General features: G+C 70.8%; 50 protein-coding genes and 1 pseudogene (2 of these 51 running past the window's edge). 35 read left to right on the forward strand and 16 right to left on the reverse strand.

Annotated elements, in window-relative coordinates; all coding sequences use genetic code 11:
• The 5 genes from ABZY45_RS24865 to ABZY45_RS24885 all read left to right on the forward strand — a co-directional run.
• Positions 1-116 carry the end of a nucleotide pyrophosphatase/phosphodiesterase family protein gene (locus ABZY45_RS24865; protein WP_356743112.1) on the forward strand. Its footprint begins 1075 nt before the window's first position, so 116 of the gene's 1191 nt are visible here — the last part of the coding sequence; its start codon lies off the left edge, out of view; the stop codon is at positions 114-116.
• Positions 117-198: 82 nt separating this feature from the next.
• The gene (locus ABZY45_RS24870; protein WP_356743114.1) at positions 199-849 is read left to right on the forward strand and encodes a thymidine kinase; all 651 of its coding nucleotides are present in this window, start codon (positions 199-201) and stop codon (positions 847-849) included.
• Between the two features lie 90 nt (positions 850-939).
• Positions 940-2202 (forward strand): DUF6357 family protein, encoded by a 1263-nt coding sequence (locus ABZY45_RS24875; RefSeq protein WP_356743116.1) that lies wholly within the window; start codon positions 940-942, stop codon positions 2200-2202.
• Positions 2203-2362: 160 nt separating this feature from the next.
• Complete coding sequence (locus ABZY45_RS24880; protein WP_356743118.1) at positions 2363-2806, forward strand: SRPBCC family protein; 444 nt, start codon at positions 2363-2365, stop codon at positions 2804-2806.
• A gap of 178 nt (positions 2807-2984) precedes the next feature.
• Positions 2985-4778, forward strand: coding sequence for an ABC transporter ATP-binding protein (locus ABZY45_RS24885; RefSeq protein WP_356743119.1), 1794 nt, complete (start codon positions 2985-2987; stop codon positions 4776-4778).
• A gap of 160 nt (positions 4779-4938) precedes the next feature.
• On the opposite strand, the gene ABZY45_RS24890 is transcribed toward ABZY45_RS24885, so the two are convergent.
• Positions 4939-5715, reverse strand: coding sequence for a VOC family protein (locus tag ABZY45_RS24890; protein ID WP_356743121.1), 777 nt, complete (start codon positions 5713-5715; stop codon positions 4939-4941).
• A gap of 239 nt (positions 5716-5954) precedes the next feature.
• Between ABZY45_RS24890 and ABZY45_RS24895 the strand changes: the two genes are divergently transcribed.
• Entirely contained in the window at positions 5955-6782 is an 828-nt protein-coding gene (locus ABZY45_RS24895; protein WP_356743122.1) for a sulfurtransferase, read from the forward strand.
• A gap of 200 nt (positions 6783-6982) precedes the next feature.
• On the opposite strand, the gene sepH is transcribed toward ABZY45_RS24895, so the two are convergent.
• The gene (gene sepH, locus ABZY45_RS24900; RefSeq protein WP_356743123.1) at positions 6983-8047 is read right to left on the reverse strand and encodes a septation protein SepH; all 1065 of its coding nucleotides are present in this window, start codon (positions 8045-8047) and stop codon (positions 6983-6985) included.
• Positions 8048-8540: 493 nt separating this feature from the next.
• Here sepH and ABZY45_RS24905 point away from each other — a divergent pair, with 493 nt between their 5' ends.
• Entirely contained in the window at positions 8541-9593 is a 1053-nt protein-coding gene (locus ABZY45_RS24905; RefSeq protein ID WP_356743125.1) for a hypothetical protein, read from the forward strand.
• 78 nt (positions 9594-9671) lie between these two features.
• Here the strand turns inward: ABZY45_RS24905 and ABZY45_RS24910 are convergent, their stop codons facing one another.
• Both ABZY45_RS24910 and ABZY45_RS24915 read right to left on the reverse strand, forming a co-directional pair.
• Positions 9672-10991 carry a D-arabinono-1,4-lactone oxidase gene (locus ABZY45_RS24910; RefSeq protein ID WP_356743127.1) on the reverse strand — a complete coding sequence of 440 codons (1320 nt, stop codon included), beginning with the start codon at positions 10989-10991 and terminating at the stop codon, positions 9672-9674.
• On the reverse strand, positions 10951-12195 hold the full coding sequence (locus tag ABZY45_RS24915) for an MFS transporter (protein ID WP_356743129.1): 1245 nt from the start codon (positions 12193-12195) through the stop codon (positions 10951-10953). The genes ABZY45_RS24910 and ABZY45_RS24915 overlap by 41 nt, the downstream gene beginning before the upstream one ends.
• A 127-nt stretch (positions 12196-12322) precedes the next feature.
• Between ABZY45_RS24915 and ABZY45_RS24920 the strand changes: the two genes are divergently transcribed.
• Both ABZY45_RS24920 and ABZY45_RS24925 read left to right on the forward strand, forming a co-directional pair.
• Positions 12323-13447 (forward strand): ferrochelatase, encoded by a 1125-nt coding sequence (locus ABZY45_RS24920; protein WP_356743130.1) that lies wholly within the window; start codon positions 12323-12325, stop codon positions 13445-13447.
• A gap of 118 nt (positions 13448-13565) precedes the next feature.
• On the forward strand, positions 13566-14366 hold the full coding sequence (locus ABZY45_RS24925) for an inositol monophosphatase family protein (protein ID WP_356743132.1): 801 nt from the start codon (positions 13566-13568) through the stop codon (positions 14364-14366).
• 99 nt (positions 14367-14465) lie between these two features.
• Here the strand turns inward: ABZY45_RS24925 and ABZY45_RS24930 are convergent, their stop codons facing one another.
• The gene (locus ABZY45_RS24930) at positions 14466-14639 is read right to left on the reverse strand and encodes a hypothetical protein (protein WP_167359495.1); all 174 of its coding nucleotides are present in this window, start codon (positions 14637-14639) and stop codon (positions 14466-14468) included.
• Between the two features lie 358 nt (positions 14640-14997).
• Here ABZY45_RS24930 and ABZY45_RS24935 point away from each other — a divergent pair, with 358 nt between their 5' ends.
• The 4 genes from ABZY45_RS24935 (at position 14998) to ABZY45_RS24950 (ending at position 18570) form a co-directional block, all read left to right on the forward strand.
• On the forward strand, positions 14998-15651 hold the full coding sequence (locus ABZY45_RS24935; RefSeq protein ID WP_014153613.1) for a response regulator transcription factor: 654 nt from the start codon (positions 14998-15000) through the stop codon (positions 15649-15651).
• A 7-nt stretch (positions 15652-15658) separates the two neighbouring features.
• Positions 15659-16900 (forward strand): ATP-binding protein, encoded by a 1242-nt coding sequence (locus tag ABZY45_RS24940; protein ID WP_356743134.1) that lies wholly within the window; start codon positions 15659-15661, stop codon positions 16898-16900.
• A gap of 404 nt (positions 16901-17304) precedes the next feature.
• Positions 17305-17601, forward strand: a complete 297-nt coding sequence (locus ABZY45_RS24945) for a DUF4193 domain-containing protein (protein ID WP_003965732.1) — start codon at positions 17305-17307, stop codon at positions 17599-17601.
• Positions 17602-17613: 12 nt separating this feature from the next.
• Positions 17614-18570 carry a hypothetical protein gene (locus ABZY45_RS24950; RefSeq protein ID WP_356743135.1) on the forward strand — a complete coding sequence of 319 codons (957 nt, stop codon included), beginning with the start codon at positions 17614-17616 and terminating at the stop codon, positions 18568-18570.
• Between the two features lie 4 nt (positions 18571-18574).
• On the opposite strand, the gene ABZY45_RS24955 is transcribed toward ABZY45_RS24950, so the two are convergent.
• Complete coding sequence (locus ABZY45_RS24955; protein WP_356743137.1) at positions 18575-19030, reverse strand: DUF3093 domain-containing protein; 456 nt, start codon at positions 19028-19030, stop codon at positions 18575-18577.
• A 58-nt stretch (positions 19031-19088) separates the two neighbouring features.
• On the opposite strand from ABZY45_RS24955, the gene ABZY45_RS24960 reads away from it, so the two are divergent.
• The 8 genes from ABZY45_RS24960 (at position 19089) to ABZY45_RS24995 (ending at position 26651) form a co-directional block, all read left to right on the forward strand.
• The gene (locus ABZY45_RS24960) at positions 19089-19673 is read left to right on the forward strand and encodes a PaaI family thioesterase (RefSeq protein ID WP_356743139.1); all 585 of its coding nucleotides are present in this window, start codon (positions 19089-19091) and stop codon (positions 19671-19673) included.
• Positions 19670-20200, forward strand: coding sequence for a dUTP diphosphatase (dut, locus tag ABZY45_RS24965; RefSeq protein WP_356743141.1), 531 nt, complete (start codon positions 19670-19672; stop codon positions 20198-20200). The genes ABZY45_RS24960 and dut overlap by 4 nt, the downstream gene beginning before the upstream one ends.
• A gap of 1 nt (position 20201) precedes the next feature.
• A complete protein-coding gene (locus tag ABZY45_RS24970; protein WP_356743143.1) occupies positions 20202-20972 on the forward strand; it encodes a DUF3710 domain-containing protein in 771 nt (256 codons plus the stop codon).
• A gap of 194 nt (positions 20973-21166) precedes the next feature.
• Entirely contained in the window at positions 21167-21901 is a 735-nt protein-coding gene (locus ABZY45_RS24975) for an ABC transporter ATP-binding protein (protein WP_356743145.1), read from the forward strand.
• Between the two features lie 157 nt (positions 21902-22058).
• Positions 22059-24602: a sensor histidine kinase KdpD gene (locus ABZY45_RS24980; RefSeq protein WP_356743147.1), complete on the forward strand. Its 2544-nt coding sequence runs from the start codon at positions 22059-22061 to the stop codon at positions 24600-24602.
• Between the two features lie 55 nt (positions 24603-24657).
• Entirely contained in the window at positions 24658-25365 is a 708-nt protein-coding gene (locus ABZY45_RS24985) for a response regulator (protein ID WP_356743149.1), read from the forward strand.
• A 95-nt stretch (positions 25366-25460) separates the two neighbouring features.
• Complete coding sequence (locus ABZY45_RS24990; RefSeq protein WP_356743151.1) at positions 25461-25877, forward strand: OB-fold nucleic acid binding domain-containing protein; 417 nt, start codon at positions 25461-25463, stop codon at positions 25875-25877.
• Between the two features lie 3 nt (positions 25878-25880).
• Positions 25881-26651 (forward strand): DUF3159 domain-containing protein, encoded by a 771-nt coding sequence (locus tag ABZY45_RS24995; RefSeq protein ID WP_356743153.1) that lies wholly within the window; start codon positions 25881-25883, stop codon positions 26649-26651.
• Positions 26652-26724: 73 nt separating this feature from the next.
• Here ABZY45_RS24995 and ABZY45_RS25000 read toward each other — a convergent pair whose 3' ends face one another.
• Positions 26725-27402 carry a TrkA family potassium uptake protein gene (locus tag ABZY45_RS25000; RefSeq protein ID WP_356743155.1) on the reverse strand — a complete coding sequence of 226 codons (678 nt, stop codon included), beginning with the start codon at positions 27400-27402 and terminating at the stop codon, positions 26725-26727.
• Entirely contained in the window at positions 27402-28070 is a 669-nt protein-coding gene (locus ABZY45_RS25005) for a TrkA family potassium uptake protein (protein ID WP_073748169.1), read from the reverse strand. The genes ABZY45_RS25000 and ABZY45_RS25005 overlap by 1 nt, the downstream gene beginning before the upstream one ends.
• Before the next feature lie 393 nt (positions 28071-28463).
• Between ABZY45_RS25005 and ABZY45_RS25010 the strand changes: the two genes are divergently transcribed.
• Both ABZY45_RS25010 and ABZY45_RS25015 read left to right on the forward strand, forming a co-directional pair.
• Positions 28464-30515 (forward strand): APC family permease, encoded by a 2052-nt coding sequence (locus ABZY45_RS25010; RefSeq protein WP_356743158.1) that lies wholly within the window; start codon positions 28464-28466, stop codon positions 30513-30515.
• 203 nt (positions 30516-30718) lie between these two features.
• On the forward strand, positions 30719-32092 hold the full coding sequence (locus ABZY45_RS25015) for a TRAM domain-containing protein (RefSeq protein WP_356743160.1): 1374 nt from the start codon (positions 30719-30721) through the stop codon (positions 32090-32092).
• Positions 32093-32389: 297 nt separating this feature from the next.
• Here ABZY45_RS25015 and ABZY45_RS25020 read toward each other — a convergent pair.
• Positions 32390-33286 (reverse strand): annotated as a pseudogene (locus ABZY45_RS25020) (transposase).
• Between the two features lie 369 nt (positions 33287-33655).
• Between ABZY45_RS25020 and ABZY45_RS25025 the strand changes: the two are divergent.
• Positions 33656-33877: a hypothetical protein gene (locus ABZY45_RS25025; RefSeq protein WP_356743162.1), complete on the forward strand. Its 222-nt coding sequence runs from the start codon at positions 33656-33658 to the stop codon at positions 33875-33877.
• A 34-nt stretch (positions 33878-33911) separates the two neighbouring features.
• Here the strand turns inward: ABZY45_RS25025 and ABZY45_RS25030 are convergent, their stop codons facing one another.
• From ABZY45_RS25030 to ABZY45_RS25040, 3 genes are all read right to left on the reverse strand, one after another.
• Positions 33912-34229 (reverse strand): hypothetical protein, encoded by a 318-nt coding sequence (locus tag ABZY45_RS25030; protein ID WP_356743164.1) that lies wholly within the window; start codon positions 34227-34229, stop codon positions 33912-33914.
• A gap of 186 nt (positions 34230-34415) precedes the next feature.
• Entirely contained in the window at positions 34416-35936 is a 1521-nt protein-coding gene (locus ABZY45_RS25035; protein WP_356743166.1) for a PQQ-binding-like beta-propeller repeat protein, read from the reverse strand.
• A gap of 114 nt (positions 35937-36050) precedes the next feature.
• Positions 36051-36599 (reverse strand): hypothetical protein, encoded by a 549-nt coding sequence (locus ABZY45_RS25040; RefSeq protein WP_356743168.1) that lies wholly within the window; start codon positions 36597-36599, stop codon positions 36051-36053.
• A gap of 268 nt (positions 36600-36867) precedes the next feature.
• Here ABZY45_RS25040 and ABZY45_RS25045 point away from each other — a divergent pair, with 268 nt between their 5' ends.
• Positions 36868-39909: a BTAD domain-containing putative transcriptional regulator gene (locus ABZY45_RS25045; protein ID WP_356743170.1), complete on the forward strand. Its 3042-nt coding sequence runs from the start codon at positions 36868-36870 to the stop codon at positions 39907-39909.
• A gap of 1208 nt (positions 39910-41117) precedes the next feature.
• Positions 41118-42917: a cellulase family glycosylhydrolase gene (locus tag ABZY45_RS25050; RefSeq protein ID WP_356743172.1), complete on the forward strand. Its 1800-nt coding sequence runs from the start codon at positions 41118-41120 to the stop codon at positions 42915-42917.
• Between the two features lie 513 nt (positions 42918-43430).
• Here ABZY45_RS25050 and ABZY45_RS25055 read toward each other — a convergent pair.
• Positions 43431-43991, reverse strand: coding sequence for a CchlQ (locus tag ABZY45_RS25055; RefSeq protein WP_356743174.1), 561 nt, complete (start codon positions 43989-43991; stop codon positions 43431-43433).
• Between the two features lie 182 nt (positions 43992-44173).
• Here ABZY45_RS25055 and ABZY45_RS25060 point away from each other — a divergent pair, with 182 nt between their 5' ends.
• Positions 44174-44443, forward strand: coding sequence for a hypothetical protein (locus ABZY45_RS25060; protein ID WP_356743176.1), 270 nt, complete (start codon positions 44174-44176; stop codon positions 44441-44443).
• Positions 44444-44564: 121 nt separating this feature from the next.
• Here the strand turns inward: ABZY45_RS25060 and ABZY45_RS25065 are convergent, their stop codons facing one another.
• From ABZY45_RS25065 to ABZY45_RS25075, 3 genes are all read right to left on the reverse strand, one after another.
• Positions 44565-46490 carry an acyl-CoA synthetase gene (locus ABZY45_RS25065; RefSeq protein WP_356743177.1) on the reverse strand — a complete coding sequence of 642 codons (1926 nt, stop codon included), beginning with the start codon at positions 46488-46490 and terminating at the stop codon, positions 44565-44567.
• Positions 46491-46582: 92 nt separating this feature from the next.
• Positions 46583-48034, reverse strand: a complete 1452-nt coding sequence (locus tag ABZY45_RS25070; RefSeq protein WP_356743179.1) for an amidase — start codon at positions 48032-48034, stop codon at positions 46583-46585.
• 227 nt (positions 48035-48261) lie between these two features.
• Positions 48262-49329, reverse strand: a complete 1068-nt coding sequence (locus tag ABZY45_RS25075; RefSeq protein ID WP_356743180.1) for an AsnC family transcriptional regulator — start codon at positions 49327-49329, stop codon at positions 48262-48264.
• A gap of 203 nt (positions 49330-49532) precedes the next feature.
• Between ABZY45_RS25075 and ABZY45_RS25080 the strand changes: the two genes are divergently transcribed.
• The 8 genes from ABZY45_RS25080 to ABZY45_RS25115 all read left to right on the forward strand — a co-directional run.
• A complete protein-coding gene (locus ABZY45_RS25080) occupies positions 49533-51101 on the forward strand; it encodes an ABC transporter substrate-binding protein (RefSeq protein WP_356743182.1) in 1569 nt (522 codons plus the stop codon).
• Positions 51101-52096: an ABC transporter permease gene (locus tag ABZY45_RS25085; RefSeq protein ID WP_356743183.1), complete on the forward strand. Its 996-nt coding sequence runs from the start codon at positions 51101-51103 to the stop codon at positions 52094-52096. Before ABZY45_RS25080 ends, ABZY45_RS25085 begins: the two co-directional genes overlap by 1 nt.
• Complete coding sequence (locus tag ABZY45_RS25090) at positions 52096-53277, forward strand: ABC transporter permease subunit (protein WP_356743185.1); 1182 nt, start codon at positions 52096-52098, stop codon at positions 53275-53277. The genes ABZY45_RS25085 and ABZY45_RS25090 overlap by 1 nt, the downstream gene beginning before the upstream one ends.
• A gap of 26 nt (positions 53278-53303) precedes the next feature.
• Positions 53304-53933 carry an ABC transporter ATP-binding protein gene (locus ABZY45_RS25095; protein ID WP_356743186.1) on the forward strand — a complete coding sequence of 210 codons (630 nt, stop codon included), beginning with the start codon at positions 53304-53306 and terminating at the stop codon, positions 53931-53933.
• Entirely contained in the window at positions 53930-54721 is a 792-nt protein-coding gene (locus ABZY45_RS25100) for an ABC transporter ATP-binding protein (protein ID WP_356743187.1), read from the forward strand. Before ABZY45_RS25095 ends, ABZY45_RS25100 begins: the two co-directional genes overlap by 4 nt.
• The gene (locus ABZY45_RS25105; protein WP_356743188.1) at positions 54718-55959 is read left to right on the forward strand and encodes an amidohydrolase; all 1242 of its coding nucleotides are present in this window, start codon (positions 54718-54720) and stop codon (positions 55957-55959) included. Before ABZY45_RS25100 ends, ABZY45_RS25105 begins: the two co-directional genes overlap by 4 nt.
• A gap of 321 nt (positions 55960-56280) precedes the next feature.
• Positions 56281-56886 (forward strand): ABC transporter ATP-binding protein, encoded by a 606-nt coding sequence (locus ABZY45_RS25110; protein ID WP_356743190.1) that lies wholly within the window; start codon positions 56281-56283, stop codon positions 56884-56886.
• Positions 56883-57671 carry the 5' portion of an ABC transporter permease gene (locus ABZY45_RS25115; RefSeq protein ID WP_356743191.1) on the forward strand. It continues 36 nt past the right edge of the window, so 789 of the gene's 825 nt are visible here — the first part of the coding sequence; it begins with the start codon at positions 56883-56885; its stop codon lies beyond the right edge, outside the window. Before ABZY45_RS25110 ends, ABZY45_RS25115 begins: the two co-directional genes overlap by 4 nt.

Genomic DNA, 57671 nt, shown 5'->3' on the forward strand with positions numbered 1-57671 from the left:
ACGACGTGGTGATCACCGCGTCGGTCAACGAGCCCCATGAGTCCCGGATGGTGGGGATGCACGGGTCACTGACCCCCGTGGAACAGCTCGTTCCGCTCCTCGAAGTACGCTCCTGACCCTCCTCCCGCCCCCCGCGCACGGCCCCCCACGCACCGAATCCGCACATCGCATCCGCACCCGAAAGGCGCGCCTCTCCTCATGCCCGAGCTCGTGTTCTTCTCCGGAACGATGGACTGCGGAAAGAGCACCCTGGCGCTCCAGATCGGGCACAATCGCTCGGCCCGAGGGCTCCAGGGCGTGATCTTCACCCGGGACGACCGAGCGGGTGAAGGCAAGCTGTCCTCACGGCTGGGGCTGGTGACGGAGGCCGTGGAGGCGGACGAGGGGATGGACCTGTACGCGTACCTGGTCGCGCAGCTGACCAAGGGTGGCAGGGTCGACTACGTCATCGTCGACGAAGCGCAGTTCCTGGCTCCGGACCAGATCGATCAACTGGCGCGCGTAGTGGACGACTTGGGCATGGACGTCTTCGCTTTTGGTATCACGACGGACTTCCGCACCAAGTTGTTCCCCGGTTCGCAGCGACTGATCGAACTCGCCGACCGGGTCGAGCAGTTGCAGGTCGAGGCTCTGTGCTGGTGTGGTGCCCGTGCCACGCACAACGCGCGGACCATAGACGGTGAGATGGTCGTCCAGGGGGCGCAGGTCGTGGTCGGTGACGTGAACCGGCCGATGGGCGAGATCGGCTACGAGGTGCTCTGCCGCCGTCACCACCGGCGCCGCATGACTGCCGCCTCTGTCCGCGCGGGCGCACTGTCCCCGGATGTCCTGCCTGTGTCATCTCCTTGATGCGCCGGCGGCGCGGGTGCGAACGAGGGCGCCGGTCGGAGCGGTGAAGGCGGGACTCGTTGCTCCCGTCCGATGGGGAAGACTGAGCCCATGAGAGACATCGTTTTCACGCGCGCGAGCGGCTGGATCCCGAACGTGATCCGCGAGGACGGTGACCTCAGGCTGATGCTCGGTGCCGGGGCCGACGCCAACCACGAGCCCCGCACGTTCACCTTCTCGATCGGGGAAGCCCATCTCGCGGTGATCCGAGAGGACCTGGCCAGACACCTGCTGCTGTGGAGCGCGGTCCTTCCGCTGTGCGACGCGGCCGGAACCCGGGGCCCGCTCGACGAGGCCGCTGCTGTCGCGCTCCTGGACCCGATCCTCGTCTCCCCGCCGGCGGACGTCGACGCCTTCTTCCGGCACATCCGGTGGGACAAGGGCCGGCTCGTCGCCCACGGGGCCGACATCGGTCTGCTCGAGCGCGGTCAGGTCTGCGCGGCGATGCGCGCGGCGACGGAGACATCCGACGGCAAGCGGGCTCAGGGGTACCACGCGGACCGCCGTCGCACCGAGCGCGGAGTGGTGCTCGGCCCGCTCGACGCCGCGATTCTGAAGTACACGGGCCAGTACCTGCACGGCGCGACCGTTCCGAGGCGGACGCCCGATGCCGTCGACCCCACACTGCTGCCGGAGGTCATGAGTGTGATCGCCACCGCGGAGCAGGCGTGCGCCGGGATGCGGATCGGCCGCGATCCGCGACGGGGGAAGCGGGCCACGGACAAGCGTGACTGGGACCGGATGACGGCGACGGTCGACGCGGCCGTGCGCCGCGCACACCCTGAGCTCGTCGATGACGCGGTGCGTACCGTGAGCTTCCTGATGTGCTCGGAAGCCGCGGGCCGCTCCAGGAGCGTACCCATGGACGATGAGGAGGAGCCCGCCGACGGCCGTGCGCGCCTCGATGCGGGCGCGAGGAGGAGGATCCTGTCGTTCACCGACGACAAGGGCGCCGAGAAGAAGTGGCTCCCGGGCGGATCCCGCACTGCCACCGCGGAGTTCTGGGAGTTCGTCGGTGATCGATCCGCCTCGGACAACGAGGTGTTCACCATCGAGGACGAGGAGAAGGGCGAGGGGATTCAGCTCCACTTCTACGCGGACTCGATCGCCCGGATCACGACGGTGCACAAGGGCGAGGGCGGGGCGGATCCGGAGTACCGGGTCGAGTACGGCCTGGTCGACGGGATCGGCGGGTACCGCACGCTGGTGAGCGCCTTCGTCCGCGGCGGCTGCGCCGCACTCGAACCGCACGGCCCGTGGATGCCGGACGCCGCCGAGTTCGAGCGCGCGCGTCGGCGGCGCGACACCGAGTAGCGCCGGCGGGAGCATGGACGAGGTGGGTGCGCGGTCACCTGACGTCCTTACGGCCGACCAGTGCTCTGACGCTCTCGTATGCCGGTGGCCATGAGTGCATCGCCGAGGGCCGGGTAGGCGGCAGCGCAAGCCGCAACCGAGTGAAAGAAGGATGATCTCCATGTCCTCCTCCCTCGTCGAGACCGTCGACATCAAGGCGCCCGTCGCCGTCACGTGGGCCCTGTGGAGCGACGTGACGCAGTGGCCGAAGTTCCTGAGCCACGTCCGCCGCGTCGACCCGATGGACGAGCGCCGGTTCTCCTGGCAGTTGTCCCTGCCGGGCGCCGACAAGGGCTTCGTCGCGGAGCTCACCGAGGTCGTCCCGCAGGACCGCATCGCCTGGAAGACCATCGAAGGTGTGCACCACGCCGGTGTCGTCACGTTCCACCGGCTCGACGACACATCGAGCCGGGTCGCCCTGCAGATCGAGTACGACCCCAACGGTTTCGTGGAGCACCTCGGTGCCTTGACGAACCTCGATTCGGTCCTGGCCAACTACGACCTGGGCGAGTTCCAGAAGCTGGCCGAGTCGACGGCGGCGGGCGACGGTCCCCGGGGGCTGTGACCCTGGGGCGCCGCCCTCCACCGCACGGCTGCGGCCCGTACACACCCCCGGGTGTGTACGGGCCGCAGCCGTGCGGCGTTCTCCGTACGCCGTGCGAGGGGAGCCGTTTCGCCCCTCGGCCGTCTCTTTGCGTGGACGGGGGTTGTCGCCGGAGAAGGGAACAGGTGGGATGATCTCCATGAAGAAAGCGCTTTCCCCGCTCTCCGCCGAACCCCTGGCACCCTTCGACCACCTCGATCACCGCTACCGCGGCGAGAACCCGGTCCGTACCCTCGGCCATCTCTTCCGGCCCGACCGCGGCCGACTGGCCCTGGCGGTCGCCCTCTTCGTCGTGAAGCACAGCCCCATCTGGCTGCTGCCACTGATCACCGCGACCGTCCTCGACGTGGTCGTGCAGCACGGTCCCGAGTCGGGGATCTGGAAGTCCGCCGGCGTCCTGCTGTTCATCCTCGTGATCAACTATCCGCTCCACCAGTGGTACGTCCGCTTCCTCGGCGGGAGCATCCGCCGCATGGGCATCACCCTGCGCTCGGCGCTGTGCCGGCGGATGCAGCAACTCTCCATCGGCTACCACGCGCGGGTCAGTTCGAGCGTGCTCCAGGCCAAGGTCGTCCGCGACGTGGAGGCCGTGGAACAAATGGTGCAGCAGAGCTCCGACATGGGGCTCGGAGCCGTCGTCACGCTGATCGGCGGACTCGTCGTCATCGGCGTACGCGTGCCCGAGTTCCTGCCCGTCTTCCTCGTGGTGGTGCCCGCCGCGGGCTTCCTGGTGATGAAGCTGCGCGGTCGGCTGCGCAGCCACAACGAGTCCTTCCGCCGCGAGGTCGAGCAACTCTCCTCCCGAGTCGGCGAGATGACCACCCTCATCCCCATCACCCGCGCGCACGGCCTCGAAAGGACCGCGCTCGGCAGGGTCGACGGCTCACTGCGTCAGGTGTTCGCGGCCGGTCTGCGCCTGGACATGATCAACGGCCGCTTCGGCTCGCTGGCCTGGGTCATCCTCAACACGCTCGGCGTCCTGTGCCTCACCGGCTCCGCCCTGGTCTCGTACCACGGCTGGATGGCGATCACCGCCGGTGACGTGGTGATGCTCAGCGCCTTCTTCACCGTGCTGACGGGCTCGGTGACGACTCTGCTGGGCCTGGCCCCGATCCTCACCAAGGGCCTGGAGTCGGTGCGTTCGGCGGGCGAGGTGCTCCAGGCGCCCGATCTGGAGAACAACGCCGGCAAGGCGCGGGTGGAGAGCGTCACGGGCCGGATCGACTTCGAGGGTGTCGGTTTCGCCTACGACGGGGAGCCCGCGGTCGAGGGGTTCACCCTGTCCGCGCGGCCCGGCGAGACCATCGCGCTGGTCGGAGCCTCGGGGGCGGGCAAGTCGACCGTCCTCAACCTGCTCATCGGCTTCATCCGGCCGACCTCCGGCCGCATCCTGCTCGACGGGACCGACATGGCGGGCCTCGATCTCCGTACCTACCGCCGCTTTCTGTCGGTGGTGCCGCAGGAGTCGATCCTGTTCGAGGGCAGCATCCGTGACAACGTCACGTACGGCATGGGCGACACCGACGAGGAGACGCTGATGCGGGCTCTCCGGGACGCCAACGCGCTGGAGTTCGTGGAAGGTCTGCCGCAGGGCCTGGAGACGGTCATCGGTGAGCGCGGCGCGCAGCTGTCGGGCGGTCAGAAGCAGCGGCTGGCCATCGCCCGGGCGCTGATCCGCGATCCGCGGGTGCTGGTGCTCGACGAAGCCACCTCCGCGCTCGACAACCGCTCCGAAGCGCTCGTCCAGGAAGCCCTGACCCGGCTCGTGCACGGCAGGACCGTCTTCGTCGTCGCCCACCGGCTCTCCACGATCCAGGGCGCCGACCGCATCGTGGCCATGGAGGGAGGCAGGATCGCCGAGGTGGGGTCGCACGAGGAACTGCTCGCTGCCGGCGGGGTGTACGCGGGACTCCAGCCCGCTCAGCCGAGGTGACGACGGGCGCCTCCCGGAGCACGGCTGCGTCGTCCTGACGTTGCGGGGCGGGCCGCCCCGGCCGGCGGCTGCTCCCGCGAAGGAAAGCGGCCACCGCCCCGGCAGGGCCGCGCTCCGCGTCACGCCGTGACGGGAGCCGGGTCATGGGTGCGCCGATCCCTCAGTGGTCCGGCGGCCGGACGATCGTGAACACGGCGCCCTCCGGGTCCGCCACCGTGGCCAGTCTCCCCGTCGACCCCTCACGCGGCGGCTGGAGCATGCGTCCGCCGAGCTCCACCACACGTGCCGCGGTCTCGTCGGTGTCGGCGACCTGGAAGTACGTCATCCAGTGCGGACCCCGGTCGCGTGGCAGGGCATGCCCCACGCCGTGCAGGGCGGCAACGGGGCGGCCCTGGAGGTGCAGTGTCTGGTAGTCGAAGTCGGCCGAGACGACCGCCTCGATCCCGAACCCGAAGACGGCCTGGTAGAACTTCGCGACCGACGAGGTCTCGCGCGTCACCAGTTCGTTCCACACCGGGGTGCCGGGTGTGCCCGCGAGGGCCGTACCGAGGTGCTCGGCGGCCTGCCAGATGCCGAACACCGCTCCGCCCGGGTCGGACGCGATCGCGAGCCGGCCGGCGTCGCCGGCATCGAGCGGACCGACCGCCACCGTCCCGCCGCAGGATCGGATCGCCTCCGCCGTGGCGTCCGCGTCGTCCGTGGCCAGGTAGGTCGTCCAGGCGACGGGCAGGTGCCGGTCCGGCGGCAACTGCCCGATGCCCGCGACCTCCTTGCCGTTCAACAGGGCCCGGACATAAGGCCCCAGTTGTTCGGGCCCGGGCCGGAACTCCCAGCCGAACAGCGTGCTGTAGAACTCCTGCGTCGCGGTCAGGCCGTGCACGATCAGACTCACCCAGCACGGTGCTCCGGGCGGGCGCCGGGTGGCAGCCTCGGTCATCTTCTTCTCTCTCCTCGTACCATCGGGGTGGCCGTACGGGGGGACGGGAACTGCACGGCGTCCAGGGGTACGGATACGGGTGCACACGCTCCGTGCAGATGCTCGCACCCCGCAGGCCCCGAGGCACTCCGGCCGCGCCGCGTTTCGGGGCTTCCGATTGCCCCGAAGTCCGTTTTGCGGCGGTACATGCGTATCGGTGGGACGCCGGGCTGAGGGGGCGCTGCGCGAAGATGGCCCTCATGAAGCCCATCATCACCGCATCCGAATATCAGAGCGAGTCGACCGGCCCGCGCCCGCCGGTGCTCCTGGACGTCCGCTGGCAGCTCGGCGGCCCGCACGGCCGTGCCGCCTACGAAGCCGGGCACCTCCCGGGAGCGGTGTTCGTCGATCTGGACGCGGAGCTCGCAGGACCGCCCGGAAGCGGCGGCCGTCACCCCCTGCCCGACCCGGAGGCCTTCGGGGCCGTCATGCGGCGTGCCGGAGTGCGCCGGGACGCCCCGGTGGTGGTCTACGACGGCGGCCAGGGCTGGGCCGCGGCCCGCGCATGGTGGCTCCTGCGGTGGACCGGTCACGAGGACGTCCGCGTACTGGACGGTGGTCTCGCCGCGTGGACCGGTGAGCTCACCACCACGATCCCGGCACCCGCCGAGGGGGACTTCCGGCCCGAGCCTGGAGCGCTCGGGCTGCTGGACGCGGACGGGGCCGCGGAACTGGCCCGCTCCGGCCTGCTGCTCGACGCGCGGGCAGCGGAGCGCTACCGCGGGGACGTGGAGCCGATCGACCGCGTAGGCGGTCACATCCCGGGCGCGGTGTCCGCGCCGACCAGCGAGAACGTTGACGCGGAGGGCCGCTTCCTGGCCGCCGGAACGCTCGCCTCCCGGTTCTCGGCCCTGGGCGCCGACGGCACGACCGAGGTCGGCGTCTACTGCGGCTCGGGTGTCTCGGGCGCCCACGAGGTGCTGGCGCTGGAGATCGCCGGACAGCGGGCCGCGCTGTACGCCGGCTCCTGGTCGGAGTGGTCCGCGGACGAGTCCCGCCCTGTCGCCACCGGACCGGCCCCGCACTGACGGGAGCGGGGACCGGCCGGCTGTACGTCCGGGCGTCCGCGCCCAGGGCTGCCCGGCGGCTCCCGGACGTGCGCCCGCAGTGCCGCCCGGTGCCTCCCGGTGGGGAAACCGCAGCGTTCGTCTACGGAAGGAAACGAGCGAGGGCCCGCACGCGTCGGCGTGCGGGCCCTCGCCCAGGTCGAGAAGATCCTTCCGGGCCCTCAGTCCTGCTTCTTCCGGCGGGTGCCGAAGACGATCTCGTCCCAGCTCGGCACCGCCGCCCGGCGCCCCGGGCGCACCCCGTCCGCCTCGGCCTGCCGGTCCGTCGTCCCGGTCAGCCGGTCGCGGTGTCCGGCCACGGCGCGCGGCATCAGCACATCGGCGTAGGCGGAACCCGCGCCGGCGGACGCCGCCGCGGCCGGAGGCTCGTCCGCCTCGGGCTCCTCCTGCGAGGCGGGCTCGAGCGCGGGCGGTTCCGGCTGCGAGGGCCGTTCCGGCACGACCATGTCCCCGCGGAAGCTGGGCACCGCCTCCAGCAGGCTGGTCAGCGAGTCGCGCTCACCGGCGGACACGCCGCTCACCCGCTCCTCCGGTTCGAGGGCGGAGGGGGAGGGGCGCTCGATCTGGCGGTCGAGCGCACGGTCCAGCGGCCGGTCACGGGGCAGCCGTGCGATCCGGGGCACGAACGGGAAGCTCGGCTCCGGCGCCGCGACGTCGTCGGTCTCGCCGATCAGCGAGCGCGCCTCCTCGTCCACGGCCTGGACCAGGCGTCGTGGCGGGTCGTACGTCCAGCTCGCGGAGTGCGGCTCGCCCGCGACGCGGTAGACCAGGAGGACCTCCCAGGTGCCGTCGTCCCGGCGCCACGAGTCCCACTGGACGGTCTCCCGGTCGGCCCCGCGCAGCAGGAGGCGCTCCTGCACCGCCTCGCCGAGCTGAGGGCCGGTGTTCTCGCCCGGGCGTCGCACCGGAGTCTTCCGGGCCCGCTCGGCCATGAAGGCACGCTCCGCGAGCACAGGGCCCTCGAAGCGGCGTACCCGGTCCACCGGGATGCCGGCGAACTGGGCGACCTCCTCGGCGGAGGCGCCTGCGCGTATCCGCGCCTGGATGTCGCGAGGGCGGAGATGGCTCTCCACCTCGATCTCGATCTGGCCGAGCCGGGCGCGATCATTGCGCACGGCGGCACGCAGCCGCTCATCGATCGGAAGCGTGTACTCCGTGCTGTCCGCAGCCTTGAGCACCAGTCGTGTGCCGTCGTTCGAGACGGCCACGACACGCAGTTCGGGCATGGGAACCTCCCGGGTGGTGCCTGCCGACGTCACGTGCGTCGCTGCTTCCGCTAGTCGAGTGTGACCTGCCCGGGTTCAGCCTGCCACAACCTTGCCAAGTTACCCGGCGTGTCGGGCCTTGGCCCTGGACCGCCGCGATGGCACGGTTACCTGTTCACAACGCGGAGCGACCGGTTGGTCGCTCCATGTAGCAGGCGCCCGTGCGATGCCGCGGCGCCGCCGGTTCGGGTGCCTTGCGGCTCCCTCCCGTAGGTTCCGGATACCCGTGTGGGAGTCCGGCCCCAGGGCTCGCCACAGTACTCCATTCGGGCCACCAGGGTGGACGGCGCGCCGTCCAAGTTCTCACCGGGTACGGGAGTTGGGTACCCCGCTGTCGGTGACATGCCCGTGGCGCGTGTGCTGCTTCACAAAATCTCCAGAAACGGAACTATCTGATTCGCTCAAATGTCCCTTCCTGGTGCAAGGTGGGGTAGTTGTCGAGCAGGGGCTGATCATGGTTCAGGAGCCGCAGAGTGATGCGGAACGCAAGGAAAGGCGCATAGATCTGAGCCTGCCGCAGGTGGCGGGCAGCGCGGTCGCCGCGGTGGCGGCGGCGGTGATGGCCTCGCAGCTCGGTGTGTACGGGACGATCGCGGGCGCGGGCGTGATGAGCGTGGTGGCCACCTGTGGGGGATCCGTCTTCCAGCACTTCTTCCGCCGCACGGGCGAGCAGATCCGCGAAGTCACCGTCCAGGTGAAGCACCCGGCGGGCCGTCAGGTCACGGTGCGCACGCGGGAGACGACGTCCACGCCCCGGCGGCCCGAGGACGACGCGACGACGGTGCTGCGCGCGGTGGATCCCGGCGCGGACCCCACCACGGTGCTGCGCGCGGTGGATCCCGGCGCGGACCCCACCACGGTGCTGCGCCGCGCCCGGCCCGGTGATCCGGACGCGACGAGGCTGCTCAGGCAGGTCCCCCAGGACGCGGGCTCCGGCGGCCCGCACTCCGGTGCGCCGGGCCCCGGGGGAGCGCTGCCGGGCGACGACGCCTACTCCGACGCCCGTACGCACGGCACCCGCGTCCGGGGATGGAAGCGCTCGGCTCTCGCCGCCACCGGCGTATTCGTCCTGTCCATGGCAGGAATCACCGTCTACGAACTGGCTTCCGGGCACGACCTCGGGGGCAACGGCGGCACGACCGTCGGTTCCGTGGTGCGCGGCGACAGCGGTGCGGGGGCGACCTCACCCGAACCCTCGTCCGACACGGGCGGCACCGGCGAGGAGGGGAACGGCGACGACGACGGGGGCCGGCCGGACGGAGGGGAGGCGACCACGCCCGGTACGGACCCGGGGGACGGCCGGAGCGCACAGCCCGGCACCACCGGTGGCGACGGCTCGACGGTGGATCCCACCCCCACGCCTTCCGCGTCCGACGGTGCGACACCGGAGCCCACCGCCCCCGCGACACCTGGCGAGGGCGCGCCGTCGGTCGCGCCGGACCCCACGTCGACCGACGGGGCCCCGGCCCAGGAGGAGAGCGCGGCAGGAGCGGACGCGGAGCGGTGACCGGCTGTCCGGCCGATCCGCCCCCGGCTCAGCCGCGGCGCCGGCCCCCTCGCGGCGAGGCGGCCGGCGCCGGCACGGTCAGTCCCCGAGCACCCGGCGCAGATAGTCGTTGGCGAACAGCCGGTCCGGGTCGAGCCGGTCGCGCAGTGCGGTGAACTCGCCGAACCGGGGGTAGCTCCCGGCCAGGGCGGCGGCGTCCCGGGTGTGGATCTTGCCCCAGTGCGGCCGGCCGTCGTAGCCCGTCATGATGCGCTCGACGGCGGTGAAGTACGCCTGGTAGGGCGTGCCCCGGTACATGTGCACCGCGATGTAGGCGCTCTCCCGGCCCGAGGCGGTGGACAGCGTGATGTCGTCCGCCGGAGCCGTGCGCACCTCGACGGGGAAGCTGATCCGCAGCGGCGAGCGCTCGACCATGCCCTTGAGTTCGCGCAGCGCCTCGACCGCGGCCTCGCGCGGCAGGGCGTACTCCATCTCGACGAACCGCACCCGCCGGGGGCTGGTGAACACCTTGTACGGGATGTCGGTGTACGTGCGCGCCGACAGGGCGCGGCTGGAGAGCGCGGCTATGGAGGGGATGGCGGCGGGGACCGCCCGGCCCACCGAACACGCGACCTGGAAGATCCCGTTGGAGAGCAGTTCGTCCTCGATCCAGCCACTGACCCGGCCGGGAGGGGCCGCGGGGCCCGCGCTGCGGTTGTTGCGCTTGGTGTTGCAGTTCCCGGTGTGCGGGAACCAGTAGAACTCGAAGTGCTCGTTCTCGGCGACCAGCTGATCGAAATCCGATGTGACCCGGTCGAAGGACATCGGCTCCTCGCGGGCCGTCAGGAGGAAGACCGGTTCCACCGCGAGGGTGAGGGCGGTGACCACGCCGAGTGCCCCGAGCCCCACACGAGCCGCGGCGAAGACGTCCGGGTGCTCGTCGGGGGAGCAGCGCAGCACCGTGCCGTCGGCAGTGACCAGCTCCAGGGCACGTATCTGGGCGGCGATCGAGGCGGAGTCCCGGCCGGTGCCGTGGGTGCCCGTGGAGGTGGCCCCGGCGACCGTCTGTTCCATGATGTCGCCCATGTTGGTGAGGGAGAGCCCCTCGCGGGCGAGCGCGGCGTTGAGCCGCTTCAGCGGGGTGCCCGCCTCGACCGTGACGGTCATGGCCGTACGGTCGATGTCCCGGATGCCGGTCAGCAGGTCCGGGCGCACGAGGACCCCGGAGGTGGCGGCGGTCGCCGTGAACGAATGTCCGGTGCCCACGGGCTTGACGGTCAGACCGTCCTCGGACGCCCTGCGGAGCACCTCGGCGAGCTCGCCGACGGAGGCCGGGGACGCCACGCGCGCGGGCCGGGCACTGACATTGCCCGCCCAGTTACGCCACGTGCTCGTCGTCCGTGCGTAGGTGTCGGTCATCTTCCCCGCGCCCTCCCCTAGGAGCCGGCCCCGCGAGCCGGCGATACCCCAGGAACGCCACCGCGGCCGCGAGCGCTCCCGCCACGGCGGGCACCGCGTACCCCGCCTCGGCCCCCGAGGCGTCGACCACCCAGCCCGCGGCGGAGGAGCCGAGCGCCACTCCGACCGCGAGGCCGGTGCTGGTCCAGGTCATGCCCTCGGTGAGCTGCGTGCGCGGTACGTGCTGTTCGACGAGGGCCATGGTGGTGACCATCGTCGGTGCGATGGCGAGGCCCGCGACAAAGAGCGCCACGGCCAGGAACGGCAGGCTCCCGGCCAGTTGGAGGGGGATCATACTCACGGCCATCGCGCACACCCCCACCAGCCACCGGGTGGACGCCTTGCCCCGCAGGTGCAGCAGCCCGAAGACGGCACCCGCGAGACAGGAACCGAGCGCGTAGACCGCCAGCACGAGGCTCGCCGCCGCCTTGTGGCCGAGCTCCTCGGCGAAGGCCACCGTCACCACGTCCACCGCCCCGAAGATCGCCCCGGTGGCGACGAAGGTGACCACCAGCACCTGGAGCCCGGACGAACGCAGCGCCGATCCGCCCGTGTGGTGCTCCTTGGGGTGCGGCCTGGGCTCGGTGGCGCGCTGGGCCGTCAGCCAGAAGACGCCGATCACCAGGAACACGCCGGCGATCAGCGGCCCGGCCTCCGGGAACCAGGCGGTGGACAGGCCGATGGAGAGGATCGGCCCGAAGATGAAGCACACCTCGTCGACGATCGACTCCCAGGAGTACGCGGCATGCAGCTGCCGGCCCGAGCCCCGGTAGATCTCCGCCCAGCGCGCCCGGACCATCGAACCCACACTGGGGACGCAGCCGGCGCCCGCCGCGAAGACGAACAGCGTCCAGTCGGGCAGCCGCTGCTGCGCACACACCAGCAGCCCCGCGACCGACGCGGCGGCGAACAGGGTGAAGGGGCGCAGCACACGGCGCTGCCCGTGACGGTCGACCAGCCGGGACACCTGCGGCCCCATGACCGCCGCCGCCATGGCGAGCGTCGCCGACAGCGCACCTGCCAGCCCGTAACGGCCGGTGAGCTGGGAGATCATCGTGACGACGCCGATCCCCATCATGGACAGCGGCATCCGCCCGAAGAATCCGGCCGCCGAGAATTCCCGGGCGCCGGGGGCGGCGAAGATGGCGCGGTAGGGGCTGGGCAAGGGAGAGCTCCGGTGAAGCCTGACAGGTGTACGGGTGGCCGATACAGCTTACGGGCGCCCGTCGCGCGTCCATGACGCGCCGACGGCGGGTGCCGGGCTGTCGGAGGCGGGTGGCAGGATCGGGTGCATGTCCGATCTGCGCGGTCCCGCTCCTTACGACGCTCTGCTGCTGCTCTCCTTCGGTGGTCCCGAAGGTCCCGACGACGTGGTCCCGTTCCTGGCGAACGTGACCCGTGGCCGGGGCATCCCCGAGGAACGGCTGAAGGAGGTCGGAAAGCACTACTTCCTCTTCGGCGGCGTGAGCCCGATCAACGCGCAGAACAGGGCCCTGCTCGACGCCCTGCGCACGGGCTTCGCCGACCACGGCCTGGAGATCCCCGTCTACTGGGGCAACCGCAACTGGGCTCCGTACCTCACCGACACCCTCCGCGAGATGGTCGCCGACGGACGTCGGCGCATCGCCGTGCTCGCCACCAGCGCCTACGCCTCGTACTCCGGCTGCCGCCAGTACCGCGAGAACCTCGCGGAGTCACTGTCCGCGCTGGAGGCCGAAGGGCTCCCCGTGCCCCGGGTGGACAAGCTGCGGCACTACTTCAACCACCCCGGCTTCGTACGGCCCATGATCGACGGCGTGCTGGACTCGCTGGCCGGCCTGCCCGAGGACGTGAGGGCGGGTGCGCACCTCGCGTTCACCACGCACTCCATCCCGACCTCCGCGGCCGACACCTCCGGGCCGGTGGAGACGCACGGCGACGGCGGCTCCTACGTGGCCGAGCACCTGGACGTCGCCCGGCTGATCGCCGAGGCCGTGCGCGAGGAGACCGGTGTCGACCACCCCTGGCGGCTCGTCTACCAGTCGCGCAGCGGTGCACCGCACATCCCCTGGCTGGAGCCCGACATCTGCGACCACCTGGAGACGCTGCACGGCGAGGGCGTCCCCGCGGTCGTGATGGCGCCCATCGGCTTCGTCTCGGACCACATGGAGGTGCTGTACGACCTCGACACCGAGGCCACGGCGAAGGCGGCCGAGCTGGGGCTGCCGGTGCGCCGGTCGGCGACGGTGGGCGCCGACCCCCGGTTCGCCGCGGCCGTGCGTGAACTCCTCCTGGAGCGCGCCGCCGCCGAGCTGGAGCGCCCGGTCGCGCCGTGCGCCCTGGGGGCCCTCGGCCCCTCCCACGACCTCTGCCCGGTCGGCTGCTGCCCGGCCAGGGCCCCCAAGCCGGCCGCCGCGGGAGCCGACAGCCCCTTCTGACCCCTGCCGCCCCGGGGCCGGACCAGCCGCCGTCCCCGGGCGCGCAAGCCCGCCCGTCCCCGCCGTCCGCGTGAGCCGCCAGCCCGTCCGGCCCCCGCGACACCACCTCTGGAGCGCTGTGACCGACCCCCTCCTGCCCGAACTGCTCGACCTCGCCCTGGAAGCGGCCCGCCGCGCCGGAGCCCTGCTGCGGGACGGCCGTCCCGCCGACCTGGGGGTGGCCGCGACGAAGTCCAGCCCCATCGACGTGGTCACCGAGATGGACATCCGGGCGGAGAAGCTGATCACCGGCTACCTCTCCGAGCACCGGCCCGCCGACGGCTTCCTCGGCGAGGAGGGGGCGAGCGCCGAAGGCACCAGCGGCATCCGCTGGGTCATCGACCCGCTCGACGGCACGGTGAACTACCTCTACGGCCTGCCCACCTGGTCCGTCTCCATCGCCGCCGAGCGCGACGGCGAACGGGTCGTGGGGGTGGTGGAGGCCCCCATGCGGCGCGAGACGTTCCACGCGGTCCTCGGCGGCGGCGCCTACGGCAACGGACAAGCGCTGCGCTGCCGCCCCACGGCACCCCTCGACCAGGCACTCGTGTCGACCGGTTTCAACTACGTCACCGAGGTGCGCACCCACCAGGCGGCCGTCGCCCAGCAGCTGATCCCGCGGCTGCGCGACATCCGCCGCGGGGGATCCGCCGCCATCGAGCTCTGCGACGTCGCGGCCGGCCGGCTCGACGGCTACTACGAGCGCGGGCTGCACCCGTGGGACGTGGCTGCGGGCGATCTCATCGCACGCGAGGCCGGCGCGCTCACCGGGGGCCGGCCCGGCCTGCCCGCCGACGACGACCTCACCGTCGCCGCGACCCCCGGTGTGTTCGAGCCCCTGCAGGCGATGCTGGAGGAACTGGGCGCCTGGCACGACTGAGGCCCCCTCCCGGCGGCCCTGACGGTGCCGTGGGGAGCGCCGTGACGCGAGAAGGCCCCGGGAGTGCCAGTGCGGCTCCCGGGGCCTTCTCGTGGCGGCTCAGACGCTTGTGGCGCTGATTTCCACGCCGTGCTCGGCCGCGAGACGGTGCAGGTCGTCGAGCTCGCCCTGCTCGACGTCCGCGAGGAAGTCGTCGCCCGTCTCGCGAGCCCTGGTGAGGTCGGACTCGGTGGTCTTGATTCGTTGCAGCAGACCTGCGGTGAAAGCGTCCATGTAGCGCCCCCTCATCGTGGGTCGGTGGCACGGGGGTGTGCCCGGAGATCCCCGGCCCTGCGCCGGGTGCGGGTGATCACGCAGTCCCTCTGGATGCGGGACGGGCTGTGGTGCGCCCCATGCAGGGCGTGATCGCGGGTGTGAGGTCGTCCTCCCCGTGGGCGGCTCGCGAGAAACCTCAACTTGCATAGGAATCCGATCAATTCCCCGGAGTGGCGGCCGTCCCCGCGTCGTCTTACCGCCGGTTTATGCGCGTTACGGGCAGGATGGACGCGCACAGTCGGTGCCGCTGACGTGCAGCGAGCGGCCGGAACGAGGGCCGCTCGCCGTATTTCTGGATCTAGGGAAGGACTGCGCCGTGCGCGTACTCGTCGTCGAGGACGAGCAGCTGCTCGCCGATGCGGTGGCCACCGGACTGCGCCGGGAGGCCATGGCCGTCGACGTCGTCTACGACGGGGCCGCGGCTCTCGAACGCGTCGGTGTCAACGACTACGACGTCGTCGTGCTGGACCGGGACCTCCCCCTGGTGCACGGGGACGACGTCTGCCGGAAGATCGTCGAGCTCGGCATGCCCACCAGGGTGCTCATGCTCACCGCGTCCGGCGACGTCAGCGACCGGGTCGAGGGCCTGGAGCTCGGGGCGGACGACTACCTGCCCAAGCCCTTCGCCTTCAGCGAGCTGACCGCACGGGTGCGCGCCCTGGGACGCCGTACGACCGTCGCGCTGCCGCCCGTGCTGGAACGGGCCGGGATCAAGCTGGACCCCAACCGCCGCGAGGTCTTCCGGGACGAGCAGGAGATCCAGCTCGCCCCGAAGGAGTTCGCCGTGCTCGAGGTCCTGATGCGCAGCGAGGGCGCGGTCGTCTCGGCCGAGCAGCTGCTGGAGAAGGCGTGGGACGAGAACACCGACCCGTTCACCAACGTCGTGCGGGTGACGGTCATGACCCTGCGCCGCAAGCTGGGCGAGCCACCTGTCATCGTCACCGTCCCCGGCTCCGGCTACCGGATCTGAGGGCGTGATGGCAGCCTCTCCGAGGCCTGTGAAGGCACCCCCGAAACCGACATGGGAACCCAAGGCCCAGGAATCCCCGTACCCCTGGCTGCGCCCGACCATCCGGATACGGCTCACGCTGCTGTACGGCGGCATGTTCCTGATCGCGGGCATCCTGCTGCTGTCGATCATCTACATGCTGGCGGCGCAGGCGCTGCACGACGCCGGCGGGCTGGAATTCCAGGTCAAGGGCACGAACGTCCAGATCTCCAGCGACATGTGCCCCCAGCTGGCCTCGGCACTGAACAACACCCAGCTCAACGAGATGATCAAGGACTGCACCGCCGCCCAGCGGCAGCACGCCCTCGACAGCCTCCTGAACAGGGCGTTGCTGGCCCTCGTGGGACTCAGCATCATCGCCTTCGCGTTCGGCTACGCGATGGCGGGCCGCGTCCTGTCCCCGCTGGGCAGGATCACCCGCACCGCCCGCAGGGTGGCCGGGACGGACCTGACCCGGCGGATCGAGCTGGACGGGCCCGACGACGAGCTCAAGGAGCTCGCCGACACCTTCGACGAGATGCTGGACCGCCTGGAGCGGGCCTTCACGGCCCAGCAGCGGTTCGTGGGGAACGCGTCGCACGAGCTGCGCACGCCACTCGCGATCAACCGCACGCTGCTGGAGGTCCATCTCTCCGACCCGGAGGCCCCCACGGAGCTCCAGCAGCTCGGCAAGACGCTCCTGGCCACCAACGAGCGCAGTGAGCAGCTGGTGGAGGGGCTCCTGCTGCTGGCCCGCAGCGACAACCAGATCGTCGAACGCAAACCCGTGGACCTGGCCGAGGTGGCCGGCCGTGCCATCGACCAGACCCGGTCGGAGGCGGCGGGCAAGGACGTCGAGATCCGCGGTGAGCGTGCCCCCGCGGTGGTCCAGGGCAACGGCGTGCTCCTGGAGCGCATCGCGCTGAACCTCGTGCAGAACGCCGTGCGCTACAACGTGGCGGAGGGCGGCTGGGTGGAGGTCACCACCGAGCTCCAGCACGGTCAGGCGCTCCTGGTGGTCTCGAACACGGGTCCCGTGGTCCCCGCCTACGAGATCGACAACCTCTTCGAGCCGTTCAGGCGGCTGCGTACGGAGCGCACGGGCAGCGACAAGGGGGTCGGGCTCGGCCTGTCGATCGCGCGGTCCGTCGCGCGGGCGCACGGAGGCCGTATCATCGCGGAGCCCCGCGAGGGCGGTGGTCTCGTGATGCGCGTCACCCTGCCGGTCTGAGAGGCTTCACGGTGTGAAGCCGCATTGGATCGCTCTGTTCGCTTTGGGCGGAATTTTAGAACCTGAACACCGTTCCGTCCCTGTGTGATCGATCACAGGCGCGATTTCCCGTCCCTCCACTCTCCGTGATCACATCTGAGCTCGAAAGCCTGGAAACGTCCGGGTTTCCGGGGGTCGATATCACGGGAAGTACACGGGGTGGCGCCCGTGAAGTGCAGCAAACGGACCGTGTACGGTCCCCATCGCCACCCAAGCTGATCGCTCACGAGAGATCCGGTTGGGTGTCGATTGAGTAACAGACCTTGATGTGAGGCAAAATCTCCGCCTCAGGTCGGGCACAAGTCCGGCCTCTCACGCGTTACGTGCGCTGAGACACCGCAGACACCCATGAGGGGGAGAGCGACATGGCAACGGATTACGACACCCCACGCAAGACCGACGACGACGTCGATCAGGACAGCTTGGAGGAGCTCAAGGCTCGTCGGAGCGACAAGACGGCATCCGCCGTCGACGTCGACGAGTTCGACGCGGCAGAGGGACTGGAGCTGCCCGGCGCAGACCTGTCCAACGAAGAGCTCGCCGTGCGGGTCCTGCCCAAGCAGGCCGACGAGTTCACCTGCATGAGCTGCTTCCTCGTGCACCACCGCAGCCAGCTGGCACGAGAGAAGAACGGCCAGCCCATCTGCCGCGACTGCGACTGAGGCCGGCCGGCCGTGGCAGGCGACACACCGTTGTGGAAGCGGCGCTTGCGGCGTACGAAGTCGTCGGAGGCGCATCAGGGCGGCACACGCCCGGCAGAGGGCACCAGCCCCACTGCCGAGCACAGGACCGCCCTGCCGGCCTCCCCCGGCGCATCTGACGACGAGCGGGGCCTTCCGGCCTCGCTCGAAGCAGTACGCGCCGCGGGCTCCCCGGAGCCCGGGCAGGACGGCCCGGACGGGTCCCCGAAGGGAACCGGACGGCTGAACACACTGAAACGGGGCGTGCTCAAGAGCAGGGAGAGCGCCGTCGCGGCGGTCGGCGTGGTGGCCGACCGGATCATCGACATCGCGCCCCGAGTCCCCGTGCGGGACCTCGCCACCCTGCGCAGACAGTTCCCGGGGCTCGGCCCCGAAGAGCTCGCCGACAAGCTCGTCGCGGGCGCCTGCAAGGCCACGGCGGCCGTCGGCGCCGGCATCGGGGCGGCGGCGATGATGCCCGTACCCCCCGCCATGCTCGCGGAGCTCGCGGCCGAGATCACGGGCGTCGCGGCCGTGGAGATGAAGCTCGTCGCCGAACTCCACGAGGTCTACGGCCGACGGCCCCCTGGCAATCTGGGGCAGCGCAGCACCGCGTATCTGACCTCCTGGACGGAGGAGCGCGGGATCGACGTCTCCCGGCCCACCACGCTCAACGCGGCTCTGGGCGGGCAGATGAAGCGTGAGCTGCGCCAGCAGATCATGAAGCGCACCGTGCGCGACCTGCCGAACCTCATCCCGTTCATGATCGGGGCCGCCGTCGGCGCGATGATGAACCGGCGGGACACCAAGAAGCTCGCCGACCGGGTCAGGAACGACCTGCGGCGCGAACAGGTCTCCTGGGACCGGCTCGCGGAGCTCCCGCCGCTGGAACAGCCCGCAGAGCCCGCCAAGGAGCTGCCCAGGGGCCTCGAAGACCCCGACGGCGGCTGAACCCTCAGGCGGCGACGGGCGCGAGGGCCGCGGCCAGGGCCTGTGGCTCCCTCGTCGACAGGTAGACGTACGGCGTCGGGTCGGCCGGGTCCGTGACCTCCACCCGCACCGCCGTCGCGATGTAGCTGCGCAGCAGCATGTGGGCGCGCGGGTCCGCCTTGTACGAGCGCCAGGCGCGCGCCTCCTCCCCGTCCAGCACCTCGACGTCTCCGAGTGCTTCCAGCGGGATCCGGGCATCGCCCGCGACGAGCGCTCCGGCCACGACCCTGATGCGCGCCGAGCCGTAGGAACTCACGCCCGCGCACGCCGCGGCGGTCCCGGCGACCAGGCCGCCGAGCATGGGCAGGAGGCCGAGGGGCAGGAGCATCAGCGCACAGGCGACGCCGATCCCGAAGGCGATGAGCCACCAGCTGCGAGGCGCGGTGAGACGTTCGTCGAAGGGAGGTGCGGAAGGCTGCATGAAACCAAGCTTGGCACGGCGCGACCCGTGGCCCGGCGCGCGGGTAAGGTCTGCGCCTGTGAGTGGAACATCTGCACGTCTGACACCCCCGGCCGGAGCGGCGAAACCGGTCCGCCATCCCGACGCCCCGGCCCCCGGTGAGCTCCTCGGCGCCCACTACGAACACTGTTTCGGCTGCGGCGGGGGACAGCCCCACGGGCTGCACCTCCAGGCGCGGGCCGGAGAGGGCGTCGACGTCACCGCCGAGTTCACCGTGAAGGCCGCCCACCAGGGCGCTCCGGGGCTCGCGCACGGGGGCGTCCTGGCCACGGCGATGGACGAGACGCTCGGCTCACTGAACTGGCTGCTGCGGGTGATCGCGGTGACGGGACGGCTGGAGACCGACTACGTGCTGCCGGTGCCGGTGGACACGGTGCTGTTCCTGGAGGCCGAGGTCACCGCTGTGCTCGGCCGGAAGATCTTCTGCCGCGCCACCGGGCGGATCGGGGGCCCCGAGGGACCGGTCGCGGTCCGGGCGGAGGCGCTCTTCATCGAGGTCAAGGTGGACCACTTCATCGACAACGGACGGCCGGAGGAGATCCAGGCGGCGATGTCCGACCCGGACCAGGTCAGGCGTGCCCGAGCCTTCGAGGTGAACCCGTGACGCGCAACCCCGTCGACGTACTCATCCGCCGGACCGACCCGGACGTGCCGATTCCGTCCTACGGGCACCCGGGTGACGCCGGTGCCGATCTGGTGACCACCGAGGCCGCCGAACTCGCCCCCGGAGAACGGGCGGTGCTCCCCACCGGCGTGTCCATCGCCCTGCCGGACGGGTACGCGGCCTTCGTGCACCCGCGCTCCGGCCTCGCGGCCCGCTGCGGAGTGGCTCTCGTGAACGCCCCAGGGACGGTTGATGCCGGGTACCGTGGGGAGATCAAGGTCATCGTGGTCAATCTCGATCCGCGCGAGACCGTGAGGTTCGAACGGTTCGACCGGATTGCCCAACTGGTCGTCCAGCAGGTCGAGAAGGTGCGCTTCCACGAGGTGACGGAGCTCCCCGGCTCGGCGCGTGCCGAAGGGGGCTTCGGATCCACCGGCGGTCACGCCGCTGTGGACGGCGTCACGGGCGGTAACACCCAGGGTGGGAACAGCTACGCTTCGGTCGTATCCGACCGGGAAGGACGTTGACGTGTTCGGACGTCGCAAGAACAGTGGTTCCGCCGAGGACACGGCGGACGAAGCGCGCGAGGCCGAGCAGGTCGCCGACGAGCTCGACGACGCCGGGACCGGCAGCGGCTCGCGCCGTGCGAACCTGCCTCCCGCGCCCCGCCCCGACGGGCCGTGGGACATCTCCGAGGTCTCCCAGCCCGGCGAGGGCCGGGTGGACCTGGGCGGCATCTTCGTGCCCGGGGTCGAGGGCATGGAGCTCCGGGTGGAGGTCGCCGGCGACGCGATCGTCGCGGCCACGGTCGTGCTGCGCGACAGCGCGGTGCAGCTGCAGGCGTTCGCAGCCCCCAAGCGCGAGGGCATCTGGGGCGAGGTGCGCGAGGAGATCGCCTCGGGCATCACCCAGCAGGGCGGGATCATCGACGAGGTCGAGGGCCCGCTGGGCTGGGAGCTGCGCGCGCAGGTCCCCGTGCAGCTCCCGGACGGGAAGAACGGCGTACAGCTGGTGCGCTTCGTCGGCGTCGACGGGCCCCGCTGGTTCCTGCGCGGAGTGATCTCCGGCCAGGGCGCCGTGCAGCCGGAGGCCGCCGGACTGCTGGAGACGATCTTCCGCGACACCGTCGTGGTGCGTGGCGACGGCCCGATGGCCCCGCGCGACCCGATCGTCCTCAAGCTGCCCAACGACGCCCAGATGGTGCCGGAAGGCGTGCAGCAGGAGGACCAGGAGAGCTCGAAGTTCTCCGGTGGCATGGGCCAGCTCCAGCGCGGTCCCGAGATCACCGAGGTGCGCTGACCGCGCCCAGGACCGCACACGCGGGGCCGGCGGGCCGTGCCCGGACAGGGACGCGGCCCGCCGGCCCCGCGCATCGCTCCACCGGGTGGCACGCGCCCCCCGGCCCCGCGCATTGCCTCGCCGGGCGGCACGCGCACATACTGGCGGCTGCCGAGAGAGCGGTACGCACGGCCGCGTACGCACGGGGGAGAACGATGACACGCAGCACCGGCGCGCAGAGCGGCACCACCCTGGCCGGGAGCCCGGCCGACGGCCCCATGGTGCGGGTCGAGGACCTGCACCGCTCGTACGGGACCGGAGCCGCAGCCGTGCACGCGTTGCGTGGCGTCTCCTTCGAGATCCCGCGCGGCGAGCTCGTCGCGCTCAAAGGGCGCTCGGGGTCCGGCAAGACGACCCTGCTCAACCTGGTCGGCGGCCTCGACACCCCGGACAGCGGCCGGATCACCGTAGGCGGAACCGACCTCTCCGGGCTCGGTGAGGACGGGCTCCTGGGACTGCGCAGGGACCGTATCGGCTTCATCTTCCAGTCCTTCGGCCTGATCCCGATCCTCACGGCGGCGGAGAACGTCGGCGTACCCATGCGACTGCGCGGGACCGACCCGGGCGAGCGTGAGGACCGGGTGGCACTTCTGCTGTCCCTGGTGGGCCTCGGCGACCACGCCCAGCAGCGCCCCGGCGAGCTCTCCGGCGGCCAGCAGCAGCGGGTCGCCATCGCCCGCGCGCTCGCGAACCGGCCCGCGCTCCTGATCGCCGACGAGCCCACCGGGCAGCTCGACGCGGAGACCGGACTCGCTGTCATGCAGCTCCTGCGGGCCGTCGTCCGCAGCGAGGGCGTCACCCTCCTCGTCGCCACCCACGACCCCCAGCTGCTCGGCTTCGCCGACCGGGTCCTGGAGCTCAGCGACGGGCACATCGTCGAGCACGCCTAGGGGCACGCCCCGGTGCGGGGCAGCACCCGGCCGCATCAGAATCCTGTCAAGACGGATCCCGCGTCCGCCCCTGACCCCATATGCCGGAAATTCTCGGGGTAACTTCGAGACGGGCTTCCGCAGCTGCGGAAGCCCGTGCAGAGAAGACAATGGGGCCATGGCGCGCGGCAAGCTTCGGATCTACCTGGGTGCGGCACCCGGCGTCGGCAAGACGTACGCGATGCTCTCCGAGGCCCATCGCCGTGTGGAACGCGGCACCGACTGCGTGGTCGCGTTCGTGGAGCACCACGACCGCCCCCGCACCGAGGTGCTGCTGCACGGCCTGGAGCAGATCCGCCGCCGCGAGATCGAGCACCGCTCCGCCGTCTTCGCCGAGATGGACGTCGACGCCGTACTGGAGCGCGCGCCCGCCGTCGCGCTGGTGGACGAGCTGGCCCACACCAACGTGCCCGGCTCGCGCAACGCCAAGCGCTGGCAGGACGTCGAGGAGCTCCTGAAGGCCGGCATCGACGTGGTCTCCACCGTCAACATCCAGCACCTGGAGTCCCTCGGCGACGTCGTGGAGTCGATAACCGGCGTGCGGCAGCAGGAGACCATCCCCGACGAGGTCGCCCGGCGGGCCGACCAGATCGAGCTCGTCGACATGTCGCCCGAGGCGCTGCGGCGCCGCATGGCCCACGGGAACATCTACCAGCCCGACAAGGTGGACGCGGCCCTGTCGAACTACTTCCGCCCCGGCAACCTCACCGCCCTGCGTGAGCTGGCCCTCCTGTGGGTCGCCGACCGGGTCGACGAGTACCTCCAGCAGTACCGGGGCGAGCACGGCATCAGCGCCCCCTGGCAGGCCCGCGAGCGCATCGTCGTAGGGCTCACCGGCGGACCCGAGGGCCGCACCCTCATCCGCCGCGCCTCCCGGATGGCCGCCAAGGGCTCCGGCAGCGAGATCCTCGCGGTCTACATCGCCCGCAGCGACGGACTGACCTCCGCCTCGCCCAAGGAGCTCGCGGGCCAGCGCACCCTCGTCGAGGACCTGGGCGGCACCTTCCACCACGTCATCGGCGACGACATACCCATCGCCCTCCTCGCGTTCGCCCGGGGCGTCAACGCCACCCAGATCGTCCTCGGGTCCAGCCGCCGCAAGACCTGGCAGTACATCTACGGCCCCGGGGTGGGCGCCACCGTCGCCCGGGAGTCCGGCCCCGACCTGGACGTCCACATCGTCACCCACGAAGAGGTCGCCAAGGGACGAGGGCTGCCCATCGCCCGGGGCGCCAGACTCAGCCGCACCCGGATCATCTCGGGCTGGCTCGCCGGTGTCGGCGGACCGGCCCTCCTGACGCTGCTCCTGCACGGTATGGAGAACGGGCCGGGCCTCGCCAACGACGTCCTGCTCTTCCTCTTCATGACGGTCGCCGCCGCCCTGCTCGGCGGCCTGACCCCCGCCCTCGCCTCGGCGGCCGTCGGCTCCCTGCTCCTGAACTACTGGTTCACCCCGCCCACCCACACCCTGACCGTGCAGGACCCGGAGAACTTCGTCGCCATCGTGATCTTCTTCGCGGTGGCGGTCGCGGTCGCCTCCGTCGTCGACCTCGCGGCCCGCCGTACCCACCAGGCCGCCCGGCTGCGCGCCGAGTCGGAGATCCTCTCCGCCCTCGCCGGGAGCGTCCTGCGGGGCGAGACGGCCCTGGACGCCCTGCTGGACCGGGTGCGCGAGACCTTCGGCATGGAGTCCGTCGCCCTCCTGGAGCGGCAGAGCGACGTCGAGCCGTGGACCTGCGCGGGCTTCGTCGGGCCCGCGCCGGTGGCCCGGCCCGACGACGCGGACGTGGACATGCCTGTCGGCGACCACATGGCCCTGGCCCTCTCCGGCCGGGTCCTGCCCGCCGAGGACCGCCGGGTCCTCGGCGCCTTCGCCGCGCAGGCCGCCGTCGTGCTCGACCGCCAGCGCCTGGTCGGCGAGGCGGAGGCGGCCAGGCGGCTGGCCGAGGGCAACCGCATCAGGACCGCCCTCCTCGCCGCCGTCAGCCACGACCTGCGTACCCCGCTGGCCGCCATCAAGGCCGCTGTCAGCTCCCTGCGCTCCGACGACGTCTCCTGGTCCGATGAGGACGAGGCGGAGCTCCTCGCGGGCATCGAGGACGGCGCCGACCGCCTCGATCACCTGGTAGGCAACCTGCTCGACATGTCCCGCCTGCAGACCGGCACGGTCACCCCGCTGATCCGTGAGATCGACCTCGACGAGGTCGTCCCGATGGCGCTCGGCGGCGTACCGGAGGGCAGCGTCGACCTCGACATCCCCGAGACGCTGCCCATGGTCGCCGTGGACCCCGGGCTGCTGGAACGGGCGGTCGCCAACATCGTCGAGAACGCGGTCAAGTACAGCAACGGCCGTGAACGCGTCACCGTCGCCGCCAGCGCCCTCGGCGAGCGTGTCGAGCTGCGGGTGGCCGACCGGGGCCGCGGGGTCCCGGACGAGGCCAAGGAGCGCATCTTCGAGCCCTTCCAGCGGTACGGTGACGCCCCGCGCGGCGCCGGGGTCGGTCTCGGGCTCGCCGTCGCCCGCGGTTTCGTCGAGTCCATGGGCGGCACGCTCGGCGCCGAGGACACCCCCGGCGGCGGGCTCACCATGGTCCTCACGCTCACCGCCGCGCCGGGGCAGGTGCGCCCCGGCTCCCTGCCTCCCGCGCAGGTCACGTCATGAGGTCCCCGGGGCGCACCCACGCCCCGTACACGTATTCCGGAAAGGCAGGTCCGCGATGACCCGGGTGCTCGTGGTCGACGACGAGCCGCAGATCGTGCGTGCCCTCGTGATCAACCTGAAGGCGCGCAGGTACGAGGTGGACGCGGCGCCCGACGGGGCGACCGCCCTGCAGCTCGCCGCGGCCCGCCACCCCGACGTGGTCGTCCTCGACCTCGGGCTGCCGGACATGGACGGCGTCGAGGTGATCAAGGGCCTGCGAGGCTGGACCCGCGTGCCGATTCTCGTGCTCTCCGCCCGCCACACCTCCGACGAGAAGGTCGAGGCCCTGGACGCCGGAGCCGACGACTACGTCACCAAGCCGTTCGGCATGGACGAACTGCTGGCACGGCTGCGCGCAGCCGTGCGCAGGGCGGAGCCGGTCGGCCCCGACGGCGCCGACGACCAGGTGATCGTCGAGACCGAGGGCTTCACCGTCGACCTGGCGGCGAAGAAGGTCCAGCGCGAAGGCCGCGACGTACGCCTCACTCCCACCGAGTGGCACCTGCTGGAGGTCCTCGTGCGCAACGCGGGCCGGCTCGTCAGCCAGAAGCAGCTGCTCCAGGAGGTCTGGGGGCCTTCGTACGGCACCGAGACCAACTACCTGCGCGTCTACATGGCCCAGCTGCGCCGCAAGCTCGAGGCGGACCCCTCGCACCCCCGGCACTTCGTCACCGAGCCGGGGATGGGCTACCGCTTCGAACGCGGGAAGCAGGTTCCCGAATGAGCCCGGTGAGCGGGGTTCCCGGCACGGGGCGTCACTCGTTCGAGTGAGACCCCCGCCACCCCGCCCCTGACACAGGAGACCGGTACCCTTCGGGTATGACCGCTGTTCCCCGATTCGAGAAGCCCGGCAGGACGGACAAGCCGTCCGGCCGCTTCCGCCGCATGCTCGACCGGCTGTCCAGTTCCCAGGAGGATCTGGAGTCCGAGGAGCTGCGGGAGGACGCGCACGCTTCGGGGTGCACGCGCATCTCCGAGTGCTCGGACCGACAGATCGTCAAGGTGACTGGTACCTTGCGGACCGTCACCCTGCGCCCGCGGGCAGGAGTCCCCGCCCTGGAGGCGGAGCTCTTCGACGGCACCGCGCCGCTCGACGTGGTCTGGCTGGGCCGGCGATCCATCGTCGGCATCGAGCCGGGCCGCAAGCTCATAGCGTCGGGCCGCATCGCCATCAGCCACGGTCGCCGGGTGCTGTTCAATCCCAAATACGAACTCCGACCGCTCGGCAAGGAGTAGCCGGTGACGTCTCTCGACAAGCCGTCGTCCGACACGGACCAGCCCCACCGCACCGACCAGCAGGCCGACGACGCGAGGGCGGTCACGGAAGCCGCGCTCTTCGAGGCCTTCGGCGGTGTGCGAGGCATGGTGGAGACAGTCCTGCCCGGGCTGCTCTTCGTCACGATCTTCACCATCAACAAGAACCTGACGGCCTCGGCGATCGCCGCGCTGGCCGTCTCCCTGCTCCTCGTCGTCGTACGACTGCTCCGCAAGGACACCGTCAAGCACGCCTTCAGCGGCGTCTTCGGTGTGGCCTTCGGTGTGCTGTTCGCGAAGATGACGGGCAATGCCAAGGACTTCTACCTGCCGGGCATGATCTACACGCTCGGACTGGCCCTTGCCTACCTCGTCACGACACTCGCCGGGGTGCCGCTGATCGGGCTGATCCTCGGGCCGGTCTTCAAGGAGAACCTCTCCTGGCGCACCAGGAACCCCGGCCGCAAGAAGGCGTACGCCAAGGCCAGTTACGCCTGGGGACTGATCCTGCTCGCCAAGTGCGCGATCCTCTTCCCGCTGTACTGGTGGGCCGACACCACCGAGCTGGGCTGGGTGCTCGTCGCGCTCAAGATCCCGCCGTTCCTGCTGGCGGTGTATCTGACCTGGGTTTTCCTCGCCAAGGCGCCGCCGCCCATCGACGTATTCGCCGAGATGGAGGCGGAGGAGCAGGCCGAGAAGGACCGCGAGGCCGCCCGGCGCGCCGAGGCCGCGGAGGCCCGCAGCTCCGAGTTCTGACGCACGACGACGCACGCATGCGTGGGCCCCGGACCGTGACACGGTCCGGGGCCCACGCATGCGTACCGCCCGCTCAGTCCTCGGCGGGCTCGCGACGGACCGACAACAGGTCCTCCAACTGCTCCTCGCGCGCCTGGGCGGCCACGAACAGCAGCTCGTCACCGGCCTCCAGGGTCTCCTCGGGGCTCGGCGTCAGCACACGGGTGCCGCGGATGATCGTGACGAGCGAGGTGTCCTCGGGCCAGTCCACGTCACTCACCCTGATGCCGGCCAGCGCCGACTCCGGGGGCAGCGTCAGCTCGACGAGGTTGGCGTCGCCATGGCTGAAGCGCAGCAGCCGGACCAGGTCACCGACGCTCACCGCCTCCTCGACCAGGGCGGACATCAGCCGCGGGGTGGAGACCGCGACGTCGACGCCCCAGGACTCGTTGAACAGCCACTCGTTCTTCGGGTTGTTCACCCGGGCCACGACCCTCGGGACGCCGTACTCGGTCTTCGCGAGCAGCGAGACGACCAGGTTGACCTTGTCGTCCCCCGTAGAGGCGATCACGACGTTGCACCTCTGGAGCGCCGCCTCGTCGAGCGAGGTGATCTCGCAGGCGTCCGCGAGGAGCCACTCGGCCATCGGGACCCGCTCCACCGAGATGGCGGTCGGCGCCTTGTCGATCAGCAGTACCTCGTGCCCGTTCTCCAGGAGCTCGGCCGCGATGGAACGCCCCACCGCACCGGCCCCGGCAATCGCGACGCGCATCAGTGACCGCCCTCCTCGGGACCTTCGGCGAAGGCCTCCTCGACCTTCGCGATCTCGTCCGTACGCATCATCACGTGAACGAGGTCGCCCTCCTGCAGAACCGTCTGCGACGTGGGCAGTATGGCCTCACCCAACCGGGTGAGGAAGGCGACACGGACGCCCGTCTCCTCCTGCAGCGTGCTGATCTTGTGCCCGATCCAGGACGGCGTCGTGTGCACCTCGGCGAGCTGCACCCCGCCGCTCGGGTCACGCCACAGCGGCTCCGCGCCCGACGGCAGCAGACGCCGCAGCATCTGGTCGGCCGTCCAGCGGACCGTGGCGACCGTGGGGATGCCCAGCCGCTGATAGACCTCGGCACGCCGGGGGTCGTAGATGCGCGCCGCGACGTTCTCGATGCCGAACATCTCGCGCGCCACCCGGGCCGCGATGATGTTGGAGTTGTCGCCGCTGCTGACAGCGGCGAACGCTCCGGCCTCCTCGATCCCCGCCTCGCGCAGGGTGTCCTGGTCGAAGCCGACCCCGCTGACACGCCGGCCGCCGAACCCCGCGCCGAGGCGGCGGAACGCCGTCGGGTCCTGGTCGATCACGGCGACCGTGTGCCCCTGCTGTTCCAGGGTCTGCGCGAGAGCGGCTCCGACACGCCCGCAGCCCATGATGACGATGTGCACCTTGCGCCTACCTCGCCGTCCTGGTCATCCGGATGACCTGCGAAAACACCCTGCTCACACTTCTCTCTCAGCTTGCGGGGCAAACAATGGGGCAACCACTTCCGTCGTTGCCCGGGGGATGAGCTTATGCGGCCATGCCCGCACCGCCTCATCCGAGTGTGCGTATCCCACGGCCCGATGAGCAAAGGGGGGCGACCGGCGGAGAACCGGCAGCCCTGCGGCGGGTGAGCCGGCCGGCTCCCCGGCACCGGGGCCGCCGGCTCCCGCACCGCAAGGATTTCGTTAAGGATTCCATGGACTTTTGCGGTGAGGGCGGGTGATTATGAAGGTTTTCCGGTTGCGGGGCGGGTGGTGACGCTCCGGCGTGTCTCGCCAGCGCTTACGATCCTCTGCGTGTCCAAACTGACCGACGTGCCCAAACGGATCCTGATCGGCCGGGCGCTGCGCAGCGACAAGCTGGGGGAAACGCTCCTCCCCAAGCGCATCGCGCTCCCCGTCTTCGCGTCCGACCCGCTGTCCTCCGTCGCGTACGCACCGGGAGAAGTGCTCCTCGTGCTCTCCATCGCGGGTGTGTCGGCCTACCACTTCAGCCCGTGGATCGCGCTCGCGGTCGTGGTCCTGATGTTCACCGTCGTCGCCTCGTACCGGCAGAACGTGCGCGCGTACCCGAGCGGAGGCGGCGACTACGAGGTCGCCAACACCAATCTGGGCCCCAAGGCCGGTCTGACCGTCGCCAGCGCCCTCCTCGTCGACTACGTCCTGACCGTCGCGGTGTCGATCTCCTCCGGCGTGGAGAACCTCGGCTCCGCCATCCCCTTCGTCGTCGAGCACAAGACGTTCTGCGCCATCGGGGCCATCGTCCTGCTGACGCTGATGAACCTGCGGGGCGTCAAGGAGTCCGGCAAGCTCTTCGCGATCCCCACGTACCTGTTCGTGGTCGGCGTCTTCGCCATGATCCTCTGGGGCGCGTTCCGTGGGCTGGTCCTCGGCGACACCATGCACGCCCCCACCTCCGACTACGAGATCAAGCCGGAGCACCAGGGCCTCGCGGGCTTCGCGCTCGTGTTCCTGCTGCTGCGCGCCTTCTCCTCCGGCTGCGCGGCCCTGACCGGCGTCGAGGCGATCAGCAACGGCGTACCCGCGTTCCGCAAGCCGAAGAGCAAGAACGCCGCGACCACCCTCGCGGCGATGGGGCTCCTGGCCGTCACCATGTTCTGCGGCATCATCGGCCTCGCCATGGCCACCGACGTGAAGATGGCGGAGAACCCGGCCGAGGACCTCATCCACAACGGCGCCGCCGTCGGCGCGAGCTTCGTCCAGGACCCCGTGATCTCCCAGGTCGCCGCGGCCGTCTTCGGCGACGGCACGTTCTTCTTCGTCTTCCTGGCGACGGCCACCGCCCTCGTGCTCTTCCTGGCCGCCAACACCGCGTACAACGGCTTCCCGCTGCTGGGCTCGATCCTCGCGCAGGACCGTTACCTTCCCCGCCAGCTGCACACCCGCGGCGACCGGCTCGCCTTCTCCAACGGCATCGTGCTGCTGGCCGGGGCCGCGATCCTGCTCGTGTGGATCTACGGTGCCGACTCGACCCGGCTGATCCAGCTCTACATCGTCGGCGTCTTCGTCTCCTTCACCCTCAGCCAGACCGGCATGGTGCGGCACTGGAACCGCCATCTGCGCACCGAGAAGGACCCGGCGGTGCGGCGGCACATGATCCGCTCGCGCGCGATCAACACCTTCGGGGCGTTCTTCACCGGGCTCGTCCTGGTCGTGGTCCTGGCCACCAAGTTCACCCACGGCGCCTGGGTCGCGCTGCTCGGCATGGTGATCTTCTTCGGCACGATGACCGCGATCCGGAGGCACTACGACCGGGTCGCGGAGGAGATCGCCGCAGCCGACACCCCGTCCGACGACACCGTCAGGCCCTCGCGCGTCCACTCGATCGTCCTGGTCTCCCGCATCCACCGGCCCACGCTGCGGGCGCTCGCGTACGCCAAGCTGGTGCGCTCGGACCAGCTGGAGGCCCTCTCCATCAGCGTCGACCCGGACGAGACCAAGGCGCTCAGGGAGGACTGGGAGCGGCGCGGCATCGACATTCCGCTCAAGATCCTCGACTCGCCGTACCGCGAGGTCACCCGGCCGGTGATCGAGTACGTGAAGAGCCTGCGCAAGGACCGCCCCCGCGATGTGATCAGCGTCTACATCCCGGAGTACGTGGTCGGCCACTGGTACGAGCATCTGCTGCACAACCAGAGCGCGCTGCGGCTGAAGGGCCGGCTCCTGTTCACCCCGGGCGTGATGGTGACCTCGGTGCCGTACCAGCTGGAGTCCTCCGAGGCCGCGAAGGTGCGCGCCAGGAGGCGAGCGGACTGGAACGCGCCGGGCTCGGTGCGCCGTGGTCCCGTCGAGCGGCGGCACCACAAGGAGTCCGGCACCAAGAGCTGACGCGGGCGGATCCCGCTCGTGGTGAGCGGCCGGCCGACACCCACGTAGACTCGTAGGTTGTTGTCCGGCCGCTTCGCGGTTCCCGGGTTCCGGTGCACACCGGCTCCCCGTGGCCGCGCCTCCGGTCCGCCGTTTCCGGTGCGCCGTTTTCCGGTCCGCCGTTTCCGGTCCCCTGTTTCCCTGATCTCTGGAGCCACCCCCTCATGCAGAACGAATCCACCTCGTCGCGGACCAGGGAGAAGCAGGCCGGAGAGCAGCAGGCCGGGGAATCGCTGGTCGGGACGGAGTACGAGGTCGAGGTGGGCCCCGTCGCCCACGGCGGCCACTGCATCGCCCGCACCGCCGAGGGCCAGGTCCTCTTCGTACGCCACACCCTTCCCGGCGAGAAGGTCGTGGCGCGGGTCACCGAGGGCGAAGTCGGCTCACGCTTCCTGCGCGCCGACGCGATCACGGTCGTCGAGGCCTCCAAGGACCGTGTCGAGGCCCCCTGCCCGTACGCCGGACCCGGCAAGTGCGGCGGCTGCGACTGGCAGCACGCCAAGCCGGGCGCGCAGCGCCGCCTCAAGGGCGAAGTGATCGCCGAGCAGCTCATGCGCCTCGCGGGCCTCACGCCCGAGGAGGCCGGCTGGGACGGCACGGTCATGCCCGCCGAGGGCGACAAGCTCCCGCCGGGCGAGGTCCCGGCATGGCGCACGCGCGTCCAGTACGCGATCGACGAGGACGGCACGGCAGGGCTGCGCAAGCACCGCTCGCACGAGGTCCAGCCGATCGACCGCTGCCTGATCGCCGCCCCGGGTGTCTCCGAGCTCGGCATCGAGAAGCAGGACTGGCCGCAGATGGCCGCGGTGGAGGCCATCTCCGCCACCGGCTCCCACGACCGCCAGGTCATCCTGACCCCGCGCGCGGGCGGGCGGCTCCCGCTGGTCGAGCTGGACAAGCCGGTCTCCGTGCTCCGGGTCGAGGAGAAGGACGGCGGCGTCCACCGCGTCCACGGCCGCGCCTTCGTACGCGAGCGCGCCGACGACCGTACGTACCGCGTCGGCTCGGGCGGCTTCTGGCAGGTCCACCCGCAGGCAGCCGACACACTGGTCCGCGCGGTCATGCAGGGCCTGCTGCCCCGCAAGAGCGACATGGCGCTGGACCTCTACTGCGGCGTGGGACTGTTCGCCGGCGCCATCGGCCAGCGCATCGGCGAGAAGGGCGCGGTGCTGGGCATCGAGTCCGGCAAGCGCGCGGTCGAGGACGCCCGGCACAACCTGAAGGACCTGGACCGGGTCCGCATCGAGCACGGCAAGGTCGACCAGGTCCTGCCGCGCACGGGCATCACCGAAGTCGACCTGATCGTCCTGGACCCGCCGCGCGCGGGTGCGGGCAAGCAGGTCGTCAAGCACCTGTCGGGGCTGGGCGCGCGCAAGATCGCCTATGTTGCCTGCGATCCGGCGGCGCTGGCCCGGGACATCGCGTACTTCCGGGAGGGCGGGTACAGGGTGCGGACGCTGAGGGCGTTCGACCTGTTCCCGATGACCCACCATGTCGAGTGCGTCGCGATCCTTGAGCCGGCCGCGAAGGGCTCCTGACCTGCGGTTATGTGGCTCGGGTGGGTCGCTCGACCTCTTTCCTCCTTGCAGCGGGTCGAGCGGACAGCATGCCCCCGATAGCCGCCTGGCCTGCGAATTCATCAGGGAGGCGCTTGCGCCGGCGACGCCTTCAGGGTCTCGTTGGAGACTCTTGACGCTCGGATGACGCTCCAAGAGGAAGTCTCAACCCTCCGGACCTCTCCGGCTGCGGCCGTGCGGACCGGACCATCGGCACGGGGGTGCCTCTTCGTCGTTCGTCAATCCCGCGCTGCTGGTTTCGGGAGGTGTTGGTCTCGTTCATGCGGCGAGGGTGACGGTGGCTGTTCGGGGCTCGTAGAAGGTTCCGTCGCGGAGCATGGCGAACAGGACACTGATGCGTCGGCGGGCGAGGCGGAGGAGGGCTTGGGTGTGGGTCTTCCCCCGGGCGCGTTGCTTGTCGTAGCAGGGCCGGGAGGCGGGATCGGCGTTCGTCCAGGCGAATGCGGACAGGCACATGGCCCGCTTCAGCTGTCTGTTTCCGCCTCGGGGGGCGTGTTCGCCGTGGATCGAGGTCCCTGACGACTTCGTTGTCGGGGCCAGGCACGCGTAGGAGGCGAGGTGGGCGGCGGTGGGGAAGTCCGTGCCGTCGCCGACGGTGGTCAGCAGGACTGCGGCGGTCCTGACGCCGACGCCGGGCATCGAGGTCAGGACCCTGGAAAGAGGGTGGGCCTCCGGCAGGGTGTTGATCTGGGCTTCCAAGGCCCGGCGTTGTTCGTGGACGGCGGCGAGCGAGCGGGCCAGGGAGGGGACCACGATGTCGAGGGTTCCGGTGCCGGGAACGATGACGGTCTGTTCGTCCAGGGCGTCGAAGACGTACCGCGATCACCGCCGCGTCCCTGGCTTCGGTCTTCGCCTCGCCGGGATGAAGGTCGGCGATCCGGCGCATCGCAAGTCCCGGGGGGTAGGCGACGTTGCAGCCGGCGTCGCGAGCGACGGCCAGGGGCAGGGCCCGATGGAGGCGGGCTGGTCCACGATCACCAAAACAGTGCCGAACTTCGCGGCCGGCTTCTCGAAGACGGCCCGCAGCCTCGGCTCGCTGTTGGGCAGCTGCTTGTCGAAAGACCACCTTCCGGCCGGGGTCAGCCCATGTCCGTGATGCGCGCTCTTGCCGACGTCCAGGCCCAGAAGGGCGCCCACCTCGGTGGTGTCGAGCATCGTTGTTCTCCCTCTCCAAGGGGTGTTCGCGGTGCCGGCCTCGGTGTTGGTGTCGTGCGCGCGCATCCACGTTATGCAGACCTGCCGCCCGCGAACTGCCCGGCATTGCGCCGGACCGGGCGGTGGCCGGACCTCTCATCAGCGTCACCGACGGCACCTCACGGGCCCGGTGACACCACCCCCCAGGTCATGCCTTCGACAGGGGGACGTGGTCATGCCGGGCCCGGAGGCCAGCGGTCCCGTTGCAGGACCGCGAAAAACATGACGAGGGCTCCGGCACGGGCGTCCCCTTGCGCCTTTCTGCATCAGGGGCGGGGCCGAGGGCTGCACCGTTGCCCGCTGCCCCCGCTCGACCGAAAGCCCGGACACGTGCAATTCACCACCGAGTTGATGAACGGCGGTCAGGGATGGCGCCTCGATCGATGGATCGAGGCGCCATCCCTGACCGCCGACCTGCTGGCCCTGCACGGCTTTGGCAACGGCCTCGGCCAGGATCTCGACGCCGTCGTCGCCGGGCTCGCCATGCGGAAGCGGCAGGCGTTCGGCCGGGCGAACTTCGACCTGCTTGCAAACGAGTCCTGCTTACTGTGAGGTTCCCCCGTCGCCGACAGGGGGTCCGGCGACATCACGCCGAGTCGCCCGGTGGTGATGCACTCGGACGCTTCGCCCTGCGGCTATGCGACGTGACCGCGGTGTCGTCGGCGTTGAGCCGGTCCACCTGGTTCACGGCGGAGCGCTGATCGGCCCAGGGGAGGACCTCGTCGACGCGGTCCGTCTTCCCGCTGAGCATGATCTCGATCTTCTCGGCGGCCTCCGCGCTGGGCCGGCCCGTCGCGTAACCGGGGCCCGCGAGGATCGCGGTGGCCTGTGTGTGTTGCGTCTCGCCCTTGTACAGGGAGTCGGTGAGGTCCGCCCAGCCGCTCATTGCGGATTCGGCGTCCACGCGGTCGTCCTGAGCGGCCGTCAGCAGGCTGATGTCCGCGCCGTAGGAGATGCCGGCTCGAACTCGGGTGGCAAGCGGTCGAACCTCCGTAAGGCCGCGTCCTGGACGGCAAGGTGGTCCATCATTTGCCCGCGTCCATAACGCGGCGCGGTGCCGGTGCCGGACATCAGCGCCCGTACGGCCCGCTCACGGGACCTCGGGGGCGAAGGACAGCATGCGGGCTGCGGGCCGCGCGTCGTCGCCGTTCACGAACGACGGAGTGATGACGATCCGGCCGTTCGCGTAGGCCAGGTTCCCGGCGAGCATCCCGTACTCCGAGGCCCGGGCCGATTCGGGATGCTGGAGCACCTGTTTGTCCGTGTCCACGCCACCTGGGCCGAACCGGATGATCCCGCCCGGCCGGCGCAGCGAGGCCGCCTCGTACACGAGCGCGTACGTGCCGCCCTCCGCGTACAGGGGGTGAAGGGTGCTGTCATCGGACTTCACGCCCCAGACGAACTTCCCGGTGGTGAGGTCGTACGCGCCGACCTGGTCGGTGCCCCCCAGATGGACGGTGTCCTTGCCGACGGCGGTGCCGTCGCAGTTCTGGATGCCCTCGCCCGCGTCCCCCATGTCGGCGCAGTACTTGAAGCCCTTCTGCCTCGCGTCGATGGTGGTGCGGACCTTTCCGCCGGGTCCCAGGGCGATGATCCGCCAGTTGTCGGTGCGTTCCTCGGCGTGGAGCGTCGTGAAGACGACAGGGGCGACGGAGAGCACCTTGCCGACCTTCCAGCCCGGCTGGGTCCGGAAGCGCCAGAGAACCTTGCCGGTGCGCGGGTCGATTTCGCGGAGTTGGCTGTAGGTCTTGCTGCGGTCGAAACTGATCGCGCAGTCGGAGCTCACCAGGAGCCGGGAGCCGCCCGCCACGTCGTCGGGGTAGCACTTCCCAGGGTTTTCCATCGGGATGTCGTAGAGCTTGGCGCCGTCGCCGACCCCGTACGCGGCGGCACTCATGTCCTGCACGACCGCGAGGGTGCCCCCGCTGATGGCGGTGTGCACGATGATCGTGTCGTCCCCGGAGCCGGTCTCGGTGAGCTCCTTGTGCCACCCGGCCTTCCCGGTCCGCAGGTCGATCATCTGCAGCTGGTTGCACCGGTTCCCGTTCCGGGCCTGGCTGTTCTTGTACACCAGGACGACCTTGCCGTCAGGGGTCGGGTTGACCGGTGTCTCGCAGACGGGAGCGGGCAACGGCACGCTCCACAGCTCGGCACCGTCCGAGAGCCGATGGGCGGTGACCTTCCTGTACACGGCCTGGACGACGGTGTCGCCGACGATCCACAGATCGTTGAGATGAATGTTCCGACCGGGCAGATCGGTCCGGTCGTCGACGATCCACGCGGTGGCATCCCCCGGCTCGCGCGCGGCGTTGATCTCCTTCGACGTCGGGATCCGCTTCGGTTCGGGTGTACGGACGGCGGGGGTACGGGGAGCGGTCGGCGTCCCGGAGGGACGGGCTGCCTTCTCCGCCTCGGGCGCGGTGGAGCCGCCCCACCGGCCGCCGGAGACGGCGTACACCGCTCCACCTGCCACCAGGAGCAGAAGAACGACGGCCGCGGCGATCACCGGCCTCGTGCCGAAGCGCCTGCGACGGCCCGGCGGCACCGGAGGGCCGTAGCCATCCGTGGCGTACGGGTTGCCCGGCACCGGTCGCTGCTCCGGGGGTGGCATGTCCCAGGGCTGTGGCGAGGGAGGCATCAGTCTTCGCCCCGCCGCACTCGGAACGTCACGATCTTTCTCTCCTCATGTCGCAGTGGCATGTGATTAGCGGGCATGGGGCGGCCCCTAGCCCGCGGCGCGTTCACCGGACGGATCGGCGACCACGATCTCGATGTGCGGCGGGGCGTACTTACGCGCCTTGCGGACCATCTTCGCCAGATCGAACTTGGTACGCGGAACGGCGACATGGATCGGTGCGGGCATGGCCGGGTTCTGCGACGGGCCGCCGGCACCCGCCGGCAAGGTCGCGCCGGGACGCAGGCGTGCGCCGATCAGCGCGTGCTGGTTGTTCGGCGGAGTGGCCACGACGAACTGGGTGACGTCCGTCCACGGCAGCAGAACGTGGCCGAACCGGGCGCCAGCTGCATCGAACTGGAACGCGGTGCGTCGCTTTTCGAACCAGGTGATGATGAAGGGGACCGCCGCGACGATGACCACACCGCCCTTCATGTCGAGTGCCCAGCCGAGCAGGACGGCCAGTGCCACGACGCCCAGGATCAAGCCCCACAGGCCCGCCTGGTCCTGGGCGGAGAACGGGTGGGCGACCCGGTAGCGTTCCCATCGCCCACCGCGGCGGGTGGGGTGTGTGCCAGGGGTGCGATTGATATGCGACATGGTGTTCTTTCCTTCTTGATGTCGTGTCGGCCGGGCGCTTGCCGTCCGCAACCTCGCCCACGAGAGGGTCTGTTGGCTGACCCTTCCGCCGATGCCCGGCCGTTCGGTGACTCATGGGGCAGCTCACCCCCGTCCGGGCGCCGGCACCGAAGCAACCTGGCAAACTCTTTCGCGACGCGCTGAAATGCCGGTGAAATCCTGCTGATGCAGGGACTTGAGAGCTGCCCCGGCACGGGGCGCACGGGGACGTGGGGACTTCGAAGTGGGCGTGGACGCACTGGGTTCGGGCGCGAGTCCGGTCGATTCGAGGGGGCACCTGCGGATCGACCTGCTCGGGCCGGTCAGGGCCCGACGCGGCGATTCGCCGCTCGCACTCGGACCGGTACGACGGCAGGCGGTTCTCGCCGCCCTGATTCTGCGGGCACCGGCCTTCGTGACATACCGGCAACTCCTCGACGACGTATGGGGAACCGAGCCCCCGGGGACGGGCCACCGGGTCCTGTCGAGCTATGTCTATGCGCTTCGCAAGACGCTGAACGGGGCGAGCGCCGGGCCGGTCCACTCGGTGATTCACGGTGAGCGCGGCGGCTACCGCTTTGTGCCCGGCGGAGCCCGGACCGACCTCGAAGATCTCGTCGAACTGGTCACCCGTACCAAAGACGCCAAAGCTGACGGTGACTTCGACGCGGCGCTCGACCACGGCGGCCGGGCCCTGGACCTGCTCCGCAGCGAGCCGCTGCCGGGTCTGCCCGGGCCGCTCGCCGACACGGAGCGGCAGCGGCTGGCACGGCAGCGACGCACGTTGCATCAGGACCGGGCGGAGTGTCTGGTGCTGCTCGGGCGCTACCCGGAGGCCCTGGACGCGCTCATGGCAGCGCCCCTGGCCCGTCCGCACGACGAGCCGCTCGCCGCCCTGCGGATGCGCGCGCTGTACGGCATCGGCCGGCAGGCCGAGGCACTGGCCGTCTACCAGGAGATGCGGCGCCGGCTCCTCGACGAGCTGGGTATGGAGCCCGGAGAGGAACTGCGCGGCGTGCACCAGGCCGTCCTGCGCCGGGACCACCAGCTGCTGCCCACCCGTTCGGCGGGGTCGCCCGCGTCCGGCACCCCGACCCCCGATGACACGCCCGAGGAATCCCCGTCCGAGCAACGCCTCCCCGACGCATCCGATCACCCGAGCGGCCCCCGCCCCCGCCGAAACGACCTTCCCGGTGACACCGCCTGTCTGGTCGGCCGCGAGCGGGAACTCGCCCTGCTCACCGCACCGGTGTCCGCAGAGGGTGTGTCCGTGGTGACGGTCGATGGCACGGCGGGCGTCGGCAAGACCGCCCTGGTGGTACGCGCCGCCTGGGCGCTCGACGACGCCTACCCCGACGGCTGCCTGTTCGTGGACCTGCACACGCACGGCGCCGCCCACGAGAGCGTCGGCCCGCAGCGGGCCCTGCGGCGTCTGCTGCGCGCGGTCCGCGCCAGCGGTGACGAGATCCCGGACGACCTGGATGACGTGGTGGACCTGGTCACGGCCTGGCGTGCGGCCACGAGTGCACTACGGCTGCTGCTGGTCGTCGACGATGCCCGCAGTGCCGAGCAGGTGCGTCCGCTCCTCCCCGCCGGGCCGGGGAGCCGGGTTCTGGTGGCAGGCCGGCAACACCTGCCCGGCCTCGACGCCTATCTGCGGCTCACCGTCGAGCCACTCGGCACGGGCGAGGCCGTCGGCCTGCTCCGACAGCTCATCGGGGAGTCCCGCGCGGACCACGAGCCCCAGGCAGCACTCGAGCTTGCCCGGCGTTGCGGCGGCCTACCCCTGGCGCTGCGCATCGCGAGCGCTCGGCTGCAGAACCGCCCGTCCTGGACTCTGGCCTTCCTGGCCGGCCGGATGTCCGACGATGCACGCAGCCTCGGCGAGCTGCGTGCCGAAGACCGCAGCGTGGAAGCCGCCTTCAGGATGTCGTACGACCAGCTCACGCCCGAACAGCGGCGCGGATTCCGCGCACTGGGCCTGGCCCCGACCGCACGCTTCGACGTGCTCACCCTCGCCGCCATGCTGAGCAACTCCCGTGAGGACGCCGAGAACATCCTGGAAGAACTGGTCGACGCGAGCTTGCTGCAGCAGCCGCATTCCGGCCGCTACAGGCTGCACGATCTCGTACGGGCACACGCGCGGCGACTCGCCACCGAAGCGCCCGAGGAGGCGGCCGCAGACCGCGCCGCTGTCCTGCACCTCTATACGGCCGCAGGCCGCATCGCCAGCGACTGGGGCCCCGAAGGTTTCTCAACCGGCTCCGCCAGCACGGATGGTTCCCCGTTCCCGACTTGGCGGGAAGCCTCGGCATGGCTGAAGGCGGCGGGCGGAGAACTGGTCGACGTGGTGGCCTACGCGGCCGCCGCCGGGCAGTTCGACCACGCCTGCCGGATCGCCGAAGCCCTGGTCGACCACCTGGTCCACGAGGGCCGGTTCCACGAGTGCCGCGCAGCCCTGGAGCTTGCGCTGCCGTGCGCAGACATGGCCGCCGACCGGCGGATGTACTCCTCGCTGCGCAACTGCATGGGAATGGTCGACATCTACCAGGGGCGGTTCCGGCAGGCGTACACCTGGTTCACCGAAGCGCGGCGCCACGGCTGCGGCCACGACGATCTGCGGAACCAGGCTCGGACCGTCGCCGGGATGGGGGCCGCTGAGTGGATGCTGGGCGGCATCGAGGACGCGGTTGCTCACCTGAGTGAGGCGGTGGAGCTGGCGACCCGGCTCGGCGACGGCTGGCTGACCGGGATCGCGCTCTGCAATCTCGGCGCGATCCGATCCCAGCAGGGGCGGCACGAGCAGGCGCTCGAGCACTACACCGTCGCCATCGCCATCGCCCAAAGGAACGGCCGCCCCAGAACGATCAGCAATGCCCTGTGCTTCGCCGCCGATGCCCACCTGGCTCTGGGCCGGCACACGGAGGCCACTGACCTGCTGCGGCAGGCGGTCGAACTGGCCCGCGAGGCTGAAGACCTGCCACTGCACGCGGCGAGCCTGTCCCGTCTCGCCACTGCGGAACATGTCCAGGGCAGTCTGCACTCTGCCGTCGACATCCACCACGAAGCCCTGTCCACCCTCACACAGAGCGCGAGCACATGGCTGGAGATGGAGGTCCGCATCCGTCTCGGTAACACGTACGCGGCGGCAGGCCGTCGCGCAGAGGCGCGGCATGAATTCCGGACCGCCCTCTCTCTGCCCGGAGCCGGTGACCACCCCCGGCAAAACGGCATGGCACGCGACGGGCTGAGAGGCGACGACATGCGCTGCCCGCCTGAAGAGAACATCTGATCCGGGTGGTGACGGTTGGAGCTGCTGGCCTGGATGCCGATGCTCGCCCTGACCGGCAGGGCCAGGCTCCGGGAGCCCGCCGACTACGGCTCCGCCTGTTCCCCAAGGCCGGACAGCTCGTGACTACGGGCCGTCGGGAGAACCTCAGTCCACACGGCGTCCTCGCGGTAGAAGGGCGAAGGTCGCGTTGATGGCGCCGTCTGCGGAGAAGCCCTCCACCAGCCGGGGGGCGATCTCCTTGTTCCGTTCGATGCTCATGAGGATCACACGAGCGTTGAAAGATCATGGGGTCATGGCTCGACTGCACACCGGTGCCGCCTCGTTTGGCGCTCCGATCGTTCAAGGGCCCTTCGGCGGAGCCGTCAAATGCCTTCTGACCTGCGGTTAAGTTGAGGAGGTCTGCTTATGACACCTTTCCGATGACGCACCATGTGGAGTGCGTGGCGATTTTGGAGCCGGTGAAGAAGGACGCCTGACCTGGGATTTTGTAGGTGCGCGGTATGTGCCGTGTGGGCGTTACGGGCGATGTCTTGACGCTGAAATGACGCTCGTGACGCCCGTTCTGGTGGAGTGTCAGGCCCGTTGTGTCCCTGCTCAGGCGCTCTGATGGCCACTCCATGGGGCGGATTTGGCGTCATGAGTCTGATCGACAGTGCGCTGCGACGGGCGGTGGGCGGAACGTCCAGGCAACACTCTGCCGCCTCGCAGCGACCGCTTTCAGGGCAGCCCACTCGAGTTGGGCAGTTCGGACGGATCTCCGCGACCATGCCTACCGCGCGCTCGCGAAGCTCGGCAGGGTAGGGGGACGGACGGGCCATGACTCGATCCTCTCAGGGAATCGAGCCTCCATCAGATCCGGATCGGTTCACCATGCGGGAGCTGAGCCATTCGGACTTTCGTCGCGCGAACGAATCGCCCCCATCCCGCTCTCGTCGACCCCCCTCCTCTGCCCGCGTCCGAAGGCTTCAGGGTTCGACGTCAGAAACAAGTCCCGCAGAGAGCTTCCGTCCGATTGCCCGGCGCGTCTACGCTCACTTCCTGTGGGAGCGCTCCCACGCTCGTCGGAACAGCGTTATGCGCAGTATCGAAGGTCATCCAGCCAGGTAGAGGCGCATTGCCCCCTATGGAACCTGCTCTGAGGCCCGGTCTCTCGGCGGGCGGTCCCATATGGAGTGATCGGTCATATACGTGCGTTGAGGGAGAATGGGATGAGCATGCGAAGAGCCCTTCGGGTTTTCGGCGTTGTCGGAGTGCTTATGGCGGGTTCGGTGGCCGGGTTCGGCGGCCCGGCCTCGGCAGTCGCCTCGACGGCGGCCGGTCAGTCAGCCGTGGACGGCAGAGCATCGGCGGTCGCCCCGGCGCCGGCACTCCACGTCTCGGGCAACCGCCTGGTCACCGGGTCCAATTCCACGTTCCGCCCACTGGGCGTCAACCGTTCCGGCGGGGAGTTCGGCTGTGTCCAGGGCAAGGAGATATTCGACGGGCCGACGGACCAGGCGGCCGTCGACGCGATGAAGGCATGGAAGATCAACACTGTCCGGATCCCGCTGAACGAGGAGTGCTGGCTGGGCACCGGGAACTTACCTCCGACAGCGCCCAGCGCGGCGGCGTACCAGCAGGCGGTCAAGACCTACGCGGACCTCCTGGTGGCCAACGGCATCAACGTGATCCTCGACCTGCACTGGACCTGGGGCGAGTACACCGGCCCCGGCGGAGGCTGCCCGGACGTCGCGGCCACCTGTCAGAAGCCGATGCCGGATGCGCGCTACACCCCCACGTTCTGGTCCGAGGTGGCCACGATGTTCAAGGGGAACGGAGCGGTCATCTTCGACCTGTTCAACGAGCCGTACCCGGACGCGGCCAACAACTGGTCCGACGCCACAGCCGCATGGACCTGTCTGCGTGACGGCGGCACCTGCGCCGGGATCACCTACCCGGTCGCCGGCATGCAGAGCCTCGTCAACGCGGTGCGTGCCACCGGTGCCACCAACGTGATCATGTCGGGCGGTCTGGAGTGGACGAACAACCTCAGTCGGTGGCTGGAGTTCAAGCCGGCCGACCCCACCGGCAATCTGATGGCCTCATGGCACTCCTACAACTTCAACGGCTGCGTGACCACCTCGTGCTGGGACAGCAACATCGGAGCGGTCGCCGCCCAGGTGCCGGTCCAGGCCGGCGAGATCGGTCAGAACACCTGCGCCCATGACTACATCGACCAGGTGATGGCCTGGGCGGACGCCAACAAGGTCGGGTACACGGCCTGGACCTGGAACCCTTGGGGTTGCAGCGGTGGCAGTGTGCTCATCGAGGACTGGAACGGCACACCGACCAGCACCTACGGTGAGGGGTTCAAGGCGCACCTGCTCAGTCAGACCCCCGGTGATCCCGGCGGTGACACCGCTGCGCCCACCGCTCCGGGGGCTCCCACCGCCTCCGAGGTGACGGCCACCTCCGCGACACTGAGCTGGGCGGCCTCCACCGATGACGTGGGTGTCACCGGCTACGACGTCGTCCGTGTCACCGGCGGCACCGAGACGGGGGTGGCCGGCTCGGCGTCCAACCGCGCCGTGGTCCCAGGGCTGTCCGGCAACACGGCCTACACCTACGCCGTTTACGCCAAGGACGCGGCCGGCAACCGCTCCACTCGCTCGGCCACCGTTACCGTTACCACCACCGGCACCCCGGCGGGCACCTGCTCCGTCGGCTACCGCTTGGTGGGGGACTGGGGAAGCGGCTTCCAGAGCGAGATCACCATCCGCAACACCGGCGCCGCCGCTGTCAGCAACTGGAAGCTCGGCTTCACCTTCACCGACGGCCAGACCATCAACAACATGTGGGGCGGTACCCCCACCCAGACAGGCGGCTCCGTGAGCGTGATCCCCGCCTCCTACACCGACACCGTCACCGCCGGCGGTTCCGTCACTCTCGGTTTCATCGCCAACAGGGGCGCCACGAACACCGCCCCGACCACCTTCACCCTCAGCGGCAGGACCTGCACCACAGCCTGACCACAGCCGCTGCCCCGCACCCGACATCAGTTGCGCCCCCAGTTGCCCCACCGCACCCGCCGGAAACCCAGGCCCGGCGTTATCGGACAGGGAGCACCCGCCGGCCCGGCCACAACCGCCGGGCCGGCGCCCTGCAGGGCGCCGAAATTGCAGCACCGGCCGGGACGTGCAGCACCGCGCGCTGGGTAGGCCACGGGCCTCCGGCGCGTCGGCGGTCCACGCCTAGCGCGGCCGTGTCACATGGCTGGACGCCTCAGCGATCTGGTCCCACTGCCCTGACAGGGCCGGTTGACCTGCGCCGTGGACCGCTGACAGGCCGGCTGAATCCATTCGCCGGCCTGGTCTTTCCACTCCTGAGTCCGAGGACTCGCACATGCCTGCCCTTTTGCGGTTCTGGCACCTATTCGGTGAGGCGTACACCGTGGGTGACGGTTGAGGCCGCTCCTACCGTCCGAAGCGATGGTGCTCCGGCTGGAGAAGCTGCTGTTCCCGCCGATCGTGGCTGGCGCGGGGTCAGCGCTGATCGGGCGCCGTGTCCGTCCCGCGCTGCGCGCAGTGTGGGCAGCGCTCGCGGCCGTCCCATGCGGACCAGCCGAAGTCGGTCGGGGTGAGGGCGTGGCCCTCCAGCTCGTTGCGGACGGCCTCACGGTAGGCCCAGACGGCGTCCAGGTAGGGGTGGTAGATGTTGTGGAATGCGGGGGTCGAGATGCCGGCGCCCGCGGCGACCGTCTTTCGGAGGGCGCGGAGGCGTTCGAACATGGTCTGGCCCGTTCCCGCGATCCTGGCGCTGGCGTCGAGGAAGAGGTGCTCGCGCACCTCGTAGATGCGGGCCTCCGTCAGCGCCAGGCGGCTTGCTTCCTCCAGGTCGGTCGCCTCGGCGCCGCTCTGCGCGAGGCGGCGCAGTTCGGTATGGGCCGCGCCCGCCGCCGCGATGAACTCCGTGTACACGTCCCGGCGGCGCGCCTGAAGGTTGCGACGGTGTTCCTGACGGGTGCGTAGACGGTCGGCCAGAACCGTGCCCGCTATCGCGATCAGACCGCCGCCCAGTGTGGCGACCAGCGTTCCCCACTCCACAACGTGTCCCCCCGGTCGGTGCTCCGGAAGGGCGCGCCCCCGCGCCGTCCCGTCCAGCAGATCATGCCCGACGGCCGCGGCCGACCGAGTACGCCTCGGCTCAGATGTCCGGCCGGGCCGGCTTCGCCACTGACCTCACACTCAGTCAGCCCTCCACGGAAATTGAGCCAGAACCTGTTCCGGTGGACAAGGCCAGTGCTCGACCTGTTCCCGAAGTGGACGACGTAAAGACGCTCGCGAAACGGGACAGTGCGGCTGATCTGCGCAGCTTCGCGGTGCTTGCCGCGCTGGATGTGGAGCGGACCGGTGGGCCGGACCTGCCGGCCGCGGTCGGCATGTATCGCCCCACGTTGGCGCGCATCCGCATGGACCGCGCGCCGGCCACCGGAGTAAGGCCGCCTCGCATGCCGCCAGAATCAGGAAACCCCGGGTCGTGCCTGCGGCCAGCGTGATCCCCGACGCAATCACAGCACCGACAGAGAATCCCAGCGACGGTCGCCAGTCGTCTGTGCGGATCATCGCCCAGCACAGTGGCGGGAATGAAAAAGACGCTGTGGTGACGGCAGGGCTGCCTCACGAACTGCCGTGGTCGGCGAACGCCCAGTTCACGTCGTACGGGGCGAGTCGGTCGATGATCCGGCGGCGTCGGCCGGGGTCGGCGACGGGAGGAAGGGAAACCATGGGGCGGCCGTCCGCCAGTTCGCATCGGATCTGTTCGTCGGCGACAGCGATGCCGATGCCGGCCAGGGCCGTGGAGATCGCGCGCCGCGTGGAGTCGAGGCGCAGAGGGACCTTGGAGGGTTTGCCGATGTCGGTCACCGGCAGCGCCGGCAGGATGATGACGTCCTTGGGGGCCGCGGCTCGCTCGGGTACGTGCTGCGCGGCGAAGGCGATCAACTCGTCGGGTCCGGTGCCGGTCGTGCCGGGCCTGAGGGTGACGTAGGCGATGGGGACCTCGCCGGAGTGAGGGTCGGGGCGTCCGACGGCGCTTGCGCCGGTGACGGCCGGGTGGGCGAGGAGGGCGTCCTCGACGACGGCGGGGTCTATGTTGTGGCCGCCGCGGATGATCAGGTCCTTCGCGCGGCCGAGCAGGTGGATGAATCCGTCGGAATCCACGCGCGCGAGGTCGCCCGTGTTGAGCCAGCCGTCGCGCACACTGCCGAGCGTGTCCATGCGCGGTCCGGTCTCGTCGTGCCCGACGACGTAGCCGGGGAAGACGGTGGGGCCGCTGATGGCGAGAATGCCGGGTTCCCCCTGCGGGAGATCGTGCCAGGTGCCGTCGTTGTCGATCCGTACCGTCTTCACCCGCTGGTAGGGCATGCGCTGGCCCGCGGCCTCCGGGCGCTGGTGCTCGTGCAAGAAGCTCCGAGCGCTGCCGCAGGTGGCTTCGGTGAGGCCGTACCCCTGGCAGAGTGGGACGCCGGTGTGGTGCTCGAACGCCGCGCGTACCGCCGGCGGCAGGGGGGAAGCGCCGACGATCGCGAAGCGCAGCGAGGTGATGTCCGCGTCGAGCGGAATCCGGGCGAGGGCGGCGTAGACGGTCGGGACCGCCGACAGGGTGGCGATCCGGAAATGCGCGACGATCTTCCAGAAGACTGCGAAGAGCGCCGGTTCGCGGTAGCCGAGAGGGCCGGTCCACACGCTGTGCTGACCGCGGAACAGCGGTGCCAGCAGGGTGACGACCAAGGCGTTGACATGGAACAACGGCAGTCCGGCGAAGAGTACGGAATCGGGGTCCAACGTGCTGTTGGCCGCGATCATCCAGGCGTCGGTCACCTCGTTGGCGTGGGTGTGCGCGGCCAGCTTGGGGGCGCCGGTGGTGCCGCCGGTGTGGAAGTACGAGGCCAGGTCGCCGGCCTTCGGAGGCACCACACCAGGATGGAGTTCTGCCGGCTGGGCGGCGGCCTCGACGTGCAGATAGGCGACGTGGACCCCCTCGATCCCTTCCAGTTCGGGCGCGAGCTCGGGTGCGCCGACCGGCCGCAGCGCGAACAGCGCCGAGCAGCGGAGTGACGCCGCAGCGGTGCGGGCCGTCCGCCATGCGTCGGCGTCGAGTTCGGGTCCGGCCGCGACCAGGACCGTCGCGCCGCCCAGACCCAGCAGCCGTTCGGCGTGCTCCGCGGCGAGCGCCGGGTTGACCGGCGCCGCACAGCCCGCGAGCTGGGCGGCCAGGAGGGTGGCGGGCAGCAGGCCGGCGTTGGGGGTCAGCAGGCCCACGGCGGTGGTACGGCTGACGCCGTGCCGGTGGAAGAGGTTGGCGATGCGGTGTACTTGATCGCGCAGTTGCTCGAAGGACACCGTCTCGCCGCGCGTCCACTGCTCCGCGCTGGGCAGCACGGTGAGAGCCGGCCGGTCCGGCCACAAGGCGGCGGCGCGTGCCAGTAGGCCGTACGTGGAACCGGGCAGGCCGCGGTCCTCGAGCGCGACGGACTCGATCGTCGCCAGGGCGCCCGGGTGGTCGTAGGCCGGCCAGAGCAGATCGGGTTCAGGGGCGTTCACAGGAGCTGCCTTTCGACGTGGGCTGGTTGGTGGTGGGTGGGCGCCGACCACGCGTTCCTGCGTGGGCGGGCGCGTCGGCACTGCTCGCCGGTCTACGGCAGGCTGTCCTCGATCTGGGCGTACGACCAGGGGCAGAGGGTCTCCAGCGTCTTGCCGATGCGGAAGACAGCGGGGTCGTCGTAGGGGTGGCCGACGATCTGGAGGCCGGTGGGGACTCCCCAACTCGACATGCCGGAGGGAACGTTGAGCACGGGGCAGCGGTTGTTGATGTTGAAAGGCGTGGTCATGGCGCTCCACAGGGTGTCGGCCACTTCCTCGCCGCGCACCACGACCTTGTCGCCCGCGAGGTCGTCGCCCGCGTGCCAGCCGGGAACGGCGGTGGTGGGGCAGATCAGTGCGTCGAATCCGTCCATGGCGGTGGCGAGCGCTCGTTGCAACCGGTGTTCGGCGCGCAGGGAGTCGAGGTAACTCACCTGGGTGCGGGCGCGGTTCATGGTGTCGGCGAAGGCGACCGTGTACGGGCTGAGCAGGTCGCGGTGGCTTTCGGCGGCCTCGACGACGAGGGCGCCGAAGAGGGACGAGAAATGGCCGGCGACCGCGGTCAGCAGGTCGAGGCGCGTCCAGGGGAGGGTGATCTCCTCCACGTGTGCGCCGGCGTCGGCGAGAGCCTGGGCGGCGGCGCGGGTGTGCGCCTCGATCTCCGGATGGACGTCGTACGCACCGAGTCGGACGCACAGGGCGACACGTGCGCCGGTCACGTCCTCGTACGCGGTGGGCAGGGTCGACTTGGGGCGGATCGAGGTGTGGTCGCGGGGGTCGGGGCCGGCCAGGACGTTCTGGAAGGCGATGACGTCGTCCACGGTGCGGGCCATGGGACCGTCGCCGCGGTAGTGGTCTGCGGTGAGCACGCCGAGGCCGGGGTTGCGTCCGTAAGGGGCCTTGAAGCCGACGGTTCCGGTGAAGGCGGCCGGGATGCGGGTGGAGCCCCCGATGTCGGAGGCCGAGGCGAGCAGGGTCGTACCGGCGGCGAGGGAGGCGCCCGCGCCGCCGGAGGAGCCACCGGGGGTGAAGTCGGGGTTCCACGGGTTGCGGGTGATGCCCCACATACGGGAGTGCGTGTAGGTGCTGAGGGAGAACTCCGGGGTCGCGGTGCGGGCGTGGATGATGCCGCCCGCGCCGAGTATGCGGTCGATCACGGGGGCGTTCTCCGTGGCTATGCGGCCCTTGTGGGCGAGGGAGCCTTCGGTAAGGGTGCGGCCCTGGATGGCGTGCTTCTCCTTGGCCGCGACCGGGATGCCCTCCAGCGGACGGGGGTCCAGGCCGTCCTTGCCGAGGTAGCGGGCCTCGGCGTGCCGGGCCTGTTCCAGGGCCTCGTCGAAGAGCCGCTCGGTGAAGGCGTTGATGCGTGGTTCGACCTTCTCCGCTCGGTCGACGACGGCCCGCATGAGTTCGACGGGCGACAGCGCACGGCGGGCGAAGAGCTGGAGGGCGTCGGTGGCGCTGAGGTGGACGAGGTCGTCGCAGGCGGGGGTGCGGCTGGGCATGGGCGTGGCGTCCTTCCCGTGCGGAGGCTGAGGCCGGTCGGTCGGTGTGCCGGTCGGTCGGCTGTCGTCCGGCGGTGGTGTCAGCCTCAGGGACCGGCCCCATCCGGCCTGCGGATTGCATGAATCCGCCAGGACCGGGGGCGGCGTGCCGGAAAGCGCAGCTGCGGGCTCGGGAAGGAGCGAGTCGGACGGGGCCCGGAGGGAGGGGCGGCTCGGACGGGCGTGGTTCAGGCGATCGGGTGCCACGGGTCGACCGGGACGCAGCCGGTGCTGCGGCCGTCGTCACCGAGCAGGCGGCCCATGCGCTTGATCCAGCGCAGGTTCACGGCCCGATTGCGTACGCGGACGGAGGTGATCCGCGCGGCGGCTTGGACCTCGTAGCGACCGAGGTCGTCCAAGGCGTGCAGCCACACCACGCTCAGCAGGTTCGCCTCGGCGGACACCGACGCCGCCATACGAGTGTTCCGCAGGCGGCTCAATTCGTCGCCCGCAGCCATGAGCTGGGCGGGCGGCACGGACATCCAGAGAGTGGCCGAGCTGCGCCAGCCCGCGTACAGGTGGGCGGCGTCGCAGCGCAGTACCGCTCTGCCGCCCTGGAGCAGAGAGTGCAGCGACCGTCGCACCGTTGACTCCGGACGGCCCAGTTCGGCGGCGATCGAGGTGACGGAGCGGCGGCCGTCCTCGGCGAGGGCGCGCAGCAGGACACGGTCCTCGGGCGTGAGCGTGGCCGCGACGGCAGTGTGGGCGCCGCTGTCCTCGGTCTCGGCGAGGTCGCGCCTCTGGTCGCGGGAGAGGGAGTCCATGCGCCACTCGCTGCCGTCCCGGTGCACGTGCTGCACCAGGTGGGTGCGCGTGGCGGTCACCGCCTCGATACGGCCGAGTGCGAGTACGTACCCGCTCATCGACGACATGGACGCCGTGGCCACCGTCAGGAGCAGGTCGCAGGATCCCGCCACCAGTTCCACGCTCATCGCCTGCGGGTGCCGGGCGAGCTGGTCGGCCAGGGCTTCCCGGGCCTGCGGCACGCACGACACCTCGATCAGGGCCAGGGCGCCGTAGGTGACTTGGGAGGGAGACGCGTAGCAGGTGACCCATGCCTCACCGGACTCCCGCAGCCGGGACCAGCGGCGGGAGAGCGTTGCCGCGTCCACGCCGAGCGGACGGGCCAGCTGCGCCCAGGGGGCACGGGGCGCCATCTGCAGGGCGTTGACGAGGGCGAGATCGAGTTCATCGAGTGTTCCCCGGGACGGGGTGGTGGCGGCCCTTACGCCCACGGGCCCTGCGGATTCATGCATGCGATCACCTTTCCGATGCGGATTCTTGCAATTGCGGGGTCGGGAGGGAAGTGGCCTGTTCTGTATGCCGCAACAGACCGCAGCACTGCCCGCGCTCCCGGACATCGGCGGCCCACGGCCCGTCCGAGTCCCCGTCCCGTGCCAGTCCTTCGCCCCGCCCAGCCCTCGGCCCCTTCACAGTTCTCAGTCCTGGAGAGTCCTCCATGCCCCGTTCGCGGTTCCTCTCCGGCGCCATCACGGTCGCCGCCACCTCCCTCCTGGCCTCCGCCTGCACCACCGGCCCGACCGGCGATCCTTCATCGAGCGGCGACAAGGGCGGGGCCACAGTCAAGGTCGGATTCACCTCCGACGTCACCTCGTTCGACCCGGCGAAGGGCGCGGGCTCGACGGACTACGCCCTCACGTCGTTGCTGTACCAGCCGCTGATCGGCCTGGACGACGGCGGTACGTTCGTCGCCGGTCTCGCCGACACCTGGACGTCCACGCCGACGAAGACCTCGCTGACTCTGAAGAAGGGCCTGACCTGCTCCGACGGGTCGGCGCTCACTCCCTCGCAGGTCGTCGCCTCGCTGAAGCGCTACCGGATGAACTCGGCCGGCGCCCTGCTCACCTTCGGCGCAGCGAACACAGGGGAGAAGACCACGATCACCGGCGACGACGCGGCCGGCACCGTCACCATCACCACCGCCACCCCGTGGGGCGAGGTCCTCGCCGGCCTGTCCGGCACCGCCGCCGGGATCGTCTGCAAGGCCGGCCTCGACGCGGGCACCGCCGCGCTCGCCCGGGGCGCCGTGAAGGGCGCGGCCACCGGCCCGTACGAAATGGTGACGGCACGGCGTGGCGCTTCGTACGAACTGCGGCTGCGCAAGGGATTCAAGGCGTATCCGCAGTTCGCCTCGATGCCCGCGGGGGAGCCGGCCGACCGCCTGCGCGTCCAGATCTCGAAGAACGAGTCGACCCTCGCCAACCAGCTGCAGACCGGCGCCCTCGACCTGGTCCCCCTCACCGGCACGGACGCCACGCGGTTCACGGGCAACGATACTTTCACGGTCAGATCCGCACCGTTCATCCGCAACTACATCGCCTTCAACCAGCGCCCCGGGCGCCCGGGCGCCGACCCGAAGGTCCGCAAGGCGATCGCGCAGGCGGTCAGCGTCAAGGCGTTCAACAACGTCTTCGGCGGCACCGGACAGTCCCTCACCTCGTACGTGGACGAGAAGGCGGCGTGCGTCTCCACCGACGGCTCCCTGCTGACCAGGACGGACACGGCTGCGGCGAAGCAGGTCCTGAGGGGCGTCAGCATCAAGCTGGAGGGCTCCAACGCGGTGGCCGGCGGCGCAGGCAACTCCTACGTCGCCGAGGCCCTGCGCGCCGCCGGCTCCGAGGTGAAGCTCACCAACGCCGACAACGCCGCCTGGGCAACCGACGTCACCGCCAACCAGGGCGACTGGGACGTCACCGTCTTCCCGCTGATCAGCGGCACCCTGGCGCGCGGTGGCACCTATTTCCTGGGCCCCGAGCCGGCCAAGGGCGGTCTCAACTACGGCGCGGTGAAGAACGCGGCTTACGCCGAGAACTATGCCGCCGCCACCTCCACCACGGACCGCAACGCCAAGTGCGCCGCCTGGCAGAAGGCCCAGGAGGCGCTGCTCAAGGCCAACGACGTGATCCCGCTGGCCACGGTCGACGTGCACTACGTCGCCCGCAAGGGCGTCTCCTTCGCCATGCCGGGCGGGTCCCTTTCGGTCTCCACGCTCCGGGTCACCGGCTGATGGCGGCGGCACCGGCCGTGGGGACGGCCGCGGGGGCCGGGCGCTCGGCGCGGCTCGGCCCCTGGAGCACCTTTCTCGTCCGGCGTCTCGTCGGGCTCACCGCCGTCGCGGTCACGCTCGTCGCCGGCACGTTCCTGATGGTGCAGCTCATCCCGGGCGACCCGGCGCGCGTGGTCGCCGGCGCCGAAGCGACCCCCGCCGACGTGGAGCTCGCCCGCCACGACCTCGGCCTGGACCAGCCGCTGCTCGTACGGTTCGGCACGTACACGAGCGGTCTGCTCCGCGGCGACATGGGCACCTCCTTCCAGACGCAGGAGCCCGTGGCCGAGATCATCGGCGGCCGCCTGCCGTTCACCGCCGAGATCGCGCTCCTCTCCGTCCTCATGGTGCTGGTGCTCGCCGTGCCGGTCGGACTGGCCGCCGCAGCACGCGGCAGCCGCCGCACCGACGCTTCGTTCACCTTCGTGACCGGGACGGTCGGCGCCACACCCGAATACATCATCGGCACCCTCCTCGTCCTCGGCTTCGCCATCAAGCTGGGCTGGTTCCCGGCGGCAGGCGCCGAGACCCTCGTGTCGACGGTGCTGCCCATCGCCGCCCTGGTGCTGCCGGCCACCTGCGTCATGGCCCGCATCGTGCGCAGCGAGGCCACCCACGTCCTTGCCCAGGACTACATGCGGACCGCGCGGGGCCGCCGCCTGCCGCCCCTGCGTCTGTACGCCCGCCACGCCCTGCCCAACCTGCTGACCGCCACGCTCACCCTCGGCGGGCTGATCCTCGCCGGGCTGCTCGGCGGCACGGTCGTCGTCGAGTCCGTCTTCGCCTGGCCCGGCATCGGGCAACGCGTCGTGGAGGCGCTCCTCGTCCGCGACTACCCCGTCATCCAGGGCTGCGTCCTGATCCTGGGGTTGCTCGCCGCCCTGCTCAACCTGCTCGTCGACCTCGTCCTCGCGCTGCTCGACCCGCGCACCCTGGCCGGAAAGGGAGGCCGCTGATGCGCCGCATCCGGTGGAACGCACCCCTGGTCGTGTCCCTCGCCGGCCTCGGACTGATCGTCGTCCTCGGCATCGCGGCGCCCCTTCTCCTGGAGGAGGAGGCGACCGTGCTGAGCGGCGCCGCCCGCGCGCACGTGAGCGCCGGACACTGGCTCGGCACCGATGCTCTCGGCCGCGACGTGCTGGCCCGGACCCTGGTCGCCACCCGCCTCACCCTGGTCATGACCCTCGCCGCGACTGCGATCGCCGCGGTCGCCGGCATTCTGCTCGGCACGGGCGTCTGGGTGTCGGGACGGCGTGTCCGCGAGCTGGGACTGCGCCTGATCGACGTGATGATCTCCTACCCGGCGCTCATCCTCGCGCTGGTGATCGCCACGGTCCTCGGGACCGGGCCCACTGCCTCCGTCCTCGCGATCGGCCTGGGCGGCGCCCCCGCCTTCGCCCGCCTCACGGCGAACATGGCTGCCTCCGTGGCGCAGCGCGACTTCGTGACGCAGGCGCGCCTGATGGGCGTACCGCCGTACCGCGTGCTCGTCCGGCACCTCCTGCCGAACATCTCAGGGCCGCTGCTGGTACTGCTGTCGGTGGCCTTCGCGAACGTGCTCGTCGCCCTGTCCGGCCTCTCCTTCCTGGGAGTCGGCGTGCAGGCACCTGATTACGACTGGGGCGCGCTGCTCAACTCCGGCCTGCAGTCGCTCTACACCAACCCCGCCGAGGCGATCGGCCCGGCGGTGGCCATCACCGTCACCGGCGTCCTCGCGGGCTTCGTCGGCGACGGCCTTGCCGCAGCGCTCGATCCCCGCGGTGGGAGGGCGAAGGCCGCAGCGGTACGTCCCACCGCCGTGGCCACGCCCTCGCACCGGGCTCCCGCCGACGCCCTGGTGACGGTGGACGGCCTGGCCGTGGTCCTGCCGGACGGCACCCGTCTCGTCGACGACGTCTCCTTCCACGTCATGCCCGGTGAAGTCGTCGGCCTGGTGGGGGAGTCCGGCTCCGGCAAGTCGCTGACGGCCATGAGCGTGGCCCGGCTCCTGCCGGAGGGGCTGTCCGCCCACGCGGCCGAACTGACCCTGGACGACCTCGACCTGGCCGGCCCCGAAGCCGATCCCAGGCGTCTGGCGACCGAGATCGGCATCGTCTTCCAGGACCGTCGTCCTCCTTCAACCCCGCGCTGCGGATGAGCGGTCAGCTCACCGAAACACTCCGCGTGCACCAAGGTGTGCGCGGGGCCGATGCGGACCGGCGGGCTGTCGAGGCCCTGGAGCAGGTACGCATCAAGGAACCCGCCCGGGTCATGAAGCAGTATCCGCACGAACTGTCCGGCGGCATGCGGCAGCGCGCGATGATCGCCGCCGCGCTGCTGCCGGGTCCGCGGCTGATCGTCGCCGACGAACCGACCACCGCCCTCGACGTGACCGTCCAGGCCGAAGTCCTCGACGTCCTGAAGGACATCAACCACCGGCGTGGCACCAGCGTGCTCCTCATCTCCCACGACATCGGCGTCGTCGGCACGGTGTGCCACCGGGTCGTGGTGATGTACGCGGGACGTGTCGTCGAGGAACTGTCCGCGGCCGGCCTGCGGGCGGGCCGCGCCCGGCACCCGTACACGCGGGCGCTGCTGGCCGCGAGCCCGCGACTGCGCGACACGGGCAGCGGGGAGCGCGCACCGCTCGCCACGATCCCGGGCCGCCCGCCCGCGCCCGCCGACCGGCCACGGGGCTGTGCCTTCGCCGACAGGTGCCCGGTGGCGCTCGACGCGGTCTGCGCGACCGAACGGCCGCGTCTGGTCGACGACGTGGCCTGCCATGCCGTACGACAGGAGGTACAGGCCGGATGACCTCGTCCCCGAACAAGCTGGCCGTCGAGGACCTGACCGTCGCCTTCGGCCACGGCCGACGCGCGCGAACCGTGCTGCGCGGCGTGTCCACCGGGGTCCGGACAGGGCAGACCCTCGGCCTGGTCGGCGAGTCCGGCTCAGGGAAGTCGACCATCGCCAGGGCGATCGTCGGTACCCACCCCGCCAGGACGGGCCGCATCCTCCTCGACGGGGAGGATCTCACCGGCCTCGGGCGCAAGGAGCTCGCTGCGGTGCGGCGTCGGGTGCAGCTCGTCTCCCAGGACCCGTACGCCTCCCTCAACCCGCGCATGACGGTCGGGGAGGCCATCGCCGAGGCTGTCGACCCCGTGCGGGCCGACTCCGGGAAGCACGCGGCGACGGTCGAACGGTGGCTGGAGACCGTCGCGCTGGACGGCTCCGCGGCCGACAGATACCCACACGAGTTCTCCGGCGGCCAGCGCCAGCGCATCGCAGTGGCCCGTGCTCTCGCCGTGGAACCCGAAGTGCTGATCGCCGACGAGATCACCTCGGCGCTGGATGCTTCCGTACAGGCGGAGGTGCTGAACCTTCTCGAGGAGCTACGGCGGTCCCTGTCCCTGACGATGATCTTCATTTCCCATGACCTGGCCGTCGTCCGCCATGTCAGCGACGAGGTCGCTGTCCTGTGTCAGGGCGAACTGGTTGAGCAGGGCCCGGTGCGGGACGTCTACCACGCCCCACAGCACCCCTATACGCGCCGTCTCCTGGCGAGCGTACCGACATTCGAAGAGAAGGAGGAAGCAGCATGAGCGAACCGACCGCCGTCGCCCGCCTCACGCAGGAGATCACCGCCGGCTTGAAGCCCGCCGCCCTGGCGGACTTCTACCAGGACCTCCACCGCCACCCGGAGCTCGCCTTCCAGGAGCACCGCACCGCCTCGAAGCTCGCCGCGCGGCTGCGGGCGGCCGGCTACGACGTGACGGAGGGCGTCGGCGGTACCGGGGTGGTCGGTGTTCTCGCCAACGGCGACGGTCCGACCGTGTGGCTGCGCGGCGACATGGACGCACTGCCGGTCCAGGAGGCCACCGGTCTCGAGTACGCCTCCACCGTCGACGGCGTGATGCATGCCTGCGGTCACGATCTGCACGTCACGTGGCTCGCCGGAGCCGCCGACGCGCTGGCCGCGGCCCGCGGCACATGGTCGGGCACGCTCGTCCTCGTGGGGCAGCCCGCCGAGGAGTCCGGCGGCGGGGCGGCGGCCATGGTCGCCGACGGGCTGCACACCCGCTTCCCCCTCCCCGACGTGGTACTGGGCCAGCACGTCGCGCCCGGCCTCGCCGGCTTCTACCCGCACACGCCGGGCCTCACCATGTCGGCCTCCGACGACATCGACGTCGTCGTGCACGGCGTCGGGGGTCACGGCTCCCGCCCCGAGTCGACGACCGACCCGGTGGTGACGGCGGCCTACATCGTCACGCGCCTTCAGACCGTGGTCTCCCGCGAGGTCGCGGCGGCACACTCGGTGGTCCTGACGGTAGGACAGTTCCATGCCGGTACGAAGCACAACATCATCCCCGCCGAGGCCCGGCTCTCCCTGAACCTGCGCACCCAGGACGGGAGTGTGCGGGACCGCGTCCTCAGAGCCGTCCGCCGCATCGTGGAGGGCGAGTGCCGGACCGCCGGCTGCCCGACCCCGCCGGAGGTCACCGTCCGGCCCGGCTACCCGAACACCGTCAACGACCCCGTCCTCGACGGCGAGCTCGCCGCTGTGCACCGCGAACTGTTCGGACCGCCCACGGTGCTCGACTTCGGCCCCGCGATGGGCAGCGAGGACTTCTCCCTCCTCGCGCCCGAGGGCGTGCCCTACGACTTCTGGTACGTGACGTCCACCCCGCCCGCGGTGTGGGGCGCGGCCCCCGGAGCGGATCTGGCCGAGAAGATCGGCAACGTACCGGGAAACCACAGCCCTCTGTTCGCCCCCGACTCTTCGGTGCTCCTGCCCGGTGTCCGGACACTGGTGTCGGCGGCGCTGAGCCGACTGGGGTGAGCGGCCCTGCCGCCACCGGGCCGGCCTCGGCAGGAACGACGAGGCCGACGCGTCGGCCGGAACTCGCCATGCCGCAACCCTCGTGGCCCTGGCCGTGGGGATCGTGCGCTCCACGCCCCTGGGTGGTGCGGCGTGAAGTGCGCGCCGACCACGACCCCGGGGCCCGCAGCGCCTTCCCCGCGTCACCCTTCGGCAGGACCAGGACCAGGACCAGGGGCCTGTCCCCGAAGTCGGCTGCCTTTCGACTGCTCCGTGCCCGTGGCCCTTCGAAGTCGTTAAGACCTGGTGTCGTCCGGGCAAGCGGTGTGGGGGTTTCGCGGTATGGAGGTCGTCGGTGTGCAGCATCGCTATGGCAAGAGGCTGGTGTTGCGGGGGATCGACCTGCGTCTGCCCGCCGGAGCGCTGACCGGTGTGGTGGGGGAGAACGGCGCAGGCAAGTCCACGTTGCTGAAGGTGCTCGCCGGAGAGTTGCGCCCGACACGGGGCACGGTCCGTCATCGTGGTGCGTTCGGGTACTGCCCGCAGCAGGTGGTGGTGAACGACGCGCTGACCGTGCGCCAGCATCTCGCCTTCTTCCAGGCGGCGTTCCGTCTCGACGGTCTGCGCCACGCGTGGGAGATCATGGACGTGCTCGGTTTCGCCGAGTACGCCGACGAGCGGGCGGGCGTGCTCAGCGGGGGTACGCGGCAGAAGCTCAACGTCACGCTGGCGTTGATGCACGATCCGCAGGTGCTGTTGCTCGACGAGCCGTACCAGGGCTTCGACTGGGACACCTACCTGCGGTTCTGGGAGCTCGCATCCCGGCTGCGGGAACGGGGGCGGTCGGTTCTGGTCGTCTCCCATCTCGCCTACGACACCGAGCGTCTCGACGAGTTGTGGCGCCTGGACGGTGGCCGGCTCCGGTCGCAGACGGTGGAGGCAGCATGAAGGGGCAGCTGATGCTGTTCGTCACTGCCACGCGGTACGCGCTGGTCGAGCATGCTCGCAACCGGTTCGCCGTGGCGCTCATCGCGGCCTTTCTTCCCCTGTGGACGCTTCTCGCCTACGCGGCGATGCCGGCCAGTCCGGCGAGGCTGCGGCTGCGGGCCACCGGGGAGCTACTGGCCCCGCGGGGCAACGAGATCACCGCGGTCAGCGGTGCGCTCAACGCGGTCACGTTGATCACCGGATTCCTGATGTTCGCCGCGACGTTCAGCAGCAGCGGTTTCGACCGGCGCCTGGCCATGGCCGGTTACCCCCGGCCTCACCTGGTCGCTGCGAAGGTGGCGGGCCTCGCGCTCACCTCGGCCCTGGTGGCCGCCTACGCGACGGCGGTCACCTGCCTGACCTGGACGCCCCGCCAGCCGGCCCTGCTCGCGGCGGCGTTCTTCTGCGCCGGAATGACCTACGGCGTCCTCGGAGTCGGCTTCGGCGCCCTGCTGCGCAAGGAAGTGGAAGGGATGTTCGCCATCGTGATGACCAGCATCGTCGATCTCGCGCTGCAGAACCCCGTCATGAGTTCCGGAGCGGGCAACAGCATCACGCGCTACCTGCCCTCCTACGGCGCCATGCAGGCGGCCACCGCGGCGGGCTTCTCCCACACCACGGTCCCCCGGTACCTGCTCATCGAGCTGGCCTGGTTCACCGCCGCGGCGCTCCTTGCCCTGCTGGCCTTCCAGCGGCGCACCCGCAGTGCCCTGCCCGCCACCCCTGCTCCCTTCCCGCCGCGACCG

The organism is Streptomyces sp. NPDC006516, assembly GCF_040611875.1.
GTDB lineage: Bacteria > Actinomycetota > Actinomycetes > Streptomycetales > Streptomycetaceae > Streptomyces.

Bases quoted from the DNA above. Each gene is read 5' to 3' on its own strand.
- ABZY45_RS24870 (WP_356743114.1), top strand. From the start codon at position 199: ATGCCCGAGCTCGTGTTCTTCTCCGGAACGATGGACTGCGGAAAGAGC.
- ABZY45_RS24875 (WP_356743116.1), top strand. From the start codon at position 940: ATGAGAGACATCGTTTTCACGCGCGCGAGCGGCTGGATCCCGAACGTG.
- ABZY45_RS24880 (WP_356743118.1), top strand. From the start codon at position 2,363: ATGTCCTCCTCCCTCGTCGAGACCGTCGACATCAAGGCGCCCGTCGCC.
- ABZY45_RS24885 (WP_356743119.1), top strand. From the start codon at position 2,985: ATGAAGAAAGCGCTTTCCCCGCTCTCCGCCGAACCCCTGGCACCCTTC.
- ABZY45_RS24890 (WP_356743121.1), bottom strand. From the start codon at position 5,715: ATGACCGAGGCTGCCACCCGGCGCCCGCCCGGAGCACCGTGCTGGGTG.
- ABZY45_RS24895 (WP_356743122.1), top strand. From the start codon at position 5,955: ATGAAGCCCATCATCACCGCATCCGAATATCAGAGCGAGTCGACCGGC.
- sepH (WP_356743123.1), bottom strand. From the start codon at position 8,047: ATGCCCGAACTGCGTGTCGTGGCCGTCTCGAACGACGGCACACGACTG.
- ABZY45_RS24905 (WP_356743125.1), top strand. From the start codon at position 8,541: ATGGTTCAGGAGCCGCAGAGTGATGCGGAACGCAAGGAAAGGCGCATA.
- ABZY45_RS24910 (WP_356743127.1), bottom strand. From the start codon at position 10,991: ATGACCGACACCTACGCACGGACGACGAGCACGTGGCGTAACTGGGCG.
- ABZY45_RS24920 (WP_356743130.1), top strand. From the start codon at position 12,323: ATGTCCGATCTGCGCGGTCCCGCTCCTTACGACGCTCTGCTGCTGCTC.
- ABZY45_RS24930 (WP_167359495.1), bottom strand. From the start codon at position 14,639: ATGGACGCTTTCACCGCAGGTCTGCTGCAACGAATCAAGACCACCGAG.
- ABZY45_RS24940 (WP_356743134.1), top strand. From the start codon at position 15,659: ATGGCAGCCTCTCCGAGGCCTGTGAAGGCACCCCCGAAACCGACATGG.
- ABZY45_RS24945 (WP_003965732.1), top strand. From the start codon at position 17,305: ATGGCAACGGATTACGACACCCCACGCAAGACCGACGACGACGTCGAT.
- ABZY45_RS24955 (WP_356743137.1), bottom strand. From the start codon at position 19,030: ATGCAGCCTTCCGCACCTCCCTTCGACGAACGTCTCACCGCGCCTCGC.
- ABZY45_RS24975 (WP_356743145.1), top strand. From the start codon at position 21,167: ATGACACGCAGCACCGGCGCGCAGAGCGGCACCACCCTGGCCGGGAGC.
- ABZY45_RS24980 (WP_356743147.1), top strand. From the start codon at position 22,059: ATGGCGCGCGGCAAGCTTCGGATCTACCTGGGTGCGGCACCCGGCGTC.
- ABZY45_RS24985 (WP_356743149.1), top strand. From the start codon at position 24,658: ATGACCCGGGTGCTCGTGGTCGACGACGAGCCGCAGATCGTGCGTGCC.
- ABZY45_RS24990 (WP_356743151.1), top strand. From the start codon at position 25,461: ATGACCGCTGTTCCCCGATTCGAGAAGCCCGGCAGGACGGACAAGCCG.
- ABZY45_RS25000 (WP_356743155.1), bottom strand. From the start codon at position 27,402: ATGCGCGTCGCGATTGCCGGGGCCGGTGCGGTGGGGCGTTCCATCGCG.
- ABZY45_RS25015 (WP_356743160.1), top strand. From the start codon at position 30,719: ATGCAGAACGAATCCACCTCGTCGCGGACCAGGGAGAAGCAGGCCGGA.
- ABZY45_RS25035 (WP_356743166.1), bottom strand. From the start codon at position 35,936: ATGCCACCCCCGGAGCAGCGACCGGTGCCGGGCAACCCGTACGCCACG.
- ABZY45_RS25040 (WP_356743168.1), bottom strand. From the start codon at position 36,599: ATGTCGCATATCAATCGCACCCCTGGCACACACCCCACCCGCCGCGGT.
- ABZY45_RS25050 (WP_356743172.1), top strand. From the start codon at position 41,118: ATGAGCATGCGAAGAGCCCTTCGGGTTTTCGGCGTTGTCGGAGTGCTT.
- ABZY45_RS25070 (WP_356743179.1), bottom strand. From the start codon at position 48,034: ATGCCCAGCCGCACCCCCGCCTGCGACGACCTCGTCCACCTCAGCGCC.
- ABZY45_RS25075 (WP_356743180.1), bottom strand. From the start codon at position 49,329: ATGCATGAATCCGCAGGGCCCGTGGGCGTAAGGGCCGCCACCACCCCG.
- ABZY45_RS25080 (WP_356743182.1), top strand. From the start codon at position 49,533: ATGCCCCGTTCGCGGTTCCTCTCCGGCGCCATCACGGTCGCCGCCACC.
- ABZY45_RS25085 (WP_356743183.1), top strand. From the start codon at position 51,101: ATGGCGGCGGCACCGGCCGTGGGGACGGCCGCGGGGGCCGGGCGCTCG.
- ABZY45_RS25090 (WP_356743185.1), top strand. From the start codon at position 52,096: ATGCGCCGCATCCGGTGGAACGCACCCCTGGTCGTGTCCCTCGCCGGC.
- ABZY45_RS25100 (WP_356743187.1), top strand. From the start codon at position 53,930: ATGACCTCGTCCCCGAACAAGCTGGCCGTCGAGGACCTGACCGTCGCC.
- ABZY45_RS25105 (WP_356743188.1), top strand. From the start codon at position 54,718: ATGAGCGAACCGACCGCCGTCGCCCGCCTCACGCAGGAGATCACCGCC.
- ABZY45_RS25110 (WP_356743190.1), top strand. From the start codon at position 56,281: ATGGAGGTCGTCGGTGTGCAGCATCGCTATGGCAAGAGGCTGGTGTTG.